Source organism: Noviherbaspirillum suwonense (genome assembly GCF_900182955.1).
In the GTDB taxonomy this organism is placed as follows: Bacteria; Pseudomonadota; Gammaproteobacteria; order Burkholderiales; family Burkholderiaceae_D; genus Noviherbaspirillum_A; species Noviherbaspirillum_A suwonense.
Genome location: NZ_FXUL01000006.1, coordinates 115,344 through 173,014 on the forward strand (window position 1 = coordinate 115,344; position 57,671 = coordinate 173,014).

General features: G+C 64.8%; 46 protein-coding genes and 1 tRNA gene (1 of these 47 only partly in view). 31 read left to right on the top strand and 16 right to left on the bottom strand.

Going from position 1 to position 57,671, the window contains the following annotated elements; translation table 11 throughout:
- Positions 1–284: 284 nt before the first annotated feature.
- The 6 genes from QOL82_RS10495 (at position 285) to QOL82_RS10520 (ending at position 6,076) form a co-directional block, all read left to right on the top strand.
- The gene (locus QOL82_RS10495) at positions 285–1,253 is read left to right on the top strand and encodes a tripartite tricarboxylate transporter substrate binding protein (protein WP_283442207.1); all 969 of its coding nucleotides are present in this window, start codon (positions 285–287) and stop codon (positions 1,251–1,253) included.
- 87 nt (positions 1,254–1,340) lie between these two features.
- On the top strand, positions 1,341–1,814 hold the full coding sequence (locus QOL82_RS10500) for a tripartite tricarboxylate transporter TctB family protein (protein ID WP_283442208.1): 474 nt from the start codon (positions 1,341–1,343) through the stop codon (positions 1,812–1,814).
- A 15-nt stretch (positions 1,815–1,829) separates the two neighbouring features.
- Positions 1,830–3,344: a tripartite tricarboxylate transporter permease gene (locus QOL82_RS10505; protein WP_283442209.1), complete on the top strand. Its 1,515-nt coding sequence runs from the start codon at positions 1,830–1,832 to the stop codon at positions 3,342–3,344.
- A gap of 30 nt (positions 3,345–3,374) precedes the next feature.
- A complete protein-coding gene (locus QOL82_RS10510) occupies positions 3,375–4,136 on the top strand; it encodes an SDR family NAD(P)-dependent oxidoreductase (RefSeq protein WP_283442210.1) in 762 nt (253 codons plus the stop codon).
- Positions 4,136–5,200, top strand: coding sequence for an Ldh family oxidoreductase (locus QOL82_RS10515; protein WP_283442211.1), 1,065 nt, complete (start codon positions 4,136–4,138; stop codon positions 5,198–5,200). The genes QOL82_RS10510 and QOL82_RS10515 overlap by 1 nt, the downstream gene beginning before the upstream one ends.
- A 126-nt stretch (positions 5,201–5,326) precedes the next feature.
- The gene (locus QOL82_RS10520) at positions 5,327–6,076 is read left to right on the top strand and encodes a FadR/GntR family transcriptional regulator (protein ID WP_283442212.1); all 750 of its coding nucleotides are present in this window, start codon (positions 5,327–5,329) and stop codon (positions 6,074–6,076) included.
- 27 nt (positions 6,077–6,103) lie between these two features.
- On the opposite strand, the gene QOL82_RS10525 is transcribed toward QOL82_RS10520, so the two are convergent.
- Positions 6,104–7,201 carry a malate/lactate/ureidoglycolate dehydrogenase gene (locus QOL82_RS10525; protein ID WP_283442213.1) on the bottom strand — a complete coding sequence of 366 codons (1,098 nt, stop codon included), beginning with the start codon at positions 7,199–7,201 and terminating at the stop codon, positions 6,104–6,106.
- Between the two features lie 212 nt (positions 7,202–7,413).
- Between QOL82_RS10525 and QOL82_RS10530 the strand changes: the two genes are divergently transcribed.
- The 6 genes from QOL82_RS10530 to QOL82_RS10555 all read left to right on the top strand — a co-directional run bounded on the left by QOL82_RS10530 (position 7,414) and on the right by QOL82_RS10555 (position 13,025).
- Positions 7,414–8,079: a FadR/GntR family transcriptional regulator gene (locus QOL82_RS10530; RefSeq protein WP_283442214.1), complete on the top strand. Its 666-nt coding sequence runs from the start codon at positions 7,414–7,416 to the stop codon at positions 8,077–8,079.
- Between the two features lie 118 nt (positions 8,080–8,197).
- Positions 8,198–9,166, top strand: coding sequence for a sialic acid TRAP transporter substrate-binding protein SiaP (locus tag QOL82_RS10535; protein ID WP_283442215.1), 969 nt, complete (start codon positions 8,198–8,200; stop codon positions 9,164–9,166).
- A gap of 112 nt (positions 9,167–9,278) precedes the next feature.
- Positions 9,279–9,917, top strand: coding sequence for a TRAP transporter small permease (locus QOL82_RS10540; RefSeq protein ID WP_283442216.1), 639 nt, complete (start codon positions 9,279–9,281; stop codon positions 9,915–9,917).
- Positions 9,917–11,323 carry a TRAP transporter large permease gene (locus QOL82_RS10545; RefSeq protein WP_283442217.1) on the top strand — a complete coding sequence of 469 codons (1,407 nt, stop codon included), beginning with the start codon at positions 9,917–9,919 and terminating at the stop codon, positions 11,321–11,323. Before QOL82_RS10540 ends, QOL82_RS10545 begins: the two co-directional genes overlap by 1 nt.
- Before the next feature lie 49 nt (positions 11,324–11,372).
- A complete protein-coding gene (locus QOL82_RS10550) occupies positions 11,373–12,128 on the top strand; it encodes an SDR family oxidoreductase (protein ID WP_283442218.1) in 756 nt (251 codons plus the stop codon).
- Positions 12,129–12,158: 30 nt separating this feature from the next.
- Positions 12,159–13,025, top strand: coding sequence for a fumarylacetoacetate hydrolase family protein (locus QOL82_RS10555; protein WP_283442219.1), 867 nt, complete (start codon positions 12,159–12,161; stop codon positions 13,023–13,025).
- Between the two features lie 47 nt (positions 13,026–13,072).
- On the opposite strand, the gene QOL82_RS10560 is transcribed toward QOL82_RS10555, so the two are convergent.
- Complete coding sequence (locus QOL82_RS10560) at positions 13,073–13,993, bottom strand: MerR family transcriptional regulator (protein ID WP_283442220.1); 921 nt, start codon at positions 13,991–13,993, stop codon at positions 13,073–13,075.
- Between the two features lie 260 nt (positions 13,994–14,253).
- On the opposite strand from QOL82_RS10560, the gene QOL82_RS10565 reads away from it, so the two are divergent.
- Complete coding sequence (locus tag QOL82_RS10565; RefSeq protein ID WP_283442221.1) at positions 14,254–15,618, top strand: NAD(P)/FAD-dependent oxidoreductase; 1,365 nt, start codon at positions 14,254–14,256, stop codon at positions 15,616–15,618.
- A 46-nt stretch (positions 15,619–15,664) separates the two neighbouring features.
- Here QOL82_RS10565 and QOL82_RS10570 read toward each other — a convergent pair whose 3' ends face one another.
- The gene (locus tag QOL82_RS10570) at positions 15,665–16,384 is read right to left on the bottom strand and encodes a CBS domain-containing protein (RefSeq protein ID WP_283442222.1); all 720 of its coding nucleotides are present in this window, start codon (positions 16,382–16,384) and stop codon (positions 15,665–15,667) included.
- Between the two features lie 282 nt (positions 16,385–16,666).
- Between QOL82_RS10570 and QOL82_RS10575 the strand changes: the two genes are divergently transcribed.
- Positions 16,667–18,898, top strand: coding sequence for a hypothetical protein (locus QOL82_RS10575; protein ID WP_283442223.1), 2,232 nt, complete (start codon positions 16,667–16,669; stop codon positions 18,896–18,898).
- 200 nt (positions 18,899–19,098) lie between these two features.
- Complete coding sequence (locus QOL82_RS10580; RefSeq protein ID WP_283442224.1) at positions 19,099–20,553, top strand: DEAD/DEAH box helicase; 1,455 nt, start codon at positions 19,099–19,101, stop codon at positions 20,551–20,553.
- A 73-nt stretch (positions 20,554–20,626) separates the two neighbouring features.
- Here QOL82_RS10580 and gluQRS read toward each other — a convergent pair whose 3' ends face one another.
- Positions 20,627–21,514, bottom strand: a complete 888-nt coding sequence (gene gluQRS, locus QOL82_RS10585; RefSeq protein WP_283442225.1) for a tRNA glutamyl-Q(34) synthetase GluQRS — start codon at positions 21,512–21,514, stop codon at positions 20,627–20,629.
- On the bottom strand, positions 21,511–22,434 hold the full coding sequence (locus tag QOL82_RS10590; RefSeq protein WP_283442226.1) for a LysR family transcriptional regulator: 924 nt from the start codon (positions 22,432–22,434) through the stop codon (positions 21,511–21,513). The genes gluQRS and QOL82_RS10590 overlap by 4 nt, the downstream gene beginning before the upstream one ends.
- 119 nt (positions 22,435–22,553) lie before the next feature.
- Here QOL82_RS10590 and QOL82_RS10595 point away from each other — a divergent pair, with 119 nt between their 5' ends.
- On the top strand, positions 22,554–23,252 hold the full coding sequence (locus QOL82_RS10595) for a pirin family protein (RefSeq protein ID WP_283442227.1): 699 nt from the start codon (positions 22,554–22,556) through the stop codon (positions 23,250–23,252).
- Positions 23,253–23,357: 105 nt separating this feature from the next.
- On the opposite strand, the gene QOL82_RS10600 is transcribed toward QOL82_RS10595, so the two are convergent.
- Positions 23,358–24,224: a sulfurtransferase gene (locus QOL82_RS10600; RefSeq protein ID WP_283442228.1), complete on the bottom strand. Its 867-nt coding sequence runs from the start codon at positions 24,222–24,224 to the stop codon at positions 23,358–23,360.
- A gap of 105 nt (positions 24,225–24,329) precedes the next feature.
- Between QOL82_RS10600 and dnaE the strand changes: the two genes are divergently transcribed.
- Positions 24,330–27,788, top strand: a complete 3,459-nt coding sequence (gene dnaE / locus QOL82_RS10605) for a DNA polymerase III subunit alpha (RefSeq protein ID WP_283442229.1) — start codon at positions 24,330–24,332, stop codon at positions 27,786–27,788.
- 105 nt (positions 27,789–27,893) lie between these two features.
- Here the strand turns inward: dnaE and QOL82_RS10610 are convergent, their stop codons facing one another.
- The 3 genes from QOL82_RS10610 to QOL82_RS10620 form a co-directional block, all read right to left on the bottom strand.
- Entirely contained in the window at positions 27,894–28,838 is a 945-nt protein-coding gene (locus tag QOL82_RS10610) for a hypothetical protein (RefSeq protein ID WP_283442230.1), read from the bottom strand.
- An 897-nt stretch (positions 28,839–29,735) separates the two neighbouring features.
- Entirely contained in the window at positions 29,736–32,147 is a 2,412-nt protein-coding gene (gene rpoD, locus QOL82_RS10615) for an RNA polymerase sigma factor RpoD (RefSeq protein ID WP_283442231.1), read from the bottom strand.
- A 470-nt stretch (positions 32,148–32,617) separates the two neighbouring features.
- Positions 32,618–34,114: an alpha/beta hydrolase family protein gene (locus QOL82_RS10620; RefSeq protein ID WP_283442232.1), complete on the bottom strand. Its 1,497-nt coding sequence runs from the start codon at positions 34,112–34,114 to the stop codon at positions 32,618–32,620.
- 255 nt (positions 34,115–34,369) lie between these two features.
- Here QOL82_RS10620 and pncB point away from each other — a divergent pair, with 255 nt between their 5' ends.
- Positions 34,370–35,560 carry a nicotinate phosphoribosyltransferase gene (gene pncB, locus QOL82_RS10625; RefSeq protein WP_283442233.1) on the top strand — a complete coding sequence of 397 codons (1,191 nt, stop codon included), beginning with the start codon at positions 34,370–34,372 and terminating at the stop codon, positions 35,558–35,560.
- On the opposite strand, the gene trmB is transcribed toward pncB, so the two are convergent.
- The 4 genes from trmB to pepA (QOL82_RS10645) form a co-directional block, all read right to left on the bottom strand.
- On the bottom strand, positions 35,557–36,285 hold the full coding sequence (gene trmB / locus QOL82_RS10630) for a tRNA (guanosine(46)-N7)-methyltransferase TrmB (protein WP_283442234.1): 729 nt from the start codon (positions 36,283–36,285) through the stop codon (positions 35,557–35,559). The genes pncB and trmB overlap by 4 nt on opposite strands.
- A 56-nt stretch (positions 36,286–36,341) precedes the next feature.
- Positions 36,342–36,415 (bottom strand) — tRNA-Gly (locus tag QOL82_RS10635).
- Between the two features lie 160 nt (positions 36,416–36,575).
- On the bottom strand, positions 36,576–37,388 hold the full coding sequence (gene pepA, locus QOL82_RS10640; RefSeq protein WP_283442235.1) for a flocculation-associated PEP-CTERM protein PepA: 813 nt from the start codon (positions 37,386–37,388) through the stop codon (positions 36,576–36,578).
- Between the two features lie 364 nt (positions 37,389–37,752).
- Positions 37,753–38,574 (bottom strand): flocculation-associated PEP-CTERM protein PepA, encoded by an 822-nt coding sequence (gene pepA, locus QOL82_RS10645; RefSeq protein WP_283442236.1) that lies wholly within the window; start codon positions 38,572–38,574, stop codon positions 37,753–37,755.
- Between the two features lie 931 nt (positions 38,575–39,505).
- Between pepA (QOL82_RS10645) and QOL82_RS10650 the strand changes: the two genes are divergently transcribed.
- Positions 39,506–40,384 (top strand): N-acyl amino acid synthase FeeM domain-containing protein, encoded by an 879-nt coding sequence (locus QOL82_RS10650; RefSeq protein ID WP_283442237.1) that lies wholly within the window; start codon positions 39,506–39,508, stop codon positions 40,382–40,384.
- Between the two features lie 44 nt (positions 40,385–40,428).
- Positions 40,429–41,196, top strand: coding sequence for an N-acyl amino acid synthase FeeM domain-containing protein (locus tag QOL82_RS10655; RefSeq protein ID WP_283442238.1), 768 nt, complete (start codon positions 40,429–40,431; stop codon positions 41,194–41,196).
- On the opposite strand, the gene QOL82_RS10660 is transcribed toward QOL82_RS10655, so the two are convergent.
- The gene (locus tag QOL82_RS10660; protein WP_283442239.1) at positions 41,197–41,874 is read right to left on the bottom strand and encodes a class I SAM-dependent methyltransferase; all 678 of its coding nucleotides are present in this window, start codon (positions 41,872–41,874) and stop codon (positions 41,197–41,199) included.
- 221 nt (positions 41,875–42,095) lie between these two features.
- On the opposite strand from QOL82_RS10660, the gene QOL82_RS10665 reads away from it, so the two are divergent.
- Positions 42,096–42,956 carry a ThiF family adenylyltransferase gene (locus tag QOL82_RS10665; RefSeq protein ID WP_283442240.1) on the top strand — a complete coding sequence of 287 codons (861 nt, stop codon included), beginning with the start codon at positions 42,096–42,098 and terminating at the stop codon, positions 42,954–42,956.
- 145 nt (positions 42,957–43,101) lie between these two features.
- Positions 43,102–45,663 (top strand): chemotaxis protein CheW, encoded by a 2,562-nt coding sequence (locus QOL82_RS10670; RefSeq protein ID WP_283442241.1) that lies wholly within the window; start codon positions 43,102–43,104, stop codon positions 45,661–45,663.
- Between the two features lie 26 nt (positions 45,664–45,689).
- Here QOL82_RS10670 and QOL82_RS10675 read toward each other — a convergent pair whose 3' ends face one another.
- Positions 45,690–46,949, bottom strand: a complete 1,260-nt coding sequence (locus tag QOL82_RS10675; RefSeq protein ID WP_283442242.1) for a multidrug effflux MFS transporter — start codon at positions 46,947–46,949, stop codon at positions 45,690–45,692.
- A gap of 8 nt (positions 46,950–46,957) precedes the next feature.
- Positions 46,958–48,442, bottom strand: a complete 1,485-nt coding sequence (locus tag QOL82_RS10680) for an NAD-dependent succinate-semialdehyde dehydrogenase (protein WP_283442243.1) — start codon at positions 48,440–48,442, stop codon at positions 46,958–46,960.
- A gap of 267 nt (positions 48,443–48,709) precedes the next feature.
- Between QOL82_RS10680 and hemN the strand changes: the two genes are divergently transcribed.
- The 9 genes from hemN to ccoG all read left to right on the top strand — a co-directional run.
- Positions 48,710–50,131 (top strand): oxygen-independent coproporphyrinogen III oxidase, encoded by a 1,422-nt coding sequence (hemN, locus tag QOL82_RS10685; protein ID WP_283442244.1) that lies wholly within the window; start codon positions 48,710–48,712, stop codon positions 50,129–50,131.
- Between the two features lie 7 nt (positions 50,132–50,138).
- A complete protein-coding gene (locus QOL82_RS10690; protein WP_283442245.1) occupies positions 50,139–50,909 on the top strand; it encodes a sulfite exporter TauE/SafE family protein in 771 nt (256 codons plus the stop codon).
- Positions 50,906–53,371 (top strand): heavy metal translocating P-type ATPase, encoded by a 2,466-nt coding sequence (locus QOL82_RS10695; RefSeq protein WP_283442246.1) that lies wholly within the window; start codon positions 50,906–50,908, stop codon positions 53,369–53,371. The genes QOL82_RS10690 and QOL82_RS10695 overlap by 4 nt, the downstream gene beginning before the upstream one ends.
- 2 nt (positions 53,372–53,373) lie before the next feature.
- Positions 53,374–53,586 (top strand): cbb3-type cytochrome oxidase assembly protein CcoS, encoded by a 213-nt coding sequence (gene ccoS / locus QOL82_RS10700; RefSeq protein WP_283442247.1) that lies wholly within the window; start codon positions 53,374–53,376, stop codon positions 53,584–53,586.
- Positions 53,587–53,932: 346 nt separating this feature from the next.
- A complete protein-coding gene (gene ccoN, locus QOL82_RS10705; protein ID WP_283442248.1) occupies positions 53,933–55,360 on the top strand; it encodes a cytochrome-c oxidase, cbb3-type subunit I in 1,428 nt (475 codons plus the stop codon).
- Positions 55,361–55,375: 15 nt separating this feature from the next.
- Positions 55,376–55,990 carry a cytochrome-c oxidase, cbb3-type subunit II gene (gene ccoO / locus QOL82_RS10710; RefSeq protein ID WP_283442249.1) on the top strand — a complete coding sequence of 205 codons (615 nt, stop codon included), beginning with the start codon at positions 55,376–55,378 and terminating at the stop codon, positions 55,988–55,990.
- 28 nt (positions 55,991–56,018) lie between these two features.
- A complete protein-coding gene (locus QOL82_RS10715) occupies positions 56,019–56,219 on the top strand; it encodes a cbb3-type cytochrome oxidase subunit 3 (RefSeq protein WP_283442250.1) in 201 nt (66 codons plus the stop codon).
- Positions 56,212–57,147: a cytochrome-c oxidase, cbb3-type subunit III gene (gene ccoP, locus QOL82_RS10720; RefSeq protein WP_283442251.1), complete on the top strand. Its 936-nt coding sequence runs from the start codon at positions 56,212–56,214 to the stop codon at positions 57,145–57,147. The genes QOL82_RS10715 and ccoP overlap by 8 nt, the downstream gene beginning before the upstream one ends.
- Before the next feature lie 25 nt (positions 57,148–57,172).
- Positions 57,173–57,671, top strand: partial view of a cytochrome c oxidase accessory protein CcoG gene (gene ccoG, locus QOL82_RS10725; protein WP_283442252.1) — the 5' end (the start) only. 908 nt of this gene lie beyond the right edge of the window; only the first 499 of its 1,407 coding nucleotides appear in the window; its start codon is at positions 57,173–57,175; the stop codon falls past the right edge of the window.

Consider the following 57,671-nt stretch of genomic DNA (forward strand, 5'->3'; position numbering starts at 1 on the left):
CAGCAGGCGCAGAACCGGTCCGACGCCGCGCAAACATGCGGAATCCGCGCATTCCGCACGCGGGGAACCGTATCCGGAAACCCCCCTGGCAACGGGGTCGGCTTCAAATCCGGCCTTGACAAGGGCGTCGCCCGCATGAAAGTATTGGTCATCTGGTAAGGCCAATAAATGGCGCCTTGAACCAGGTTCCGCGTTGTCGCCACGTTACGTCCCGGCACATGGCCTGGCCAGGCTGTCACGCGCGACATGCCCATAAAAAATTCCATCACGAATGGAGGAGACGCATGAAACGCAGAATCCTGCTGCATACGCTTGCCGCGCTCGCGGCCGCCACGTCGCTGGGCGTCGCCCACGCCGCCTGGCCCGACCGACCGATCACGCTGGTAGTGCCCTGGGCGGCCGGCGGCGGCACCGACGCGACTGCCCGCATCGTCGGCGCGCTCATGGAGAAAGAGCTGGGGCAGCCGGTGAACGTGGTCAACCGAGCCGGCGGCAACGGCGTGGTCGGTCACCATGCGATCGCCAGCGCCCCGCCGGACGGCTATACGCTGGGCATGCTGACGGTCGAGATCTCGATGATGCACCACCAGGGCCTTACGCAGCTTACCCCCAGGAGCTATACGCCGCTGGCGCTGATGAACGTGGACCCGGCGGCCATCACGGTGAGCGCCACGTCCCCGTACAAGACCATGGAAGATCTGGTCAAGGCGATCAGGGCCAATCCCGGCAAGCTCAAGGCGTCCGGCACCGGCCAGGGCGGCATCTGGCACCTGGCGCTGGCAGGCATGCTGAGGGACCTCAAGATGGAGCCGTCCGCGGTTCCCTTCGTTCCGTCCAACGGGGCCGCGCCGGCCATGCTGGACCTGGCCGCCGGCGGCATCGATATCGCGCCGGTTGCCCTGCCGGAAGCGCGTTCGCTGATCGACGCCGGCAAGGCGCGGCCGCTGGCCGTCATGGCCGCCGCGCCGGCCGCGCTGTACCCGCAGGTGCCCACCCTGAAGAGCGCCATCGGCAGCGACTGGACCATGGGCGTCTGGCGCGGCATCGCCGGCCCGAAGGGCCTGCCGGCGGACGTGCAGGCCAGGATGAGCGCAGTGCTCAAGAAGATCAACGAGGGCAAGGAGTTTCGCGACTTCATGGCCAACCGCGGCTTCGGCGTGGCTTATGCGGACGGCCCGGCCTTCGGCACGTTCATGGACAAGGGCGATGCCGACATGGGACAGATATTGCAGTCCCTGGGCATGGCCAAGTAGCAGGCAGGCACCGCAGCTGATCTGCCGACATGGCGCGCCGGCCGTGGCGCGCCATCCCCTTGTCCGCAAGCTCTGGAGCATGCGCAAATGAAATGTAACGATGTGCTGTCGGGCGTGCTGGCTGGCGCCTTTGCCCTTGCCGTCTTCGTTGGCGCGCAGGGTTTCCCGACGATACCCGGGCAGAATGTCGGCCCCAAGGTATTTCCGGAACTGATCGCGGCGGGCATGATGCTGTGCGCCGTCATGCTGGTCGTGCGCGGGCTCAGGACTTTGGGTTCGGGGAAATGGATAAGCCTGCCGGACTGGCTGGGGCAGGGCCGCACCGCGTTCGGCTTCCTGCTCGTGCCGCTGTGCCTGGCGTTCTACGTGCTTGCGTCCGAAGACCTGGGCTTCATCCCGACCGCCGTCCTGCTGCTGCTGGCAATGTTCCTGACCTACGGCGTGCGCTTGCGCACCGCGCTGGTCGTGGCGCTGCTCGGGTCGGTCGGCATCCACGCGCTGTTCTACAAGATGCTCAAGGTGCCGCTGCCATGGGGCGTGCTGAGTCCCTATGCCTGGTAAGGAAAGGACGCCGCCATGCTAGCCAATCTGTATGCCGCCTGCGGCCAGGTATTCGACCCCTACGTGATCGCCGTGATCATGGCGTCGTCCATCTACGGCCTGTTCGTCGGCGCAGTGCCGGGCCTCAGCGCCACCATGGCGGTGGCCCTGCTGGTGCCGGTGACCTTCTTCATGCCGCCGGTGCCTGCGATCGCCGCCATGGTCACCGCGACCGCGATGGCGATCTTCTCCGGCGACATTCCGGGCTGCCTGCTGCGCATACCCGGCACCCCGGCGTCCGCCGCCTACACCGACGAAGCCTTCGCCATGACAAGGAATGGACAGGCCGAAGTCGCGCTGGGCGCCGGCCTGGTGTTCTCGGCCATGGGCGGCCTGTTCGGCACGTTCGTGCTGATCGTGGCCGCGCCGTCGCTGGCGGAAATGGCCTTGAAGTTTTCCTCGTTCGAGTATTTCTGGCTGGTGCTGCTGGGCCTGACCTGCGCAATCTTCATCGCCTCGGGCAATCCGCTGAAGGGCTTCGTCTCGCTCTTCCTCGGCCTGTTCATCGCCTGCGTCGGCATGGGCAATCCGTCCGGACATGCCCGCTACACGCTGGGCAACAGCAACCTGCTTGGCGGCCTGTCGCTGGTGCCCATCATGGTCGGCATGTTCGCGGTGTCGGAAGTGCTGCGCTATGCGATCAGCCATCGCGACAGGATGGAAATCGTGCAGAGCCGGATAGGCAATGTCTTCGCCGGCATGTGGAAGCTCACGGTCAAGTACCCGGCGTGCATCCTCCGCGGCAGCGTGCTGGGCACGATCGTCGGCGCCCTGCCGGGCGCCGGCGCCGATATCGCCGCCTACATGTCCTACGCGATGAGCAAGAAATTCTCGAAGGAGCCGGAGAAGTTCGGCACCGGCCACGTCGAGGGCATCGTCGAATCGGGCGCGGCCAACAACTCGTCGCTGGCCGGCGCATGGATACCGGCGCTGGTGTTCGGCATACCGGGCGACTCGATCACCGCGATCGTCATCGGCGTGCTGTACATGAAGAACCTGAACCCCGGCCCGATGATATTCATCAATAACCCGGTGGCGATGTACTCGGTGTTCATCGTCTTCATCCTGGCCAACCTGCTGATGATCCCGCTCGGCTACCTGACGATCAAGCTTGCCAAGCAGATCCTGCTGGTGCCGCGCAACATCCTGATGCCGCTGATCCTGCTGTTCTGCATCGTCGGCGCCTATTCGATCAACAACAGCGCGTTCGACGTCGGCGTCATGCTGGGATTCGGCATGCTGGCCTACCTGATGGAAGAGAACGGCTTTCCGATTGCGCCGACCATCCTCGGCGTGGTGCTGGGCGGCATGCTCGAGGAAAACTTCGTCAGCTCCATGATCAAGGCGGAAGGCGACCCGCTTGCCTTCTTCAACCGGCCCATTGCCGGCGCACTCGGGGCGCTGACCCTGCTGGTATGGCTGCTGCCGCTGTTCATGCGCCTGCTGCGGCGGACACGGGTATCCGCGCAGCTTGCAAAACAGACCAGGTAATCCACGGACTTGAAACGACGGGAGATATTGATGGAGCAAGCCAATTTCTATGATTTTTCCGGCCGCCATGCGGTCGTCACCGGCGGCGCCGCAGGCATCGGCCTGGCCATTGCGCAGAGGCTGGCCGCGGGCGGCGCCTCGCTGACGCTATGGGACCGAGACGCCGCGCAGCTGCAGGCGGCCAAGGAATCATTCGGCAGCGCGGTCCGCGTGCAATGCATGACGGTCGATGTCAGCAGCGCCGGCCAGGTCGATGCGGCGCGCGACGCGACCATCGAAGGCGGCGGCGCGGTCGACATCCTGGTCAACAGCGCCGGCATCACCGGCCCCAACACCACGGTATGCGACTACCCGATAGAAGACTGGGACATGGTGATGGCGATCAACCTGCGCGGGCCGTTCCTGACCTGCCGCGCGCTGGCGCCGCAGATGCAGGCACGTGATTACGGCCGCATCGTCAACATCGCTTCGGTCGCGGCCAAGGAGGGCAATCCGAATGCCTCTGCCTACAGCGCGTCGAAAGCCGGCCTGGTCGCGCTGACCAAGTCGCTGGGCAAGGAGCTGGCGCAGACCGGCGTGCGGGTCAACTGCGTGACGCCGGCGGCGGTGCGCACCGGCATGTTCGCGCAGATGACCCAGCAGCACATCGACTACATGCTGTCGAAGATACCGATGAACCGCTTCGGCCAGCCGGAAGAGATCGCGGCGCTGGTGGCCTGGCTGGCGTCCGCGGACTGCTCGTTTTCGACCGGCGCGGTGTTCGACATCTCTGGCGGCCGGGCGACTTACTGATGGGCGCCGAACCACGTTATTCCGCCGAAGCGCTGCGCGGCTTCGCGACCTCGCTGCTGGAAAAGGCCGGCCTTGCAGGCGAGCCCGCGGCAGTCGTCGCGCGCACCCTGGTCGACGGCGACCTGCTGGGCCACGACACCCACGGGCTGGCGCTGCTGTCGCCCTACGTGAAGTCGCTGGAGTCGGGCGGCATGGCCAGGCAGGGCGCGCCGACGGTGCTGTCGGACCGCGGCGCCTCGCTGGCCTGGGACGGCATGCACCTGCCGGGACCGTGGCTGGTGCACAGCGCGATCGACACGCTGATGCCGCGTGCGCGCCAGTATGGCTGCGCCACGCTGGTCATCCGCCGCAGCCACCATATCGCCTGCCTCGCCGCGTACCTGCTGCGGGCCGCCGAGGCCGGTTTCATGATGGTGCTGGCCAGTTCCGACCCGGCGGTGCGGAGCGTTGCGCCGCATGGCGGGACCCGCGCCGTCTTCACGCCCAATCCGCTGGCCGTGGGCATACCGACCTCGGGCACGCCTTACCTGGTCGATATCTCGGCCTCCGTCACGACCAACGGCATGAGCGCCCGCATGCAGAAGGCCGGGCGCCAGTTCGAGCATGCGTGGATGCTGGATGCGCAGGGCAGGCCGAGCCATGACCCGGCGGTGCTGAGCGAGGACCCGCCCGGCACCATCCTGCCGCTGGGCGGGCTCGAAGCGGGCCACAAGGGATTCGGGCTGGCGCTCGCGGTGGAGGCGCTGACCGGCGGTCTCGCCGGTTATGGCCGGGCCGATCCGCCCGACGGCTGGGGCGCGACAGTATTCGTCACGCTGTACGATCCATCGGCATTTGGCGGCAGCGCGGACTTCCTGCGCCAGATGGACTGGATAGGCGATGCCTGCCGCGACAACCCGCCCCGGCCGGGGGTAGACGCGGTGCGCATGCCGGGCGACCGCGGGATGGCGCTGAAGGCGCGGCAGGAAGCGGCCGGCATCGTGCTGCACCCGTCGATCGCGCCGATGCTGCGCGACAGCGCGGCGGCCTACGGCATGGTCTTCCCGGAGCCGGACGCCGCCTAGCGGCGCGGATGGCAATGCTGCGCTGCCGCGTATAATCCCGGCTTCGCCGCGCAGGCCCTTGCGCGGCGGCAAGAACCACGCTCGACGACGTCAGCGCCGCAGTATGCCGTGATAACCAGAATTGCCATGCCCATCCAAGCCATCGAACCGCAGCGCCTCTATCGCCAGATCAGCAACCAGTTGAGGGAGCTGATCATCGGCGGGGAATTTCCGGTCGGCTCGCGCCTGCCGTCCGAGCGTGACCTGTCGGTCCAGCTCGGGGTGTCGCGGCCGTCGCTGCGCGAGGCGCTGATTGCGCTGGAGGTCGAAGGGTATATCGAGGTGCGCATGGGCTCCGGCATCTATGTCTGCGAGCCGCCGGCGCAGCCGGCAGAGGGATTCGACCTGTCGGGGGAGGAAGGGCCGCTGGAGCTGATCCAGGCGCGCGCCCTGCTCGAAGGCGAAGTCGCGGCGACAGCGGCGAAGCTGGGCAAGAAGCGGCACTTCGATGCGATCAGGGAAGCGATCGACCAGATGGAAGCGGATGCGCTGGCCGGCATCAAGCCGCTGGACGCGGACCGGCTGTTCCACGTCCGCATTGCGGAAGCGACCGGCAACAGCGTCCTGGTCGGCGTGGTGCGGCGCATGTTCGACCTGCGGCTGGGGCCGCTGTTCGACCAGCTGCACAGCCATTTCGAAACCGCCGATGTCTGGGCCCAGGCCATTGCCGAGCATCGCGAGGTGCTGGAGGCATTGCGCGCCAAGGACCCCGAGCGCGCCCGCGCGGCGATGCGGCATCACATGGACGTGGCCTACCGGCGCCTGAGCTCCAGCCTGACGCGCACGCCGCGGAAGGCCGCGGCGGCGCGGGCGGTGCGGACGCGCAAGGCGGTGTAGGCTGGGCGCGCCTGGCCCTAGCAGCCGTCAGGCGGCCGTCACCGCGGCGATCCTTTCATCCCCCAGGCCGACATCCCGCGCCGCCTGGACGATCTGCGCCCAGCTCGCCGCATCGACAGGCGTTCCGCGCGCAGTGCGTTCGGCGCGCCTGACCAGCTCGGGCTCGCCCGGCACCAGCACTTCATCCACGTCCTGCCCCAGCCGCGATGTCCGCAGCCAGTCGACAAAGGCGTTTGCTTCCTGTTCCGCATCCGGCGCGTCGAACGCCTTCGGGTCGATGATGACGGACATCATGCAGTTGATGATGGCGCTGTTGGTCATCAGCGTCGCCTCATGGGTCGTGAAGCCGCCGCTCAGCGCGCCGGCGAAGATTTCGCATAGCGCCGCCATGCCATAGCCCTTGTGGCCGCCGAAGGGGAGCAGGCAGCCGCGCGGGTCCTCGTGCACCACCCGCGGGTCGTTGCTGGGATTGCCCGCATGATCGATCAGGCTGTCCGGCGGCACTTGCTGCCCCTTGTTGTAGGCCACCCGCGTCTTGCCGAACGCAATGCGGCTGGTGGCGAAATCCAGCACCAGCGGCGGCTTGCCGGCGCGCGGAAAGGCGGCGCAGAACGGGTTGGTGCCGATGCGGGCATCGATGCCGCCGAAGGGCGCGACCAGCGGGTCGCCGGCGACGTTGACGAAGTGGAAGGACACCAGCCCGGCGGCGGCGCATTGCTCGGCCCAGTGGCCGATTCGGCCAATGTGGTGGGCGTTGCGCAGTCCGACCGCGCAGACGCCCAGCCGCTGCGCCCGCTCGATGCCCAGCGCCATCGCTTCCTGCGCGGCGACCTGGCCGAAGCCGCGCCCGCCCTCGATCGTCAGCACCGCCCCGGCGTCGCGCGCGACCTGCGCATGGACGTTCAGCTTCAGTTCGCCGTCCCGCAGCGAACGCAGGTACCGCGGAATCATGCCGACCCCGTGCGAGTCATGCCCGGAAAGGTTCGCCAGCACGAGGTGGTCGGCCACCAGCCGCGCCTCGGCCGGCTCGCTGCCGGCCTGTTCCCATAATGCGCAGACAAAGGCATGCAGGCGCGCCGGGTTGATCATCAGTTCCTGCGCTTCGCTGCGGTTCGTATCCTGCATGTTTGTTGTCTCCTGAAGTGAGGGTTGCCCGCGCGCCGCCGGCATCGAAGGCTGCGGCAGGGCATCATAAATTGGTATGACCAGTATTTCAAGCCGGATGCATCCGTCCTTGACAAGGCCGGCCGGAGATGAAATTATTGGTACAGTGGTATGACCAAATTTGCATGCTGAAAGAGCCGGCGATGCCAGATCATGCAACGGAACCGAAGCGATTGTACCGGCAGGTTGCCGGGCAGTTGCGCGCCCTGATCAGCAGGGACGGCTTCGTCGCCGGTTCGCGGCTGCCGCCGGAGCGGCAGCTGGCGCTGGCATTGAAGGTGTCGAGGCCCTCGGTCCGCGAGGCGCTGATCGCGCTGGAAGTGGAAGGATGGATCGAGGTGCGCATGGGCTCGGGCATCTATGTCCGCGAACGCGGCAGCGGCGCCGACGCCGACGCCGGGCAGCAGGATCCGCCGGGGCCGCTGGAGCTGCTGCGCGCGCGCGCGCTGGTGGAAGGCGAAGTGGCGGCGCTGGCTGCGGGCATGGCGAACCGGACCCAGATCGCCGGGCTTGAAGACGCGGTGCGGCAGATGGAGATGGCAGCCGCGCATGGAGCCGCGCCGCTGCAGGGCGACCGGCTGTTCCATCTCAGGCTGGCGCGCATTACCCGCAACTCGACGCTGGTGAGGGTGGTGACGGAATTATTCGACCAGCGCAGCAATCCGCTGTCGAGCAGGCTGGGAGAACACCTGGAACGGGACGCCAGCTGGCGCCAGGCGGTGCGCGAGCACAGGCAGGTGATCCTGGCGCTGGAATGCCGGGACCCGGCGGCTGCGCGGACGGCTATGCAGCGGCACATGGCGCGCTCGCACCGGCGGCTGTCGGTGCGGCTGGACTGAGGCGCGCCGGGCCGGGGCGGCAATACAGGAGCAAGCGGTAATGCGGCACCCGCATCGCGGCAGGAATGGCGCAATGACCATCGCGATGCGGCACTAAATAATAACCAAGGAGACGACAATGACGATCTGGAAAAAGACCTTGCTCGCCGTGCTGGCGGCCGGGCTGGCTGGCAGCGCATTCGGACAGACCAAGCTCAAGTGGGCGCATGTCTACGAGACCTCCGAACCCTTCCACAAGTGGTCGGTATGGGCTGCCGAGGAATTTGGCAAGCGCACCAACGGCAAGTACCAGGTCGACGTGTTCCCCGCGTCGCAGCTGGGCAAGGAGAGCGACATCAACCAGGGGCTTTCGCTGGGCACCGTTGACATCATCATCTCCGGCTCCAGCTTCGCCAGCCGCGCCTATCCGCCCATCGGCGTGACCTACTATCCCTACACCTTCCGCAACGCCGACCACCTGGTCAAGTACACGAAGAGCGACGTCTACAAGAGCCTGACCGGCGGCTACGCGGAAAAGACCGGCAACCAGATCGTCGCGACCACCTACTACGGCACCCGGCATACGACTTCCAACCGGGCCATCGCGAAATGCGCGGACATGAAGGGCCTGAAGATCAGGGTGCCCGATGTGGCCGCCTACCTGGCGATGCCGCGCGCCTGCGGCGCCAACACGGCGCCGATCGCATTCGCCGAGGTTTACCTGGCGCTGCAGAACGGCACGGTCGAGGCGCAGGAAAATCCGCTGCCGACCATCGAGGCGAAGAAATTCTTCGAGGTGCAGAAGTACATCATCCTGACCGGCCATATCGTCGACCACCTCAACACCGTGGTGTCGGGCAAGCAGTGGAAAGCCTTCACCGACAGCGAGAAGAAACTGTTCACCGAGCTGGCGCAGGAAGCCGCGCAGAAGGCCGGCGCCGACATCGTCGCCAAGGAGGCCGAACTGGTGGACGTCTTCAAGAAGAAGGGCCTGAGCGTGACCGACCCGGACCGGAACGACTTCCGCGACACCGTGCTGAAGAACGTGAAGTTCGAGGACTTCGGCTACCGCAAGGCGGACTGGGACCAGATCCAGAAGATCAACTGAGTCAGCGGGATCGACCGAGCCGGCTCAGTCAGCCTGGGCCAGCCGGGCCGGCTGGCCCAGGCATGCGCGGGCCGGGCGCCCGCGCCGCATCCGACGAACCAAGGGACATACCATGGAACCTATCGCGCAGCCTGCCGCAGAACGCGCCGGCGCTGGTGGCGCCGCCGATGACGGCGCCACCCAGCAGCATCATGCCGTCAGCGTCGAACAGCTGGCGCACAGCTTCGAGGAAGCCGACGAGCATCCGGCGGACCTGTCCGATGTCGTCATCGAGGACTGGCTGACGCTGGTCCTGTTCTGGATCATGGCCGCGCTGGTGTTCACGCAATTCTTCACCCGCTATGCGCTCAACGATTCCTATGCGTGGACCGAGGAACTGGCGACCAACTGCCTGATCGCAGTGGTCTTCATCGGCGCCGCCGCCTGCATACGCAAGGACCGGCACATACAGGTCGACATCCTGTACCGCTTCCTGCCCGCCGGCGCGGCGCGCGTGTTGTCGACGCTGGTGGACCTGGTCCGGGTCGGGGTGCTGGGCGTCATCGTCTGGCTGGGCTGGCAGTACATCGGCCTGGTCGGCGACGAGCCGATGACCACGATCAACTGGCCCAAGAGCCTGGTCTACTGGCTGGCGCTGCTGGGATTCGCAATGATGCTGGTGCGCGCGGTGATGGTCGCGGTGCGCAACTGGCGGCAGGGTTACTCGGTGCTGGAGCGGCCCGAGGCCTACGACGGCACGGGAGCAGCATAATGGGCATACTGATAGGCGGTTTCCTGGTGCTGATGCTGCTGGGCCTGCCGGTGGCGCTGGCGATGATTTGCGCATCGCTGCTGTACATCCTCGCGACCGGCTCGGTGCCGAACGTGATCGTGGCGCAGCGCATGATCGCCGGCGTCGAAAGCTTCCCGCTGCTGGCTGTGCCCTTCTTCATCCTGGCCGGCAACCTGATGAACATCGCCGGCATCACCGGTCGCATCTATAACTTCGCGGTCGCGCTGGTGGGATGGATGCGCGGCGGCCTGGGCCAGGTCAACATCATCGGCTCGGTCATTTTTTCCGGCATGTCGGGCACCGCCATCGCCGACGCGGCAGGGCTGGGCACCATCGAGATCAAGGCGATGCGCGACCATGGCTACAGCGCGGAATTCTCGGTGGGCGTGACCGCCGCTTCGGCGACGCTGGGCCCGATCATTCCGCCGTCGCTGCCCTTCGTGATCTACGGCATGATGGCCAACGTGTCGATCGGCTCGCTGTTCCTCGGCGGCGTCGTGCCCGGCATCGTGATGACGCTGCTGATGATGGCCACCGTCGCCTTCATCGCCCGCCGCAACAACTGGGGCGGCGACGCGCTGTTCTCCTGGAAGAAGCTCGGCAGCGCCAGCACCGAGATCGCGGTCGTGCTGGCGTTCCCGCTGGTGACCTGGCTGCTGACCCGCGCCGGCGTGTCGGTCAACACCGCCGTCGGCTGCACGCTGGTGGTGCTGCTGCTGGCGGACTGGTACTTCGACTTCTCGGCGGTGATGGCGCTGATGGCGCCGGTGATCCTGATCGGCGGCATGACGCTGGGCTGGTTCACGCCGACCGAAGCGGCAATGGCGGCAGTGATCTGGGCGCTTTTCCTCGGGCTGGTGCGCTACCGTTCGATGACATTGAAGACGCTGGTGCGCGCCACGGTGGACACGATAGAGACCACCGCCAGCGTGCTGTTCATCGTGACCGCCGCGTCCATCTTCGCCTGGCTGCTGACGGTAAGCCAGGCGGCGCAGCTGATGACCGACGCGATCCTCGGCTTCACGCAGAACAAGTGGATGTTCCTGCTGCTGGCCAATGTGCTGATCCTGGTGGTCGGCTGCTTCATCGACACGATCGCGGCCATCACCATCCTGGTGCCGATCCTGCTGCCCATCGTGCTCAAGCTGGGCATCGACCCGATCCACTTCGGCCTGATCATGACGCTCAACCTGATGATAGGGCTGCTGCATCCGCCGCTGGGCATGGTGCTGTTCGTGCTGGCGCGGGTCGCGCGGCTGTCGGTCGAGCGCACCACGATGGCGATCCTGCCGTGGCTGGTCCCGCTGTTCGCCGCGCTGATCGCCATCACCTACATCCCGGAAATCACGCTGTGGCTGCCGCGTCTGGTCGCGGCCGGCAAGTAGATCGACCGGCACCGAACCGCTTACTCCCCAACACTGGAAAGGAAACCCGATGACACAACGCCTGGCCAACAAATTGGCGCTCGTGACCGCAGCCGGACAGGGCATAGGCCGCGCCACCGCCGAGGCTTACGCGCGCGAAGGCGCGCGCGTGATCGCCACCGACATCAATGAAGCGCTGCTGGCGACGCTGTCGCTGTCCGACGGCTGCGTCGTGCGGCGTCTCGACGTCACCGACGCCGCCGCCATCACCGCGCTGGCCGATGAATTCGGCGGCGTCGACATCCTGTTCAATTGCGCCGGCTATGTCGACGGCGGCACCATACTCGACTGCGACGACCGGGCCTGGGACTTTTCCTTCGACCTGAACGTGCGCGCGATGTACCGGATGATGCGCGCCTTCCTGCCCGGCATGCTGGCGCGCGGCGGCGGCTCCATCATCAACATGGCCTCGGTCGCCAGCAGCATCAAGGGCGCGCCCAACCGTTTCGTCTACGGCGCCAGCAAGGCCGCCGTGATCGGCATGACCAAGTCGGTCGCGGCCGACTTCGTGGCCCGGAACGTGCGCTGCAATGCGATCTGCCCGGGCACGATAGAATCGCCGTCGCTGCGCGACCGGATCGCCGCGCAGGCCAGCAGCAGCGGCAAGCAGGCGGCGGAGGTCGAAGCGATGTTCGTCGCCCGCCAGCCGCTCGGGCGGCTCGGGCGGCCCGAGGAAATCGCGGCGCTGGCGGTGTATCTGGCGTCCGACGAGTCCGCATTCACCACCGGCACCACGCAGATCATCGATGGCGGCTGGTCCAACTGACGTCAGACAAACAGCAACAGGAGCGTGAACATGAAATTGATGCGTTATGGCCCGAAGGGCAATGAGAAACCGGCGCTGGTCGACAGCCAGGGCAGGGTCCGCGACCTGTCGGGGTTGACCCCGGACATCCATGCGGCAATGCTTGCGCCGGAGGGCTTGCGCACGCTGGCGGAGGTGGACGTGGATTCGCTGCCGGTGGTGGCCAACCCGGGCCGCATCGCACCGCCGTATTCCGGCATGGGCAAGTTCATCTGCGTCGGCCTCAATTACGCCGACCATGCGGCCGAGTCCGGCATGCCGGTGCCGGCCGAGCCGGTGCTGTTTACTAAGGCGACCAGCGCGCTGGTCGGCTGCAACGACGCGGTGGTGCTGCCGCAGGACTCGGCCAAGGGCGACTGGGAAGTCGAACTCGGCGTGGTCATCGGCGCGACCGCGCGCTATGTGTCGGAAGCCGACGCACTGAAACACGTGGCCGGCTACTGCGTGGTCAACGATATCTCGGAACGCGAATACCAGCTCGAGCGCGGCGGCACCTGGGACAAGGGCAAGGGCTGCGACACCTTCGGCCCGGTCGGCCCGTGGCTGGTGACGGCCGATGAAATCGCCGACCCGCAGAACCTCGACATGTGGCTGGAGGTCAACGGCCAGCGCTTCCAGAACGGCAGCACCCGCACCATGGTCTTCGGCGTCGCGCAGCTGGTCAGCTACATCAGCCGCTTCATGACCCTGTACCCCGGCGACCTGATCAGCACCGGCACGCCGCCGGGCGTGGGCATGGGCCACAAGCCGTCGCCGGTTTACCTGAAACCGGGCGACGTCATGCGCCTGAGCATCGCCGGGCTCGGCGAGCAGACGCAGAAGGTCCATGCATGGGACCCTGCGCTGATCGACGGCTGAGGCAGTGAGAAGTCGCGCCGCCGGCATTCGCCTGGCGGCGCTTTACCTCATCGGCCATTCCTTGCGCGCCAGTCCGCCAGCGCCGCCAGCGCATCGGGCAGCGTGGGCAGCACCCTGATGCCTGCCTGCGCGGCCAGCCTGCCCACGCTGCTGCCGCCGGCCCACAGCTCGGTGGCCTCGGGCAGCATCGTTCGCAATTGCGCCAGTTGCGGCGCGATCTGGCGCGACGGGTAGGCGCCCGAAAAGGACAGCGCCACCACGTCCGCCTCCTGCGAGCGGGCAGCCATCGCAATGTCGAACAGCGGCGTCTGCGTGCCCAGCGACACGCAGGTCGCGCCTTCCAGCGCAAGCAGCGCCTCCGCCATCAGCAGGCCCAGGCCATGCTGTTCTTCCGTCAGCGTCGTCATCAGCACATGCGGGCTGCCCGAGCGCGCGGACAGCGTGGAAATGGCCTGGCGCAGCAGCGCCTGGACCTGCTCCGTGTAAAGGTGCTCCTCGAAGATCTCGAATTCGCCGTTCATCCACGCGGCGCCCACCGCCTCGTTGAGCGCGACCAGGCTGTGCACGATGAAATCCTGCAGCCCCTGCCGCAACATCGCCTGGCTCAGCGCCGAACGCAGCTGCGGCACATCGTGGGACTTCACCAGCGCCAGGAACTGCCGGACCATCGCGTCGTCCGCGGATCTGGGAAGCGCCGGCGCGGCAATGGGCGCGCAGAGCGCCTGCAGGTCTTCCTCGCTGGCAGCCATCAGCCGGCCGGGCCGGTGGCCCTGGTCCATCAGGCGCTTGATCAGCCGCAGCCTGTCGACCTGCTCAGCCGGGTACAGCCGCTCGCCGTTGGCGTCCCGCGTGGGCTGCGGAAAGCCATAACGCCGCTCCCAGACGCGCAGCGTGTCCTTCCCCAGCCCGGTCTCGCGTTCCGTCGCGCTGATGCCCAGCGCTGGGCGTGGTGGCGGTGAAAAACTCATTTTGTCCTAGACATTTCGTTGACAGGGGATAGGCGTTTGTCTATATTAGCCAGCGGCAATTTGTTTGTCCATGACAAGCAGGCGCCTCGTCGATGCATCGAACGTCATTCAGCCTATCCCGGGGATAGGCAGGCAGAACGGTTGCAACGAAGGACGCCATTTGGCGCCGGAAGCAAGCATGCAATACCAGGCGGCAGGCGTTTCGTCCTGGACAAAAAGGCATGCCACCCCGGCAGCCTGCAATGAGTAATGGAGCAAGAATGCACCGCCAGGCCCCCGATTCAAGCCCGTCCGCCGGGAAGCCTGAAGGCAGGCGCATCGCCGTGGTCGGCGCCGGCATCGCCGGGCTTGCCAGCGCGTGGCTGCTGTCCAGCCGCCACGACGTAACCTTGTATGAAGCCAGCGACTACCTCGGCGGACAGGCAAGGACCGTCGACGCCAGCCTCGACGGCATCAGCCATCCGATCGACACAGGCTTCCTGGCCTTCAACCAGCCCGACCATCCCAACTTCACCGCCTTGCTCGACCATCTCGGCGTCGAAAGCACGGGCACCGGCATGTCGATCTCGTTCAGTCTCGGCCAGCCCGGGCTGGAGTGGGCCGGCAGCAGCCCCGCGACCGTGTTCGGGCAGAAGCGCAAGCTGCTGCGCCCGCGGTTCTGGCGCGTGCTGGCCGACCTGTCGCGGTTCAACCGGCAGAGCGTGGCCTGGCTCGCGGCCCATCCGCATGACAATCTCAGCCTGCGCGATTTCCTGCAGGCGGGCGGCTATTCCGACGCCTTCGCCGCCTGGTGCCTGATGCCGATGGGCGCGGCGGTCTGGCCATGTGCATCCGGCCAGGTGCTCGACTATCCGCTGGCGAGCTTCGTGCGTTTCTGCCGCAACCATGGCCTGATGCAGGCCTTTGGCCGGCCGGCGTGGCGCGCCGTCGCCGGCGGCGGCCGCGAATGCGTGCGCAAGCTTGCGGCCGGCGTCGGCCGGATCAGGCTGGCGTGCCCGGTGCGGCATGTGCACCGGGCTGCTTTCGGCGCGCTGGTGGAAACCGCGGATGACTGCCGGCGGTACGACGACGTGGTGCTTGCCTGCCACAGCGAACAGGCGCTGGCCCTGCTGGGCAGGGGCGCAACCGGCGACGAGCGCCGGCTGCTGCAGGCCATCCGCTACGAAGCCAGCCGCGCCGTGCTGCACACCGACACGTCGCTGCTGCCGCGCAATCCCGCGCTATGGTCGACGTGGAATTACCGGGCGGCCAGCGACGGGCCGGGCGACGCGCCATACGGGATGTCCTGCCTGATCAACCACCTGCAGCCGCTGCCATGCGAAACGCCGGCCATCGTCAGCATGGCCCCGGCCCGCGCGCCGGCGCCGGGGTCCGTTATCGCGGAATTCGACTATGCACACCCGCTGTTCGACGGCGCCGCCGTGGCCGCGCAGCGCGAGCTGGCCGGGCGGGTAGGGCATGACGGCATATGGCTGTGCGGCGCCTGGAACGGCCACGGTTTTCATGAAGACAGCCTGAAGTCCGCGCTGCGGCTTGCCAACGCAATGGGCTGCCATGCGCCGTGGCAGCCGGCCGCCGCCGCCGAAGTGATCGGACGCGGTGCGCCGCTTCCGCATGCGGCATGAACCGCGGAACTGCATGGCTGCCGCCGGCTTGAGCCCGGCCGCGCCATCAGCGCCGCGGCTGGCCGGGCTGATCGGGTTCCTCGGGCAGGCCCAGCACCGCTCCCGATGTCGGCTCGCACCATACCAGGTGGTCATGCACCGCCTTCACGCCCGGCATGTTGCGGGCGGCGACGCATAGCGCTTCCCGTTCGCGTTCGTCGAGGATGGTGCCATACAGGTGAACCTCGCCGTCGCGCACCGCGATGTCGAGCAGCGAGCGCGGCGCCCACTCGGTCGACGCCAGTTCCTGCACCAGGCGCTCGCGGATCTCGTCGTCCGACTTGCTTGCGGCCGGCAGCCCGGACGCCGCAAGCGCCAGCGCGCGCAGCAGGTTGGCGCGGCTGATGATGCCGACGAGCCGTCCATCCTGCAGCACCGGCAGCCGCTTGACGTGATGGCGCTCCATCTGCAGCACCACTTCCTGGATCGGCGTATCGGGCGCGACCGCATGCAGTTCATCGCTCATCACGTCGGCGACGAGCCGCCCGTGGGTGTGCGTGTATTCGTCGGCCAGCTTGCCGGGCCCCAGCAGGAAGCTCAGCCACCGCGGACGCGTGCGCCCGGTGCCGAGTTCGGCGCGGCGCAGCAGGTCGCCCTCGCTGAGCATGCCGACTGGCGCACCGTCTTCGTCGACCACCGGCAGGCCGCTGACGCCATGGTCGAGCATGGCGGCAATCGCATCCTGCAGCTTGCTGTCGCGGCGCACGGTGAACACGCGCCTGGTCATGATTTCCTGTGCCTTCACCATCTTCTCCCGGGATTTCTGCGGCGTCCGTGATGACGCCTGTCCGTCCATCGTAGGTCGTCGTCTATGCCGCCGGTGGAAGCTGGATCAAAAAATGCCGCAATCGGCGATGGCGCACTCGCGGCGCGGACGCCGGTGTCCCGGCGCGAACGGCCTCGCCGGGAACTTCTTTGCCAATTCGGGCATTCAGTACGGTCCGATTCCGGATGCAGCCAGCGAGCCTGGCCGTCGGCGGGCGTCGCCACCTACCTCCTGGAGGAGTCCATGCATGACCCTGTCAAAGTCCGGCCCTGCGGCTGCCTGCTGCAAGCGGCGCGCAAGAACATCATCGCGCTCAACTTCGTCGCCCTGCTGGCTGCATGCGGCGGCAACAACAGCGGCGACGACGCCGCTCCCACGCCGGCCCCGGCTCCAGCACCCGCGCCGGCCCCAGCACCCGCGCCGGCTCCAGCACCCACGCCGGCTCCAGCTCCAGCGCCCACGCCGGCCCCATCGCCGGCCCCATCACCATCACCATCACCAGCCCCGTCGCCAGTAGCGGCCAACACGGTGACCGCTACATCCAGCGAAATGGCGGGGCTGGCGCTCTATGTCGGGCAGGCCAGGCAGGTCGCGCTGCATTTCGGCACTTCCGATGGCGGGACCGCCAGCGACCTGGCGCTCGCGTTCCCGGAAGGCGGCCTGCCGGCGGGCTGGACCGTGGCCGGCAATGGCATCCGGTGCGAACGGGTGGATGCCGGCGGCGCCTGCGAGCTTGCGCTGAATTACGCGCCGGCCGCCGTCGCCGCGCCGTCCGTGCTGACGGTGCCATTCACCTTCCGCAACAACCGGGGCGAGGGCGGCGCAGGCAGCATGTCTGTCGGCTACAGGGCGCTGGCGGCCAATGCCGCGGTCGCCACGGCCGACCCCGCGGGCCCGGTGCGGGGCGTGGTCGGCAAGAGCAGCGCGGTGACCCTGGTCTTCACCACCAACGACGGTTCGGTTGCGACCGAACTGCACCTGGACGACAAGCTGGCCGACTTGCCGGCGGGATGGAGCAGCGACAGCAGCGGCCTGGATTGCGCCGCGTTCGGCGCCGGCAATGACTGCCGGCTCGGCCTGCGCTACCTGCCATCGGCATTCACGCCGGCGTCGACGCTGGCGCTCCGCTACCGCTACCGCGACAGCAGCGGCAGGCAGCAGTCGGCCAGGGTCACGATCGATTATTCGGCGCTCGCGCCCAACACCCTCGTCGCGGTATCCAGTCCTGCGGGCATGATCCGCGCGCGGCCCGGCGCAAGCCAGCAGGTGACGCTCGCTTTCTTGCCCAGCGACAGCGGCGGCGCCGGCAACGTCCGCCTGATCACCGACCTGAAAATGCTGCCGCCGGGATGGACCGTCAAGTCGTCCGTGCTGCCCTGCGCGCAAGCCGGCAGCCAGGGCGACTGCAGCATGACCCTGGTCTACGCCCCCGGCGAAAACCAGCCGGCGGGCAGGCTGGAACTGGACTATGCCTACACCGACGCCGTCGGGCGCAAGCTTGCGGGCAAGGCCGACATCGCCTACGCGTCGCATGACTTCCGGGCTTACGTCACGGACTTTGGCGATTTCCGGAACGGCGCGCTGGTCGGCGGCGTTCGCCAGTGCGAACTCGACAGTGCGGGCAAGCTGGCCGGATGCGTGAAGGCCGAATCCACCTGGCCCGGGGTCGGCGCCAGCAGCATCGCGCTGCGCGAGGGGCATGCCTACATCGGGGCTTACGCCAACCAGCGGCAGGGCAGGCCGGCAAGGGCGGTGACCGTCTGCGATATTGCGGACGACAACGCGCTCACGGGCTGCGCCGACAGCGGTCCGGTATTCGACCAATTGATCGGCCTTGGCATCAACCGCCTGGGCGCCTTCATTCTTGCGACGCCGGTGGATTATCCGCAGCTCACCCATTGCTCACTGGCGGAGGGCGGCCGCCTGGACCCGGCCTCCTGCAATACCTTTTCCATTGCGGTCTTCGCCCCGGTCGCCCCCACCGCGATAACGACTTCCGAGACGGGTTTTTATGTCGTCGGAAGCAATTTTGCCGGAGTCCAGAACCTGTATTCCTGCAGGTTCGACAAGGAGGAGCCGGACTGCAAGGTCTTCCCGTTGGGCTACCCGAAATATATCGTTCAGCGCATGAGCAGCGGCCAGGCAGGCGACAGGCGTTACCTTTACCTGGCCGCGGCGCCACTGGCGGACCCCGGGAAGGCGGCCGGAACGGTCGTCAAGTGCATGCTCGACGCCGAGGGCGCGGTCGCCGGTTGCGACCAAGGCGGCATCCCGCCGGGATTGTCGCCAGGCGACTTCATCCGCATCGGCGACATCAGCGTGGACGGCGCCGCGATCGATTTGGTCGCCGGCCCCGGCGACGATAGCCGCAAGATCTACCGGTGCGCCATCGACCAGCAGACCGGGGACCTGGCCGGCTGCGCCAGCGCCGGCGAAGTCCCCGGCCTGGTCAACAGTGCGATTGCGCGGCGTTAAGCAGGCTTTAACGCGCACCTTTAATCGATGGTCTTTCCCTGCCCGGACGGCGCTCGCCGCATCCGGGCAGCATATTCCGTTGGGCTGCGGCGCAGTGGCTGCCCGGCGCGGGTATGTTCCGCAAATCGCGGTATAATCCCCAGTTCTAAAAATTTCCCATTATCCGGTGCAGTTCGCCCGCTCGGGAACCCACCCATACCATGTCCGACATCCAGTCTGCAGCCGCGCCAACGCCCGCGGCACCCATCCGCTTTGAAGATTTCGGCCTGTCGCCAGACATTTTGCGCGCGCTGTCCGACCAGGGATATGTCCACCCGACGCCGATCCAGGCCGAGGCCATTCCCATCGTGCTGCAGGGGCGCGACGTGATGGGCGCAGCCCAGACCGGCACCGGCAAGACCGCCGGCTTCGCGCTGCCCATCATCCAGCTGCTGCTGGCCACCGCCAGCAGCAGCGCGTCCCCCGCGCGCCACCCGGTGCGCGCGCTGATCTTGACGCCGACCCGCGAACTGGCCGACCAGGTTGCGGAAAACGTCAAGGCCTACTGCCGCCACACGCCGCTGCGCTCGACCGTGGTGTTCGGCGGCATCGACATGGCGCCGCAGACGGCTGCGCTGCGCGCCGGCGTCGAGATCGTGATCGCCACGCCGGGCCGGCTGCTCGACCATGTGCAGCAAAAGACCATCAGCCTGTCGCAGACCCAGATCCTGGTGATGGACGAAGCCGACCGCATGCTGGACATGGGCTTCCTGCCCGACCTGCAGCGCATCATCAACCTGCTGCCCAAGGCGCGGCAGAACCTGATGTTCTCGGCAACCTTCTCGCCGGAAATCAAGAAACTGGCATCCAGCTTCCTCAACGACCCGGTCACCATCGAGGTTGCGCGCAGCAATGCCACCGCCGACCGCGTGACCCAGGTGGTCTACAAGGTCGCCGAGGACGACAAGCGCGACGCGGTGCTGCACCTGATCCGCGGCCGCGACCTGAAGCAGATCCTGGTGTTTTCCAACACCAAGATCGGCGCGTCGCGGCTGTCGCGCCACCTGGAGCAGGAAGGCGTCAAGGCGTCCGCGATCCACGGCGACAAGACCCAGAACGAGCGCATGGCGGCGCTGGAAGCATTCAAGAACGGCGGCGTCGACGTGCTGGTGGCGACCGACGTCGCCGCGCGCGGCCTCGACATTTCCGACCTGCCGTGCGTGATCAACTATGACCTGCCGTACAACGCCGAGGACTATGTCCACCGGATCGGCCGCACCGGCCGCGCCGGCGCATCGGGCGACGCGATCTCGCTGTATTCCGACAAGGATGCGCGGCTGCTGCAGGACATCGAGAAGCTGATCCGCACCAAGCTGACGCCGGTGGCGCTGGAAGGCTTCACGCCGCGGCCGGCCAGCGGCGAACGCAGCCATGCCGAGCGCGGCGAGCGTCGTCCGCGCCGCGAGGAAGGCGCGCGCGAGCCGGCGTCCCGCGACGTGCGCACCGCCGCGCCGCGCAGCACCGGCTATGCGCCGCGCCGCGAAAAGGTCGATCCCTGGTTCCTGAAACCCTATGAACCCAGCGTGTCCTCGCCTCAGCCGGCCAACGAGCCGCGCGACAGCACGGCCAAGCCGCAAAAGCGGGCAGCCCTTCTGGGCGGCATCCCGAAGCGCTGACCCGGCGCCGCAGGCGTGGACGGATATCCATTCGCGCCGGCGGCCAACTAGCCGGACAGGCAGCCTCCCAGGTTCATCCCTCGCCGTGGTCCGGCGCCGGCAAGGCATGCCGGCTTTTCCACTCCAGCACCGCGCTTTGCCAGAACTCGGCCACCGTCTGCGGCCGCGGCATGGACAGGCCAAGAAAGCCAGCTGCCTGCATCAGCCCGTCCAGCGGACGAGCGGTGTCGAGCGCCGCCGCGCCGGTCTGCTTGGACAGCTTCTCCCCGCGTTCATTGACCAGCACCGGCACATGCATGTAGCGCGGCGTCGGCAGGCCGAGCAGGCGCTGCAGGTAGATCTGGCGCGCCGTCGAGTCGAGCAGGTCGGCGCCGCGAACGATGTCGGTGATGCCGCAGTCGCCATCGTCGACCACCACCGCTAGCTGGTAGGCCCAGTAGCCGTCGGCGCGCTTGAGCACGAAGTCGCCGACCTCGGTCGCCAGGCGCTGCCGCACCGGCCCGGCCCAGCGGTCGTCGAAGGAAATGACCTGGTCCGGCACGCGCAGCCGCCAGGCGCGCGCGGCCCGGCCTGGCGCCAGGCCGGCGCGGCAGGTGCCCGGGTAGACCGCGGCGCCGTCCGAGGCCACGCCGATGCGCGAGTCGGCGATCTCGCGCCGGCTGCAGCCGCAAGGGTAGACCGCTCGGCCGAGCTGCTCGAATGCGGCCTGGTAAAGCGCCTTGCGCCGGCTCTGCCATACCGGCTGCTCATCCCACTGCATCCCATGCGCCTGCAGCGTCTGCATGATGGATTGCACCGCGTCCGGCAGGGCGCGCGTCTCGTCGATGTCCTCGATCCGCAGCAGCCAGGCACCGTCGTGGGCGCGGGCGTCCAGGCAGCTGGCGACGGCGGCGACCAGCGAGCCGGCGTGCAGCGGGCCGGTGGGGGAGGGCGCGAATCGCCCGCGATAGGCGCTCTTCATGCCGGCGTCTCCAGCAGCCGGCGCTTCATGTCGTCTTCGGACAGCCGCGCGAGAAACCATTTCATCGCTTTGCCGCGGGCGCTGCTGCGCCAGGCCAGGTGGGCCGCGCCGGCGGGCTTGGCCTCGACCGTCGCCTTTTCCACCAGCCGTCCGGCGGCGATATGCGGCGCGGCCAGCATGCGCGGCAGGTGGCCGCAGCCCAGGCCGGCCAGCTGCGCGGTCAGCTTGGCCTCCAGCGACGGCACCGTCAGCGTTTCCTGCCCGCTCAGGAGGCCGGACGTCATGCCCGGCAGCATGCGCCCGGTGTCGCCCGCGGCCACGGCCCGGTAGCGCTGGATCAGCTCGGCCGGCAGCGGGCCGGCCACGCCGGCCAGCGGATGCGAGGGCGCTACCGCGAACACCCACTCGATGCCGCCCAGCACGCGGGTGCGGAAGTCGCTGCTCATGCGCATCGCGTCCGGTCCGTCGTAGGCCGCGCCGATGGCCATGTCGGCGCGGTCGGTCAGCAGCGACTCCCAGACGCCGGACAATACCTCGGCGCTGATCCGCAGCCGCGTGCCCGGCTGCTCGCGGTCGAATTCCGCGATCAGCGGCACGATGCGCTCGAACGGGATCACGCTGTCGACCACGATGCGCAGTTCCGCCTCCCAGCCGGCGGCGGTGCGCCTGACCCGCTGTTCCAGCGCCTCCGCCGCCTGCAGCAGGTGGCGGCCATGGTTGAGCAATTCCTCGCCGGCCGAGGTCAGCCGGGCGCGGTGGCCGCGCCGGTCGAACAGCAGCACGTCGAGGTCTTCCTCCAGCTTGCGCACCGTATAGGTCAGCGCCGACGGCACCCGGTCGAGCGCGGCGGCGGCGGCGGCAAAGCTGCCGCGGCGGTCGATTTCGTCGAGGATGCGTAGAGATTCGAGCGTCAGGTTCATCGAAAACGTAGGTTCAGAAAATTTGAACGATTAGTGCAGGATTATGCCCTTATCCGCGCTGCGCGTAACGTTTATAGTGCGTCATGTCCAACGCAATCTCATTCAAAGGAGTCGATGTCATGAACCAGCTACGCAAAGCGGATGAACGCGGCCACGCCAATCACGGTTGGCTCGATTCATACCACAGCTTTTCCTTTGCCGACTACCACGATCCGCGTCACATGGGCTTCGGCGCCCTGCGGGTGATCAACGAGGACCGCGTCGCGCCGGGCAGCGGCTTCGGCACCCACGGCCACCGCGACATGGAGATCATCACCTATGTGCTGGAAGGCGAACTGGGCCACAAGGACAGCATAGGCAACGGCAGCGTGATCCGCCCGGGCGACGTGCAGCGGATGAGCGCCGGCAGCGGCATCCGGCATTCCGAGTACAACCATGCGCAGAAGGAGCAGACGCATTTCCTGCAGATCTGGATCGAGCCCAACGTGCGCGGCATTGCGCCCGGCTACGAGGAAAAGCGTTTCGAGGCCGCCGACAAGCGTGGCCGCCTGCGCCTGGTCGCCAGCCCGGACGGCGCCGACGGCTCGGTGCTGATCCACCAGGATGCGCGGCTGTACGTCGGCCTGTTCAACGGCGCCGAGACGGCCTCGCTGGACCTGGCGCCGGGCCGCCGCGCCTATGTGCACGTGGCGCGCGGCAGCGTGTCGGTGAACGGCGTCGCGCTGCAAGCCGGCGATGCATTGAAGGTGTCGGAAGAGGCGGCGGTGGCGCTGGCTGACGGCAAGGAAGCCGAAGTGCTGGTGTTCGACCTCGCCTGAGAGCTGGCTCTGGCTAGCGTGCAGTAAGCGACTGAAGGGCCTTGCACCCTTCATAACGCGACGAAGCCCGGCAAGCCGGGCTTCGTTTTCAACCCGGTCTACGGTTTACGCATTTGCCGGCGCTTCCACCGGTTTTTCCGCGCAATGGGGGCAGGACACGCCATACTGGTATGACGGCGACAGCTGCTCGCGCGGCGTGACTACTGCGCGGCAGGCATAGCATTGCACCGTGGGCGTGGCTTCCAGCTTCGGGTTCAGCGCGGTGCGGCGGTCGAACACGAAGCAGTCGCCGGTGTAATGCGCGCCGCCGACTTCCTCGAAATACTTCAGGATGCCGCCTTCCAACTGGTAGACATGGTCGTAGCCGATGTTCTGCATGTGGATCGCCGCCTTCTCGCAGCGGATGCCGCCGGTGCAGAACGTCACCACGGTCTTGTCGGCCAATGCATCCTTCTGCGCTGCGACCACCTCCGGGAATTCGCTGAACTTCTCGATCCGGTAGTCCAGCGTATTGTCGAAGGTGCCGACATCGACCTCGAACGCGTTGCGGGTATCCATCATCACCACCGGGCGGCCGTCGTCGTCATGGCCCTGGTCCAGCCAGCGCTTGAGCACCGGGGCGGTCACGGCCGGCGCGCGTCCCAGCTCGGGCTTGATCAGCGGATTCTTCATCGTGATGATCTCGCGCTTGAGCTTGACCAGCATGCGCTTGAACGGCTGCTCGTCGGAGTAGCTTTCCTTGACCTCGATGTCGGCGAAGCGCGGGTCGGCGCGCAGCCACTGCAGGAAGGTGTCGATGCCGGCGCGGCTGCCGGCCAGGAACAGGTTGATGCCTTCGGGGCTCAGCAGGATGGTGCCCATCAGCCCGAGTTCGGCGCACAGCGCCTGGAACGCGGGACGTTTTTCCGCCGTGTCATCGAACGTGATGAATTTATAGGCGGCAATATTGACGAATTCGGGAAGGGGTGGCATGCCAGGAAATCTAAGTCATTGATTCGTCAGCATTATAAACCCCAGTGTGGCGCGCGCGCCAAAAACCGGGCCGGAACCGGCCCGGCCTGCAGGTAAAATACCCGGATGACTTCTCCGCAATTCGTCCACCTCCGCCTCCATTCCGAGTTCTCCATCGCCGACGGCCTGGTCCGCATCGACGACGTGGTCAAGGCCGCTGCGAAAGACTCCCAGCCGGCGCTCGCGATCACCGACCTGGCCAACCTGTTCGGCATGGTCAAGTTCTACAAGGCCGCGCGCGGCAAGGGCGTCAAGCCCATCGCCGGCTGCGATGTCTGGATCACCAATCCCGACGACCGCGAAAAGCCATGCCGGCTGCTGTTGCTGGTGAAGAATAAACAAGGCTACCTGCAGCTGTGCGAACTGCTGTCGCAGGCCTGGCTGACCAACCTGTACCGCGGCCGCGCCGAGATTCGCGCCGAATGGCTGCAGGCGCTGGAACCGGGCGGGCTGATCGCGCTGTCCGGCGCGCACTTCGGCGACATCGGCTGCGCGCTGGAACGCGGCAACCCGCAGCTGGCCGAACGCTGCGCAGAGCGCTGGGCGGCGGTCTTCCCCGGGCATTTCTATATCGAGATCCAGCGCGCCGGCCAGCCCAACATGGAGCAGCAGGTGCGGCAGTCGGTGGCGCTGGCGGCGAAGCTGCAGCTGCCGGTGGTGGCGACGCACCCGGTGCAGTTCCTGTCGGCCGACGAGTTCGTCGCCCACGAGGCGCGCACCTGCATCGCCGAGGGCGAGATCATGGCCAATGCGCGCCGGCCCAAGCGCTTCAACGACCAGCAGGCATTCAAGACCCAGGCCGAGATGGCCGCGCTGTTCGCCGACCTGCCGGGCGCGCTGGAAAACAGCGTCGAGATCGCGCGCCGCTGCAACCTGGTGCTGGAACTGGGCAAGCCCAAGCTGCCCAACTTCCCGACGCCGGACGGCATGACCATCGACGAATTCCTGGTGGCCGAGTCGAAGGCGGGCCTGGAGCTGCGCCTGAACCACCTGTTTCCCGACCCCGCGGTGCGGGAAGAAAAGCGGGCGCGGTATGAGGAGCGCCTGAAATTCGAGACCGACACCATCATCAAGATGGGTTTCCCCGGCTACTTCCTGATCGTGGCCGACTTCATCCGCTGGGCCAAGAACAACGGCGTGCCGGTGGGGCCGGGCCGCGGCTCGGGCGCCGGCTCGCTGGTGGCCTATGCGCTGTCCATTACCGACCTCGACCCGCTGGCCTACAACCTGCTGTTCGAGCGCTTCCTGAACCCGGAGCGGGTGTCGATGCCCGATTTCGACATCGACTTCTGCCAGGAAGGCCGCGACCGCGTGATCCAGTACGTGAAGGATCGCTACGGCCGCGACGCGGTGTCGCAGATCGCCACCTTCGGCACCATGGCCGCCAAGGGCGCGGTGCGCGACGTCGGCCGCGTGCTCGACATGGGCTACAACTTCTGCGACGGCATCTCCAAGCTCATCCCGTTCAAGCCGGGCAAGCTCGTCACCATCGCCGACGCGATCGAGGAAGAGCCGCTGCTCAAGGAGCGGATGGAGAACGAGGAGGAAGTCAGGCAGCTGCTGGAACTGGCGCAGCAGGTCGAAGGCATCGCCCGCAACATCGGCATGCATGCGGGCGGCGTGCTGATCGCGCCCGGCAAGCTGACCGACTTCTGCCCGCTGTACACGCAGGGCGGCGACGCCGGCGTGGTGTCGCAGTATGACAAGGACGACGTCGAAGCCGTCGGCCTGGTGAAGTTCGACTTCCTGGGCCTGACCACGCTGACCATCCTCGACCGCGCGGTGCGCTACATCCGCCAGCTCGACCCGGCGATGGCCGAGTTCAGCCTGGACACGCTGCCGCTGAACGACAGGGCGTCGTACGAGCTGCTGACCAAGGCGCGGACGGTCGCGGTGTTCCAGCTGGAAAGCCGCGGCATGCAGGGCATGCTGAAGGACGCGCGGCCCGACCGCTTCGAGGACATCATCGCGCTGGTGGCGCTGTACCGGCCGGGTCCGATGGACCTGATCCCGGACTTCTGCAAGCGCAAGCACGGCGAACGCTTCGACTATCCCGACCCGCGCACCGAGGGCATCCTGTCCGAGACCTACGGCATCATGGTCTACCAGGAGCAGGTGATGCAGATGGCGCAGGTCATCGGCGGCTATTCGCTGGGCGGCGCCGACCTGCTGCGCCGCGCGATGGGCAAGAAGAAGGCCGAGGAAATGGCCGAGCACCGGAATATCTTCCGCGAAGGCGCCGCCAAGAACGGCCTGACCACGGAGAAGGCCGACGAGATCTTCGACCTGATGGAGAAGTTCGCCGGCTACGGCTTCAACAAGTCGCATGCGGCGGCCTATGCGCTGCTGTCGTATTACACCGCGTACCTGAAGGCGCATCACCCGGCCGCGTTCATGGCGGCCAACCTGTCGCTGGCGATGGACGACACCGACAAGATCAAGATCCTGGTCGAGGACGCGACCGACATCTGCGGCCTGACGCTGCTGCCGCCGGACATCAACCTGTCGGACTACCGCTTCATGCCGGTCGGCGAGCCGCCGAGCGTGACCAAGAAGAAGGTCAAGGGCATCCGCTACGGCCTGGGCGCGGTCAAGGGCTCGGGGCAGGGCGCAATCGAGGCCATCGTCGCGGCCCGCCGCGATGGCCCGTTCACCGACTTGTTCGACTTCTGCAAGCGGGTCGACAAGAAGCAGATCAACCGCCGCACCATCGAGTCGCTGATCCGCGCCGGCGCCTTCGACAGCATGGAGGTGGATCGCGGCATCCTGCTGGCTTCGGTCAGCTTCGCGATGGAATGCGCGGAGCAGGCCGAAGCATCCGCCAACCAGGTCAGCCTGTTCGGCGGCGACCACAGCGACATGGTGGCCCCGCCCGAATATGTGAAGGCGCAGCCGTGGAGCGAGAAGCAGAAGCTGACCGAGGAAAAGACCGCGCTCGGCTTCTACCTGTCCGGCCACCTGTTCAATGCCTATGCCGAGGAAGCGCGCAAGTTTGCCCGCACCCGCTTGTCGGACCTGACGCCGTCGCGCGAGCCGCGGCTGATGGCCGGCGTGATCGCCGGCATGCGCACCCAGATGACCCAGCGCGGCAAGATGGTCATCGTGCTGCTCGACGACGGCAGCGCGGCGGTCGAAGTGACGGTCTACAACGAAGTGTTCGACGCCAACCGCGCGCTGTTCAAGGAAGACGAATTCCTGGCGGTGCAGGGCAAGGTATCGGAGGACCGCTTCTCCGGCGGGCTGCGCATCACCGCGGAAAAGGCGATGGACATCGCCACCGCGCGCGTCCAGTTCGGCAAGAAATTCGCGTTCTCGCTGACCGACAGCACGGACGCCGCGCAGATCCGCAACATCCTGTCGCAGTTCCGCTCGCCGCAGGGTTTGCCGCTGGCGATGCGCTACACGCGTGACGGCATCGACTGCGAGGTGCAGTGGCCGGATGAATGGCGGGTCGCGCCCGCCGACGCGCTGAAGCAGTCGCTGTTCGACAGGCTGGGGGCGCGCAGCGCGGCGGTGGAGTACTGATGCGGTCGCGCTGGTATCCGGTCGCATGCCGTTGCGCCGGACGGGGCTGCGCAGGTGGTGGCGGAAGAATCAACGCGAGGGCTGGGGCTTGGCGCGTTCAGCACTTCAACCGAAACAGCTTCTAAAGAAATTCGTGAATCCTTGTGCCATCCAGGAAAAAAATGCGAGCAATCCTTTCCTGGACTTGGGCGGCAGTGGCGCCGCGTGACTGCTTTTATCCTGTGACATTGGCATAGGCATAGGCATAGGCATCCGCGCAGGCGTATTGTTCTCGGTCCTCGGGATCATCAATGACTGATCGATCAACGGACTCCGCTCGCTGGAAAAACTAGCGATTTCACCAATCTTCGAGGTCAATGCCATTTGCTCCGGGGGCTTGGGGGCGAGCATTGGCGCGGGGTGAATGATTTCGGCAGCCACCGGTTCATTGCCCGAAGTCCGGTTTGTTTTTCGCGCTGCGGCTTCCAATGGCCGGGTAAAATTTTTCAGCCGGGGGCGTCGTGTTTTTCTCCTTGGCGGAGGACCTTGATCTGTCTCGCGGTGCTCGGCGGCGGACTGCGATGCTTTTTTTTCAAGTTCAATTGGCGCCATGATTGATGCAGATGAACGCGCAATCCCGGTCGTGATTTCTGCCGGCCTTTTCAGGATCGTTTCAAACAGCACGCGCATTTCACCGGCTTTAATGTCGTGATCGAGAACATCTAACGCCGAGTGTTCAAGCTCGGCCAGGGCAGCCTTGGTTTTGTGATCATCCTGCAGCCGGTGCTCAACTGAAAATTTAGCAGCTACGCCAAACATCAACTCGGCACATTGCATACGCTTGTCACGCTTGGTCGGACTTAACACACTGGCGAGCGATCGTGTTTTCCCTTTTCTCATCGACACATAGATTTCTGATGAGCCCTTCGTTTTACGCACACGAATCGGCGGATCTGGAACAACGCTTGCGCTCTCCTTCTGAAGATTATTCCTCGCATGGCTTACGTCTTCAAGAAAGGAGAAAATTTGCTGCGCATTGGTATTGCGAGTAATGCCTAACGTTTTATTCATTTTATTTCCCTATCATTCTGGTTCGCTGCCCCCGACTGCGCCAATGTCATACCGAAGCTGCTTTTTCAGTACCGCTGGAAAGTGGATAGTCAAAGCATGGCGACATGAACGCATTGCTGAGTCACGGTCCTTGTAAGAAAGACCAGGCGCCGACAAGCCTTCGCAGTCCTATGGGGCAGCAATGCCGAAGCGCTTGGGCGCCGCCGGGCAGCTGCGCGCCCAGGCAAGGTCGGTTGGCATCGATCATCCCGGACGGCGGCGAGAAAACGTCGTGGCGCGTTGGGGAAGCGGAAAAGATAAAGTTCAAATGCTTTCAAGCCGTATGCAATCAGGCAATCGAATACGCTCATAAACGGCCGGGAAACCGTTCTATGAATATAGATATGTACAGAGGATCAGAATTTGTATTGTTCTATATATATGCCGAAGACCGCCCATGCACTCTTGCAATTGCCTCCGGCGATCGCCGCCGCCATCGAAAAACTGGGCGCGGACCTGGCAGTTGCCCGCCTGCGCCGCGGGGGAATCATTGAGGACCTGGGCGGGGCGCATGGGGGTGTCCGTGCCCACGCTGCAGCGGCTCGAAGCCGGGGATCCGGCGGTCGGCATCGTCGCGACCGCGCCCTGGCTTATCCGGCGCGATGGTGAACTGGGAAATCTTGCGGCGCCCGAACACGACCAGGGCGCGATCGAATTGGATGTCCGCGAAGCTGTCAAACCGGAGGGGGCGCAGGCGTCTGCCGAGGTCCGTATCGGCGCAAGCCGGCCAAAGCGCTGCCATGCGCCTAAACGACTTGTTCCTTTGCTGCCTGGGCGAGACGTCCAGGCAGTGCGGCTCGCGAAGCATCACCCGCGCCGCGCAATGAAAAAAGCCGGCTTGCGCCGGCTTTGCTTCGATCAGATATTTTCCAGGAAGGTCTTCAACGTGTCGGACCGCGACGGGTGCCGCAGCTTGTTCATCGCCTTCGCCTCGATCTGGCGGATGCGCTCGCGGGTCACGTCGAACTGCTTGCCGACTTCTTCCAGCGTGTAGTCGGTCGACATCTCCACGCCATAACGCATGCGCAGCACCTTGGCTTCCCGCGGCGTCAGCGAGTCCAGAACTTCCTTGACCGCATTGCGCATCGACGCATGCAGCGCCGCGTCGATCGGGGCCAGCGTGTTGTTATCCTCGATGAAGTCGCCGAGCTGGGTGTCGCCATCCTCGCCCATCGGGGTTTCCATCGAGATCGGCTCCTTGGCGATCTTCATCACTTCGCGGATCTTGTGCTCGGGCATTTCCATCTTCTCGGCCAGCGTCGCCAGGTCCGGCTCGCTGCCGGTTTCCTGCATGATCTGGCGCGAGATGCGGTTCATCTTGTTGATGGTCTCGATCATGTGCACCGGCACCCGGATCGTCCTTGCCTGGTCGGCGATGGCGCGGGTGATGGCCTGGCGGATCCACCAGGTCGCATAGGTCGAGAACTTGAAGCCGCGGCGGTATTCAAACTTGTCCACTGCCTTGAGCAAACCGATATTGCCTTCCTGGATCAGGTCCAGGAACTGCAGGCCGCGGTTCACGTACTTCTTCGCAATCGAGATCACCAGGCGCAGGTTGGCCACGGTCATCTCGCGCTTGGCCTGGCGGGTGCGCATTTCGCCGGCCGCCATCTGCTTGTTGATGCGGCGCAGTTCCGGCAGCGGCAGCGCGACCCGTTCCTGCAGCGCGACCAGCTTGGTCTGCAGTTCCTTGATGGCCGGGACGTTACGCGCCAGCACCACGCTGTACGCATGGCCGCCATTGACTTCGCCATCGACCCAGTCGAGATTGGTCTCGTTGCCCGGGAAGACCTTGATGAAATGCAGGCGCGGCATGTTGCAGCGGTCCACGGCCAGGGCCAGGATCTGCTTTTCGATATGGCGCACTTCATCGACCTGCGAGCGCAGCGTGTCGCACAGCGCCTCGACGGTCTTGGCGGTGAAGCGCATGCCCAGCAGTTCGTGCGAGATGATGTCCTGCGCCTTCGCATACGCCGGCGAGCCGTAGCCTTCCTTGGCGGCGGCGCGGTTGAGCTTGTCGAACTGGGTGCGGATGGTTGCGAACTTTTCCAGCACGCTCTTGCGCAGCTGGGTCAGCTGTTCGCCGGAGAAGGTGGACGCGCCGCCGACGCTGGTGGTCGCGGCTTCGGTTTCCTCTTCCTCGTCTTCCAGCGCATCCTCGTCTTCTTCATCGTCCTCGTCGTCGCTGGCCGCGCTGGCAGTCTGCGCCGCATCGTCGCCGCTGGACAGGTCGACCAGGTCGTCGACGATGTCGTCGACCTTGATCTCGTCCTTTTCCAGGCGCTCGGCGGCAGCCAGGATTTCGGCAATGGTGGTCGGGCAGGCCGAGATCGCCTGGATCATGTCCCGCAGGCCGCCTTCAATGCGCTTGGCGATCTCGATCTCGCCGTCGCGCGTGAGCAGCGGCACCGCGCCCATTTCACGCATGTACATCCGCACCGGGTCGGTGGTGCGGCCAAAGTCGGAATCGACGGTGGACAGCGCGGTGGCCGCGGCAGCCTCGGCTTCGTCATCGCTGGCGACAGTAGCCACGTTGTCCGACAGCAGCAGCGTTTCGGCGTCGGGCGCGCGCTCGTAGATCGCAATGCCCATGTCGTTGAACGTGCCGATCATGCTTTCGATCGCTTCGGTGTCGCCGACATTGGTGGGCAGGTGGTCATTGATCTCCGCATAGGTCAGGAAACCGCGCTCCTTGCCCAGGTTGATCAGCGTGCGGATCTGCTGCAGGCGATGCTGGATTTCCTCTTCGGTCGCGCCTTCGACCGGCTCCTTGCCGGCCTTCTTGCGGTCCTTGGCCTTGCTGGCCGCCTTCAGCTCGGCGCGCTCGACGGCATTGAGCGCCGCCACTTCGTCGTTCTCGGGCGTGAATTCGGACGGCTTGCGGCCGCGCCTGCCCGGCACCTTGACCGACGGCAGGACGTAGCCTGACGTGTCGATCGCGGCCAGCGCGGCGGCGTCGGTCGTCTGGCTGACTGCCGGAGCCGTGGCGCGCACTTCGGCGACAGGCTGCGCCTGCGGCTTGACGACGACTTTCTTGACCGCGGCTGCACGCGGCTGGCTGGCGGCCTGTTCGGCAGCCTCGGCTTGCGGCGCTTCCACCTCGCCCGGCTTCGCAACGACACGCGTACGCTTTCTGACCACCGTGACCGGTGCTGCGGCCTGGGCCGGATCGAGCGGTTCGACCAGCGTGGCTTTCGGTTGTGCCTTGGCATTGGCGGCCGGCTTCACGGGTTTTGCGGACAGGGTCAGTGTTTTAGCGGTATTTTTCATTGCGTCGATATCAGGTCGGACAAGGCTTGCGCTTTATGGAATGCCGGAAGCCCGGTCTGGGCCACCGGCGTCGCAGGCATGGCGGTAAGGATAGAAGGTAAGGTCGTTAGGTCGGAATTCAACCTGCAGGTTCCGTAGTCGACCCGCATGATAGACCGTCATGCATGCTGCGTCAGCAAATGACGTCAGATTCAGGGGCTGCTCGTGATATGCCTCAGCATCATTTTGTGGTTGGCTGACAACATCCGTCGGCTTTCAATTCCACCAGTCATCTTACATCCGCACCTTGCGCGGCGCTCGATGCGGCATCAGCGTACCGGAATTAAAAAAAGCCCGCTGTTAAGGCGGGCTTGAATCTATTCCCATGAGGAGATAGAGGAGACAGGCGGATTATGTTGGCTAATGGAAAATAAAGCCAATTGCCCGTTCAGATATCAGACATCCGATTCATGAATAGCAAGCACCGGGCCCTAGCTGCAGGAAGGGATGATTGCGGTGTTCTTACGGACGTTTTGGAGCGCAGTACTGTCATCCTGGGTGAAATTGTTGTCGCTGAACTTGCAGCCGTACTTCGGATCGGCCACGGTTGCCGGCGTCAGGACGTCGTCGCCTGCAGGTTTGATGCCTTTCTGTTCCCAGTTCACCATCGCGTCGAATGCCGCTGCCTGCTCGTTGAACGTGAAGTCGCAATGGCTCACGCCGCGGATCGCACGCTGCACCAGCAAGTTGGACGTACCCTGTTGGTCCGCCCGACGCTTGTAAATCTGTTCCATGCTGAACGGCACGTACATGTCGCCCAGGGTGTGGATCGTCACGACAGGCACGCTGATGATCGCATTGGTCTTGGGCACCCAGCGCAAGCCGTCGGTGCGCAGGCGGTTGGCGTCGGCGACCGGCGTGACCTTGAGAGTCGAGTTGGTGTATGACTGCTCTGCGGCGCTGACTGCCGGGTTGTTATCGAGCTGGTAGACCGTGTTTACCGTCGAGACGACGCGCTCGTTCAGGATGCCCGTGATGGTGCCATCGCTGCCGAAGGTGCCCCACACGGTGTTTTGCAGCGGACCCGCATAACCGACATCGAACAGCGGCCGGGCGCCGCCCGTCAGGTTTTGCACGATCGTCTTCAGTTGCTGGCCTTGCGCGGTCGGCACCGCGGCTGCGGCCGGCGTGGGAGCTATCGGGAAGCTGGAGAACAGCTTGCTGATGACCTGCGGCTGGATATCGGTCCAGTTCGTAACCGGCCAGCTGGTAGCCGGGATGCCGGCTTCCTTCTGTGCTGCGAGCTGGTAGGCGGTGAAATAGTCGAACAGCTCGGTGTCGCCCAGCACGCCGCACATCGGCACGGCGCCGTTGTAGCGGATCTTGTTGTTGGCCGTGCGGATATTTTCCTCGTCGACCGCGGCGGCTGAAATATGGCCGCCCATCGACACGCCGATGATGTAAGTCTTGCTTGGCGCCGCCAGTGTCCTGCCGTTGGCCTTGGCAATGTCGTTGAAAGCCAGCGCCAGCGCATTGGTGTCCTCGACCCCGGCGCGCACGTCGTAGTAATTCCTGCTGTAGCTCGACGCGGCCCAGGCATAGCCCTGGGTGATCAGGTGGCGGCGGATTGCGGGAGTCTGGGCAACCAGGTTGGGACCGGTGCCGGCATAGCCATGGGCATACATCACGAGCATGCCGTTCCAGTTCTTCGGCACTTCGATCGAGTAGGAAGCTCCTTTGTTGACGCCAACCCAGCGATCGGTTTCCGGGGCTGCCGGCGTGCCTGCCGCGTTCGCAAGCGCATTCAATGTCGGAACTACCGGGGTGAAGGTGCGTGAGTCCTGTGGACGGGCGACTTCGACAGCAGCAGCTACTGATGAACTGTTGTTATCGTTGTCGCTGCCGCCGCATGCCGAAAGGGCGAGAACGGCAAGGAGAGGGGTGAATGCATAGCGGGAATTGAAACGGGATTGCCGTTGCTGGGTCATGAACAAGTCTCCGAAGTTTTATATTAGTTTTGCAGTGCGGAACACGGTTCCGTATGTGCACTTTATTGTAGATAGGAAGTTACATGAAAGTAAATAAGGGTGACGCAGATAAATCCATGTCCATCAAACGGGTTGTGGCGAAGGAGGCACAGGAGGTGTGCCTGGACCTAATGCGCGCCAGAGTACGATGCACTTTCGCCGCATCCTTTAATATGCCTCTTTTGCAAGCCGCTTAACGAAAGCCGAGGAAACGCAATGACAGCAGTAGTACGCAGCCTGCTCGAGACCGATCTCTACAAGTTCACCATGTGGCAGGCGCTATTGCACAGCCATCCGGGCGCCCAGACCGAATACACGTTCGCGCTGCGCAATACGCCTGCCTTCCCGCTGGCAGAGCTCAAGGAGGAAATCGACCGGGAGCTCGACCATCTATGCAGCCTGCATTTCCTCGACGAGGAACTGGCCTTCCTGCGCCGCCTGCGCTTCATCAAGAGCGATTTCGTCGATTTCCTGACGGTGTTCCGCTTCCAGCGGAAATTCATTACCGTGACGACGGAAGGCGACAACCTGCGGATACGCGCGGTTGGTCCGCAGGTGCATGTGATGGGATTCGAGATTTTCGTGCTCTATATAGTCAACGAGCTTTACTTCAGGCGCTTTCCGAAGGAGCCGGCCATCAAGGAAGGCCGCCGACGGCTGGCCGACAAGATCGAGCTGCTGCGCCGGTTCAGCAAGGAACTGCCGGAAAAGCACAGTTTCTCGTTTTTCGACTTCGGCACGCGCCGCCGTTTTTCAGGCGAATGGCATGACGAGGTGCTGGCGACGCTGGGACGCGAAGTGCCGATGTACTTCAAGGGCACGTCCAATGTCTACCTGGCGATGAAGCACAACCTGGTGCCGATCGGCACCATGGCCCATGAATACCTGCAGTCCTACCAGTCATTCGGCGTGCGGCTGCGCGACTTCCAGAAGTCGGCGCTCGAGGACTGGGTGCAGGAATATCGCGGCGACCTCGGCACCGCGCTGACCGACGTCGTCGGCATGGATGCCTTCCTCAACGACTTCGATCTCTACTTCGCCAAGCTGTTCGACGGCCTCCGGCACGACTCCGGCGACCCCATCGTCTGGGGCGAGAAGGCGCTGGCGCATTATGCGAAGCTGCGGATCGACGCCAATACCAAGCGCCTGGTGTTCTCGGACGGGCTGGACATCCCGACGGCGATCCGGCTCTACCGGCATTTTGCCGGACGCACGCAGACCGGTTTCGGCATCGGCACCAATCTCACCAACGACCTCGGCATCGCGCCGCTCAACATCGTGATGAAGCTGACGTCCTGCAATGGCCAGCCGGTGGCGAAATTGTCCGACTCGCCGGGCAAGGGCACGATGTGCACCGATGAAACCTTCCTGGCCTACCTGCGCCAGGTGTTCAACCATCCCGCCTAGGCGTCGGCGCGCAGCCGGAACACCAGGTCCCAGACGCCGTGGCCCAGCTTGAGGCCGCGGTTTTCAAACTTGGTCACCGGGCGGTAGGACGGCCGTGGCGCATAGCCGGCGGCGGTGTTTTCCAGCGAGGGATCGGCGCCCAGCACATCGAGCATCTGCGTCGCATAGTCTTCCCAGTCGGTCGCGCAATGCAGGTAGCCGCCCGGCGCCAGCCGCGACGCCAGCAATGCGACGAACGCCGGCTGGATCAGGCGCCGCTTGTTATGGCGGGCCTTGTGCCACGGGTCGGGGAAAAACACGTGCACGCCGGCCAGCGAGCGCGGTGCGATCATGTGATTGACTACTTCCACCGCGTCATGCTGGATCAGCCGCAGGTTGCGCAGTTCCTGTTCACCAATGAGCTTCAGCAGGCTGCCCACGCCGGGCGTATGGACTTCCACGCCCAGGAAGTTGCTGTCCGGCATTGCGGCCGCGATCGCCGCCGTGGTGCCGCCCATGCCGTAGCCGATTTCCAGGATGGTGGGCGCCGTACGCCCGAAAGCGGCATCGAAGTCCAGCGGCGCTTTCTCGTAGGGGAGGCAGAATTGCGGCCCCAGCGTGTCGAGCGCACGCGCCTGGGCTGGCGACAGGCGGCCGGCGCGGGTCACGAAACTGCGGATGCGGCGCTCGGACGGATCGTAAAAAAGGTTCTTGCCGGCTTCGTCGGCGGTGCGTTTTTCGGACATGCGAGAAATGGCTGGCTGGGAAATGAAAAGGCACCGACAGGTGCCTTTCAGGAATATGGAGCGGGTGAAGGGGATCGAACCCTCGTCTAGAGCTTGGGAAGCTTTCGTTCTACCATTGAACTACACCCGCGGGAGAGCGCATTTTACGCGGGATTGAAACGTGCGCGCAATCGAAGAACTCCCAGCGGAAGAACACCCATAACAGTAAGAAGGGCCATGACTGCATGCAGTCATGGCCCTTCACAGGTGTAAAGCTTTCCGACAGATCTCTGCCGAGAAACTATTTTGGCTTATGCCTGCTTGCGGCGCAGGCTCAGGCCGAGACCCAGCAGGCCGAGGCCGACCAGGGCAATGCTGGTTGGCTCAGGGACGTTGTTGAATGCCACGTCCAGCGAACCGTTGAGAACCTGACGGCCGGTGGGACTGAAGTTATTCAGTTGGCCCGACTGGAACGACAGTTGATAGAAAGGCGAAGGCGCCACGAAGAAACCGCTTCCTGCCGTCGACAGATCGAACGTTGTGGTGGTGCCGAAATTACCGCAGTTGATGCCGCTGCCAGCGCCCGTACCGCAGGTTGGGAGCGAAGGGTCGAGTGTGCCCTGGCCGAAGACCGGCATACCGGTCGCCAAGCTGACGTCCTCACCAGTGCCTACGTTAGTGAAATCGCCCGTCGTGCCGGCGGTGAATGCCGTGTCACGATTCCGGTCCAGGAACACACCGAGAGAGCCTGTGCCAGGGGTGAAATTGAAGGTCGTGGCGCCGCCGCTTTGGGTATAGGTGCCGCTCGCCTTGTAGAGGGCGTAGATGCCATAGTCAGAACCGAGTCCGCTGCGGCCTGCGTCGATCTGTTGCGTGCCGTCGTTGGAAACAAAGGCGGCTGCTTTCCAGTACAGCGACACGTCAAAGGAGTTGTTCGCGCCGAAGGTGGCGATCTCGACATAGTTGCCGGTCATCTTGTCGGCAACGAAATTCGCATTTTCGCCAACTGGATTGATCGTGAAGTCATTGAAGATCGTGCTTTGCGCCGACGCCGCGGTGGAGGCAAAAGCGCAGGCTGCGGTGATAGCGCAAGCCATCAGGGTTTTGCTGAATGTGGTTTTCATGATTTCTCCGAATGATACTGATTCAAATTATTTACTGATTGTAACTATATGGTTACATTTCAGAATAGCATCTGTTTAATGCTTTCACATACCAAAGCAATCCCCATGCCAGTAAATAAAGTACTTAATAATCAATAACCTATGGATTTTGCAACACCATTTTTCTAAAAACTGTAAAAAATACTGACAATTTTAATTTACATTCGAGCAATCAAGTGACCGTTGGAAATGCATGTTGCCGGTTCTTCGCGACATCATCCTATTCCCTCAAAAGAAAAAATCCATGGCCAAAGACCATGGATTTTTTTTGACGTTACAGCTGCTACAGCAAGAACGATCGCGTTAGTGGCGATCAAGCCATAACTTAGGCCTTCTTGCTAGTACGGCGACGGCTCAGACCCAGACCGACCAGGCCCAAACCCAACAGCGCGATGCTGGCTGGCTCAGGAACGTTGCCGAAAGCGACGTCCAGCGAACCGTTGATCACTTGACGGCCGGTAGGCGTGAAGTTATTCAGTTGGCCCGATTGGAAAGACAGTTGGTAGAAAGGCGAAGGTGCGACGAAGTAGCCTTTGCCATCAGCGGTCAGATCGAACGAAGTCGTCGAACCGAAGCTGCCGCAGTTGATGCCGGAGCCCGAACCGGAGCCGCAGGTTGGCAGCGTTGGGTCCAGGGTGCCCTGACCTGCCAGGGGCTTGCCGCTAGCCAGCAGGATGTCGCCGGTGGTGCCGGTGCTGGTGAAGTCGCCAGTCAGTTCAGGCGCGGTAAAGACGGTGTCGCGGTTCGGATCTTTGAAGACGGACAGGGAGCCGGTGCCTTCGGAGAATTTGAACGTGGTGGCATTGCCGTTGCGGCTAACGGTGCCGCTTGCGGTGTACAGCGCATAAATGCCGTAGTCAACGCCCAGACGGGTCAGGCCTGCGTCGAGCTGCGAGGTGCCGTCGTTTGCAACGAAGGCTGCGGCTTTCCAGTACAGGGAAACGTTGAACGTGTTGTCTGTATTGAAGTTGGCGATCTCGACATAGTTACCGGTCATCTTGTCAGCGGTAAAGTTCGTGGTCGTGCCTGGGATCTGCACCGTGAAGTCAGGGAAGATCGTCGATTGCGCCATCGCTGCGTTGCTGCCCAGGGCGCAAACTGCGGTGACTGCAACTGCCAGCAAGGTCTTGCGAATCATTTTGGTCATTCTATTTCTCCGAGAGTGTTGAATATTTTCCACTTACCGAGCCTCCCCTGATTGGATTAGCTCACGAAGCGTTAATGTATTTATTTGAGTCTATTATTCTGTTGTCCGACGAGGACCTATAAGCAGTAACCGTGCCAGATACGCTAAGTATTTATAAATCAATGGCTTACGATTTAATTGTATTTATATAAAGTTTGGCTTGTAAAGATAATCGACAGATCTCTCAGGAAACATTTCCTTTATAAAATGTTGTTTGTAATTAATACAAAATTTGACAAAATTGGAAACATTCCCTTTGGCATTGATTTAAAGAAAACTTTTCGTATAAGAAACGAAGATCAAGCCGCGCGCACTGAAAAATTCTTGAAATGGTATTTTATTGTTTTAAATCAAACATGAAATTTTTTCACATGTTAGTAAAGCCGGCGGCGCTGCTTCCGGGATGTTGGCACCCTGTTTTTATAGAGGAAATGCTTCGTCACTAGAAGGTTGCGTGGCACCTCAGGTCAATCACCTGCTTATCTTCTGCCGCTAATTGCAAATTGGAAATGTAGTCGTTAGAAAATTAAATGAATATCTTTTCAATTTCTTAATAATAGATCAATCTTTTAATGGCAAGAATTTCAACAATTACCTTTTTTATAATTTCCTCAGTGACACGATATGCAAAAATACTTTGCATTTCGTCTAAATCGGCATATCTGGCCAACAGTGTCTAAATGCTCTTTTTTATAGACGTTTCTTGTCATTTAGTTAGTTGATTTCAAGAAAAACGTGCCGTTCGTCGCCTAAATTCGCACTTGGCGAACCTATTGCGAACACCCCCTTCTAATCTGGCGTGTTGCATTTAGTCAAAACCTTGCACCCAAGGTAACTTTTTATTTGGCAACGATTATTTTAATTTGTAATATTGTGACTAGGAGCCTGACCAGTGTTTGACTATCAAGAGAGCAAGAACCATCTGGACACCGAACTGAATAGCCAGGAAGTAGCGCAAGACGTGCAGATCAAACAGTTGCGCGATGGACAGTCGGGGTATGCAGAGGCTCATGAGCTTGAAGTTGATGAAAGAACATTCCAGATCCGCCTTGCCAATACGGAAACCGTACGCAGTCATGCAAGTTCGTTGATCCACAGGATGTATGCATCGCGCGGCTATACGGTGAACAACCCGCTGCAAGAGAACCCGCACCGCGTGACCATGACCATTTCGGAAAACGACCTGGTGATCGGGACCATCACGCTGGGAATCGATTCCCCGTCCGGCATCCTCGCCGACGAGATCTTCAAGGATGAAGTGGATGCCTACCGGGCGCGCGGCCGCAAGGTATGCGAACTGACCAAGCTTGCGTTTGATCCTACGACGCGATCAAAAATTGCCTTGGCGTCACTTTTTCATATAATCTTCATCTATCTGCGGCGTGTGCAGAAGTGCACCGACATTTTTATCGAGGTCAATCCGCGCCACCGCCGGTTCTACGAACGCATGCTGGGCTTCAAGAAGCACGGCCCGAAGAAGATCAATCCGCGCGTCAATGCGCCGGCTTACCTGCTTTGCGCCGAGACTGACTATATTGAGGAGCAAATCCAGAAAATGGGCGGCACGAGTTCCCATGACTGCGCAGAGAAGTCCCTGTATCCTTATTTCTTCTGCCCAATCAGCGAGAAGCAGAACAAGGCTGCAATTGACAAACAACTGGCCGTGCTGCGTGCGGACCAGGCTAACGCCAACGCGGTCAACGCGCTGGCGGCGATTTACCAGGCAAGCAGGGGCGCCACTTCAGTGGAGCGTTTGACACCATCGCATTAGGGAAAAATGAATATCCGGCGATCATATATTGAGACCAAAGTCTGATGTCCGGCGAGATCGGACCAAACAATGCGCTGGATGCTCCCAATGACTTCGGCCTTATCGCCGACGGACATGCGGTAGGCCACGACCCAGGGACGCTGGACACCGCGGACGACTTCCTGATCACCGAGCAAAAGAATTTCGGCATCCGCCTGGCGGACACGGAGCGCGGCCGCAATTCTTCCAGCATGCTGATCAACAAGATGTATGCCTGGCGCGGCTATGGCAGCGGTCACCAGGTCAAGGCCAGCCCGGCCCGGATCACGCTCACCGCGTCCGACAAGCAGCAAAACGTTATCGGCACCGTCACACTGGGGATGGACTCGGAAGAGGGCCTGCTGGCCGACGAAATATTCAGGGACAAGATCGATGTCCGCCGCCAGGCGGGCGGCCGGGTCTGCGAATTGACGAAGCTGGCCTTCGATCCCGACATCCGCTCCAAATTCGCGCTCGCCTCGCTCTTCCACATCGTGTTCATCTACGGCCGTCGCATGCACGGCTGCACCGATGTCTTCATCGAGGTCAACCCGCGCCACCGGCGTTTCTATGAAACCATGCTCGGCTTCAAGCGGGTCTGCGAGACGCGGACCAACACGCGGGTCAATGCGCCCGCGGTGCTGCTCTGGGTCGACATCGGCTACGTGGAAGAGCAGATCAGCAAGTATGGCGGCACCAGCGACAACCCCGACACGACCCGCTCGCTCTATCCATATTTCTTTTCACCGCGCGAGGAAGCCGGTATTCACGGCCGCCTCGTATCGCTGGGCTGATTACGCCTCTTTCTTCACCGGCTTGCGCGCGACGACGTTCCAGGTATTGCCCGCCTTGAATTCGCGCGCGATCTCGTAGCCAGCCGCCAGGAAGCGCTGGCGTATGTCCTGCTGCTCGAACGGGCTATACAGGATGCCTTTTTTGATTCCCCAGTCATTGATGTTCTGCGCAGCCCAGCGCAGCGGCGCTATGCCGTCCGGGTACAGCAGCACGTTGGCCGCCAGCGTGCCGCCGGGCTTCAGCACACGGTTGATGTCGCGCAGCGCCTCGTCGACCGTCGGGAAGCAGTGGATGGAGTTGGCGATGTTGGCGGTGTCGAACGACGCATCCGGAAAGGGCAGGTTGGCGGCGTCCGCATGCTGGACCTGCACCTGCGGGTCGTTGGCGAAACGCTTCTTCGCGCCGGCCAGCATCGACGGCGCGTAGTCGATGCCGGTCACCTTGACCGGCTTCATTTTCTTCCACTTGCGCCAGCGGAGGACCAGTTCGAGCAGGGTGCCGGTGCCACAGGCGACTTCGAGGTGGTTGGGACCGAAATGGGGACCAAAGAACCGCAACTGGGTATTGATGGTGCTGTTATACGCAAAAGTCAGTATGAAGAAGCCGCGTATGTCGTACCACCACGGCTCCGATGAATAGGCTTCTGCGATCTCGTCGCGGGTTTTACCTTTGGTCATATGTTTTCCTAATACAGGTTGGCAAAAAGCCCGGCGTTTCGGGTGTCCGAATATAGTTTGAACCTGGACAACAATCAAGATTGGTCCACGGGCGCATATGGCCGAGCTTGTCTGATAGACGCTTTTTTTCTGTTACAGTTTCCTCCTTTCACCGTTACCAGCGGTCGTGGGTTGTGTTCAGGCTGCTGCGGCTGTCATCTGCATCCCCGCTGCTATCGACCATGCAAACTGATTTCGATTATTCCCAGGCCTTTTCACGCAACATCGGCTGGGTAACTGTTGCTGAGCAGCAACGATTGCGCGGTGCCCGCGCGGCGATCGCGGGCCTCGGTGGCGTCGGTGGGGGACATCTGCTGACGCTGGCGCGGCTGGGCGTGGGCAACTTCAATATCTCGGACTTCGACCACTTCGAAGTCCATAACTTCAACCGCCAGGCCGGCGCGATGATGTCCACCATCGGCCAGCCCAAGAGCGAAACGCTGTCCAGGATGGCGAAGGACATCAATCCCGAGGCGGACATCCGCCTCTTCACCGAAGGCGTCACGCCGGAGAATGTCGACGACTTCCTGAAAGACGTCGATATCTACGTCGACAGCATCGACTACTTCTCGGTCGAGGCGCGGCGCATGCTGTTTGCCGAGTGCTACAAGCGCGGCATCCCGGCAGTGACGGCGGCGCCGCTGGGCATGGGCGTGGGCTTCCTGTACTTCAAGCCGGGCAAGATGAGTTTCGAGGATTACTTCCTGCTCGAAGGCCAGACGCGGCGCGAACAGCTGCTGCGCTTCATGGCCGGCCTCGCGCCCAAGGCCTTGCACCGGCATTACCTGGTCGCGCCGGAGGCGGTCAATTTCGCCGAGGAGCGCGGGCCGTCCACTATCATGTCCTGCGAGCTGTGCGCGGGTTTTACCGGCACCCAGGTGCTGAAGATACTGCTCGGGCGCGGCAAGGTCAGGCCAGTGCCCTGGAGCATGCAGTTCGATGCGTATGAACAGAAGCTGCGCTTCACCTGGCGGCCGGGCGGCAACGCCAACCCGGCGCAGAAGCTGCTGCTCAAGATCATACGGGCGCAGTTCAAGGACTGACCGTGCAGGCCGGCATCGGCCACTTCTTGCACAGCGCATCCGGGAAAATGGGCTGGCCTGGTGCATAAACCTGCGGAAACAATCAACGTGGCTGGCGTGAAGGTTGCTTTGAGGATATTTTTCGCGATTAGGCGATAGGATATCCATGAAGAACGCTGCCGACATGGCCGATTTCAATACCTTGCTGTCATACATGCCCGATGTCGGCCAGTGCGCACGGGCGCTGGTCGACCTCAATGCCACCTGGCGCATGATCGAAGCATCCTCCAGGCTGCAGTGCAGCGACGACACCGCGCTGATCCTGCCGACGCTGGGCGCGGCCCGCTCGGGCTTCAGCGCGCTGGAAGAAAGCCTGGTGAAAAGCCTGGTCGCGGAAAAGCTGTCGACCGCGCTGGCCGTGCTGTCGACCAAGGCCCAGTACGTCATCGACATCATCGTGCGCAACCTGTACGAACGCACCGCCGATGTCGGTTTCCTTGCCACCGATGCCGCCTTGTGCGCCTTCGTGGCGGGCATCGACGGCGAAGCGGGCGCGATACGCCAGCGGCTGGACGATTACCGCAGCAAGTACACGGTCTACGATGACATCGTGCTGCTCGGCGCCGACGGCCGCGTGCTGCTGCGGCTGGATCCTGCCGGGTCGGGCGGCGATGGCCCGGCGTTCGTCGGCGATGCGCTGCTGGCCGACGCGATGCAGTCCGACACCCATGTCGAGGTTTTCCGGCACAGCGCGCTGCAGCCGCACAAGCGCCAGGCGCTGATCTATGGCCGGCGCATGCTGCATCCGCAGACCGGCGCCGTGGCCGGCGTGCTGTGCCTGTGCTTCGATTTCGAGCGCGAGATGGCCGGCATCTTCGACACCCATCGCGCGCTGGACGAGCGCTACAACATGCTGCTGCTGGATGGCGAACAGCGCGTCATCGCCAGCGCCGATCCAGCATGGATCGCAACCGGCGCCCGGGTGCCCGTCAATCATGAAAACACGCCCCGCCTGCAGATGTACTGCGGCCGTCTGCACCTGGTGCGCACTGTCGCGGCCCGCGGCTACCAGGGTTATGCGGGGCCGCGCGGCTGGTGCGGGCAGGTGATGATGCCGCTCGACGTCGCCTTCCACGAGCGCGGCAGCCGGCCCGCCGTCGCGCTGGCGCCGGACCTGGTGCGCAGCCTGGCCGGGCTCAGCCAGTCGTTCTGCCCGCCGCTGCATGCGATCAGGCTGGCTGCCGACACCGTGCGACGTACCGTGTGGAATGGCCAGGTCATGGGTTCGAGGCATGGGCAGCCCGGCGGCCGGCTGGACGCCATCGTCGAACTGGTCGGCGACGTCGGCGCGCGCAGCAACGCGCTGTTCGAGGAAGCCGGCAACGACCTTTCCGCCACGGCCATCGGCAGCGGGCTGGACAGGACCGCGTTCACCGCCGAACTGATGGCCGACCTGCTCGAACGCAACCTGTACGAGCGGGCCAATGACTGCCGCTGGTGGGCATTGTCGCCACTGCTGCGCGCCACGCTGGCGCAGGGCCGGCCCGGCGAGGCGGCGCTGGGCGCGGTTGCGGGCATGCTGGCATATATCAACGGCCTGTACACCGTGTATTCCCGCATCGTGGTCTATGGCGCCGACGGCCGCATACTCGCCGAGTCGGTGCGCGACGCCGGCGACGACGCGTCGACCGGGATGACGATAGACGATGGCACGCTGCAGCGCGTGCTGGGCCTGCGCACGCCGCAGGACTATCACGTGACGCCTTTCGCGCCCAGCATGCTGTACCGCGGCCGGCCGGCATGGATCTACCATGCGGCGGTGCGCGACCCGTCGGATGCGTCGAAGGTGGTCGGCGGCATCGGGCTGGTGTTCGACGCCGCCGCCGAACTGGGCGCCATGCTCGATGACGGCCTGGGCCGGGCCGGCGGGGTCGCCTGTTTCGTCGACCGCGAAGGCCGGGTGCTGGCAAGCACCGCGGCCTCGCTGCCAGCCGGCGCGCCGCTTGACATCGACCCGGCGCTGCTGGCATTGGCGCGCGGCGAGAGCAGCGCGCGCCTGGTGGCGCATGCTGGCGAAGTGGCGATGCTGGGCTGTTGCGCAGCCCGGGGCTACCGCGAGTTCAAGACGTCCGACGGCTACCGCGACGATGTGCTGGCGGTGGTGCTGCGCAGCCACGGCCCGCTGCGGCGCACGGCGCAGAACGAATCTTTGGGATCAGGCGCCGCAATCGCCGCAAGTCGGGCAAGCGCAACAGGCGCGGCTGTGCCCGGCGCCGGGCAGCGCAAGTATGCGACGTTCACGGTGGGCGGGCAGTTGCATGCGATCGCGGCGGAACAGGTGCGGGAAGCCTGTCCGGGCAGCGCAGTGGCCCCGGTCTCCGCCGGCGCGCGGCCGGAACACCGCGGCATGCTGGCGCTGCGCAACGGCGACGAGATCGCCAGCTATATATGGGTCGCCGACCTCGCGCAAATGCTGGGAATGGCGCCGGCTGCCGCCGAAGGCGGCCAGGTGATCGTGGTGCGCCACGGCGAGCAGTCGCTGGGCATGCTGGTGGAGACGCTCGACACCGTCGCCGCATTCGCCGATGACGATGTCATCCCCGCGCCGCTTTCGTGGGACGGGGAGGATGGACTGGTGCGCCGGGTGATCCGTACCGCGACGCAGCTGGTGCCGCTGGTCGATGCCCACAGCCTGCGCCGGATGCTGGACACGGGGCAGCCGGGCTAGGGCCGGCTTGCGGCGGCGCGGCGCCGTCAGGCGCGCGCTTCGGCCTCCGCAAGGCGCCGCCGCACATAGCCGGCGCGTGTCCACAGGCCCAGGGCGATGCCGGTCAGCGCCAGCTGGCCGAGGGCAAGGTAGAGCACCGAATCCCACAGCACCGGCGCCAGCATTCCCGACACGGCCGAGGCCAGCACCGTCATCGCGCACGACTGGCAGGAAGCGACGATGCCGCGGATGTCCGGGAACAGGTCCATCACCAGCAGCGTTGCGCCCGGCGCCACCATGGACATGCCGAAGGTGTAGAAAAACAGCGGCAGGACCGACCACGGCACCATCGGCGGCAGGAACAGGTGATAGACCACGTTGAACGCGGATGCGCCGATCAGCAGTCCGAAGCCGATACGCGCCTGCTGCTGGATCGACGTGCGTCCGGCCAGCCGGTTCACCGCCAGCGCGCCGAAGAAGATGCCGCCGACCGACGGCACGAACTGCCAGGCGAACTGGTCGGCGCCGAGTCCCAGGTGCTGCGTGATGAAGATCGGGGCCGCGGACACATACAGGAACAGCCCGGCGAAGTTGAAGGCCACCGTGCCCGCTTCCAGGTGGAACAGTTGCGAGCGAAACACCGAGCGGTAGCTGTGCCACAGATAGCGCGGGTTGAACGGCTGCCGCTTTTCCAGAGGCAGGCTTTCCGGCAGGTTGCGGTAGCAGTACCACAGCAGCAGCGCGGTGTAGAAGAACAGGAAGATGAAGATCGAGCGCCAGTCGAGCAGCTTGACGATCCAGCCGCCCATGATGGGCGCGATCGCCGGGGCGATCGAGAAGATCATGGTCACCAGCGACAGCAGCTTCGCCGCCGGCGCGCCGGAGTACAGGTCGCGGATGATGGCGCGGCCTATCACCACGCCAGCCCCGGCGGAGACGCCCTGCAGTATCCGGAAGATCCACAGGTATTCGACGCTGTGCACCGACGCGCAGGCCAGCGACGCAATGCCGAACGCGGCCAGCGCGAACAGGATGATGTTGCGGCGGCCGTAGGCATCCGACAGCGCGCCGTGCCACAGGGTCATGATGCCGAACGACAGCATGTAGGCCGTGAGCGTCTGCTGCACCTGCAGCGGGCTGGCGTTCAGGGAAGCCTGGATCGCCGGGAAGGCGGGCAGGTAGGTATCGACCGCGAACGGCCCCAGCATGGCCAGCGCGGCCAGCATCAGCGCCAGGCCGGTCGAGCCGACGACGATGCGCCGGTGTGTGGCCGGGCCGGGGCCGGTTGGCTGTTCAGGATGATTCATGGGCAGGCTCAGATGCCTCCGATGCACAGGTACTTGATCTCCAGGTACTCGTCCATGCCGTACCGGGAGCCCTCGCGGCCGAGGCCGGACTGCTTGACGCCGCCGAAGGGCGCGACTTCGTTGGAGATGATGCCGGTGTTGATGCCGACCATGCCGTACTCCAGTTTCTCGGCGACGCGCCAGACGCGGCCGATGTCCCGTGAATAGAAGTAGGCAGCCAGGCCGAAGTCGGTGTCATTGGCGGCGGCCAGCGCTTCTTCCTCGCTGGTGAACTTCACCACTGCCGCGACCGGGCCGAAGGTTTCCTCGCGCATGATCTTCATGTCGGCGCTGACGTTGGACAGCACGGTGGGCTCGTAGAACAGGCCGCCCATCGGATGCGCGCGGCCGCCGCCCTCGAGCGTCGCGCCTTTCGCGAGCGCGTCGGCCACGTGGTCCTGCACCTTGTCCACTGCCTGGCTGTCGATCAGCGGCCCGATGCCGATGCCGCTTTCGAAGCCGTTGCCGACCCGGATCTGCGCAGCGCCCGCGGCCAGCTTCTGCACGAACGCGTCATGCAGCGACGCATGGACGTAGAAGCGGTTGGTGCAGACGCAGGTCTGGCCCGCATTGCGGTATTTCGACGCCAGCGCGCCTTCCACCGCCGCATCGAGGTCGGCATCCTCGAAGACGATGAAGGGCGCGTGGCCGCCCAGCTCCAGCGCCAGCTTCTTCACGGTCGGCGCGCATTGCTGCATCAGGATGCGGCCGACCGGGGTCGAGCCGGTGAACGACAGGTGGCGCACGACCGGGCTGTCGCACAGCACGCGGCCGACCTCGACCGAGCCGGCCGCGTTTGCGGTGACGATATTGATCACGCCAGGCGGCAGGCCGGCGCGGTGCGCCAGTTCGGCCAGCGCCAGCGCCGACAGCGGCGTCTGCTCGGCCGGCTTGATGACGATGGTGCAGCCGGCCGCAATCGCCGGCGCCACCTTGCGGGTGATCATCGCTATCGGAAAATTCCACGGCGTGATCGATGCGCAGACGCCGATGGGCTGCTTCAGCACCACCATGCGCTTGTCCTTCCAGGTCGAGCCGGGCACGTCGCCGCTGACCCGCTTGGCTTCCTCGGCAAACCATTCGACGAAGCTGGCGCCATAGGCGACTTCGCCCCGCGCTTCCGCCAGCGGCTTGCCCTGTTCGGCCGTCATCAGCGTGGCCAGGTCGGCGGCATGCGCCTCGAGCAGGTTGAACCAGTTGCGCAGGATGGCCGCGCGCTCCTTGCCGGTCCGGGCCGACCATGCCGGGAAGGCCGCCGCCGCCGCGTCGATCGCGCGCTGCGCATCGGCCGCGCCCATGTCGGGCACGCTGCCGATGACGGCGCCGTCGGCCGGGTTGGTCACCTCGAACGTGGCGGCGGACGCGGCCGCGCACCATGCGCCGTCGACATACGCCTGGTTGCGCAGCAGCGCGGGATCGTTCAGCTCGGGCATTGATTTTGCCGCTTGATGCATGGTGTTCTCCGGGGTTGGCGAAGCGGCCTGGAACAGGCGTCGCACAGTGCGTTTCGAGCGGCCATCGGCCTGACGCAAAAGCCGACAAGGATAGCGTAAATGGGGCCACGTTGCAGGTCTGCCATCGGCCGCGGCACGGCACCGCCGGCGGGGCGGTCCGGCCATTTTGACTTACATCAAGGAAATCCCGCACCCCGGTTCGTACACTGCGTCGGCCTGGATCGATGGCGCAACTCGCGCCCAGCCGGGCTGCAGGAGATCGATATCATGTTGGGCCCCCAAGTCGCCGCGTGCGCCACGCCGGTCGTCGAATTCGATGCCGCGCTGATCCGGCGGCTCCGCCAGTCCGGTCCGCGCTACACCTCGTATCCGACCGCGGACCGTTTTTCCGAAGCATTCGGCTATGGCGACTATCTGCAGGCCGTGGCCGGCGTGCGCAACCGCGGCGGCATGCATCCACTGTCGCTCTACCTGCACATCCCGTTCTGCGACACCGTCTGCTATTACTGCGCCTGCAACAAGATCGTCACCAAGCGCCGGGAGAAGGCGCTGACCTACCTCGGCTACCTGAAGCGCGAAATCGCGTTGCAGGGGCAGCTCTTCGCCGGCATCAACCAGGTCGAACAGCTGCATCTCGGCGGCGGCACGCCGACCTACCTGTCCGATGCGCAGATGGAAGACCTGATGGCGCACGTGCGCCGCTGCTTCCGCCTCGCGCCCGACGACATCGGCGAGTACTCGATCGAGGTCGACCCGCGCACGGTGGACGCGCCGCGCATCCATTCGCTGCGGCGACAGGGCTTCAACCGCATCAGCCTCGGCGTGCAGGACTTCGACGCCGACGTGCAGAAAGCCGTGAACCGCGTCCAGCCCGAAGCCGAGACCCGGGCCGTGATCGCCGCCGCGCGCGACGCCGGCTTCCGCTCGGTCAGCATCGACCTGATCTACGGCCTGCCGCTGCAGACCGCCGGCACCATGGCGGCGACGCTGGAGAAGGTGATCGCCGCCGGCCCCGACCGGATCTCGGTCTACAACTATGCGCACCTGCCGCATTTGTTCAAGCCGCAGCGGCGCATTGCCGAAGAGGCGCTGGCCTCGCCCGATGAAAAGCTGCGCATGCTGTCGCTGTGCATCGAGCGGCTGTGCGGCGCCGGTTACGTCTATGTCGGCATGGACCATTTCGCCCGGCCCGACGACGAGCTCGCGGTCGCGCAGCGCCAGGGCCGGCTGCACCGCAACTTCCAGGGTTACTCGACCCATGCCGACGCCGACCTGGTGGCCTGCGGCGTGTCGGCCATCAGCGCGGTCGGTCCGTCCTACAGCCAGAACGTGAAGACGCTGGATGCGTATTACAGCCACCTCGACCGCAACGAGCTGCCGGTCGCGCGCGGCATCTGGCTGTCGATGGACGACGTGCTGCGCAGGCTCATCATCCAGCGGCTGATGTGCCATTTCGAGCTGTCCATCCCCTCGGTCGAGCAGGCTTACCCGATCACCTTCGCCGCCTACTTCGAACGCGAACTGGCGCAGCTGCGGCGGCTGGAGCAGGACGGCCTGCTCACCATCAGCCCGGAATGGATTTCCGTCACGCCGCGCGGACGGCTGCTGATCCGCAATATCTGCATGGTGTTCGACCGCTACCTGCAAGAAAAGCGCGCCGACGGGCCGCGCTATTCGCGCACCATCTGAGGCTGCGATGAACGCACTGTCGCTGTTCCCGTTCTTCGCCGCCGGCCTGGTCGGCAGCGTGCATTGCGCGGGCATGTGCGGCGGCATCGTCGGCGCGTTCTCGATGGCGGCCCCGCGGCGCGCCTTTCCGGTCGCCATCGCCGTCGCGGCTGCGCCGGCAATGGCGCTGGACGGCGCGGCGCGCGTGCTTGCGTACAACACCGGGCGCATCGGCAGCTACATGGCGGCAGGCGCGCTGGCCGGCGGCCTGCTGGGCGGCGGCGCGCGCCAGCTGGCGGGCGCCGTGCCGCTGCAGTTCGCCGCCTACTGGCTGGCCAACCTGATGCTGGTGGCGCTGGGCCTTTACCTGATGAACGCATGGCATGGGCTGGCCAGGCTGGAGTCGGCCGGCCGGCTGCTCTGGTCGCGGCTGCAGCCGCTGACCCGGCGCCTGCTGCCGGTCGACCGGCCAGGCAAGGCGCTGGCGCTGGGCGCGCTGTGGGGCTGGCTGCCGTGCGGCATGGTCTACAGCATGCTGATGTCGGCCATGCTGAGCGGCTCCGCCGCCGGCGGCGCGGCAGTGATGCTGGCCTTCGGCCTGGGCACGCTGCCGGCGCTGGTCACGATGGGCATGTTCGGCAACCTGCTGCAGGCATGGACCCGGCGCCGCGGCGTCAGGCTGGCGGCGGGCCTGCTGGTGCTGTCCTTCGGCCTGCTCGGCCTGGCGCGCGCCAGCGGCGGCATCGACATCGGCTGGCTGGGCGCGCTGTGCCTGACGCCGCCGGGGACTGCGCAGTGAACGCGCTGCCCAGGCCGGAAGACCGCGCGCGCTACCCTGATTGCGCGGACTGCTTTCATTGCGGCCTGCCGCTGCCGGCCGGCGCCGACTGGCAGGTCGAGATCGACGGCATCCGGCGCGCGATGTGCTGCCCGGGCTGCGCGGCGGTGGCCCAGGCCATCGTCGACCATGGCATCGCCGACTATTACCGCAACCGCGACGGCTATGCCGCCACTGCCGGCGACGCGGTGCTGCCGCCGCAGTTGAGGCTGTACGACAACGAGGAGGCGGCGCGCAATTACCGCGCCGCCGACGGCATGCTCGAAGCGACGCTGTCGGTCGACGGGCTGCGGTGCGCGGCATGCGTCTGGCTGATCGAGCGTCGGCTGCGACAGCTTGCCGGCGTCGTGGCGGCCGACATGAATGTCGGCACCGGCCGGCTGTTCGTGCGCTGGGACCCGGCGCAATGCCGGCTGAGCGCGGTCCTCGGCGCGATGCGTGAAATCGGCTACGCCGGCTATCCGTTCGACCCGGCCCGGCACGAGGCGCAGCTGCGCCGCGCCGGCAGGACGCTGGGCCGCCAGCTGTTCATCGCCGGGCTGTCGATGATGCAGGTGATGATGTATGCGGTGCCGGGTTACCTGGCCGCGGACGGCACGCTGGAGACCGACATGGCGGCGCTGATGCAATGGGCCAGCCTGCTGCTGACGTTGCCGGCGGTCTGCTATTCGGCGCAGCCTTTCTTCCGCGGCGCCTGGGCCGCGCTGCGCCAGCGCGCGCTGACCATGGACGTGCCGGTCGCGCTGGGCATCGCGGCGGCTTTCGGCGCGAGCGTGGCGGCCACCGTGCGCGGCAGCGGCGATGTCTATTTCGACTCGGTCACGATGTTCATCTTCCTGCTGCTGTGCAGCCGCATGCTGGAACTTGCCGCGCGGCGGCGCGCGGCCTGCGCGCTGGAACGGCTCCAGCATGGGCTGCCGGAATCGGCGCAGCGGCTCGACGCCTATCCGGCAAGCCGCGAAGCCACGACCGTTGCCGCGGCCGACCTGATGCCGGGCGACGTGATCCTGGCAAGGCCGGGCGAGGCCATCGCCGCCGACGCGCTGCTGCTGGAGGGCGAGACCAGCCTGGACCTGTCGCTGCTGACCGGCGAAAGCGCGCCGCAGCGCCGCGCGGCCGGCGAGGCCATGCCGGGCGGCGCGGTCAATGCCGGCCAGCCGGTGCTGCTGCGCGTGGTGCGCAGCGCGGCGGGCAGCACGCTGGCCACGCTGGTGCGCATGGCCGAGGGCGCCGGCCTGGGCAAGCCCGCGCTGGCGCAGTGGGCCGACCGCGTGGCCGCCTGGTTCGTGGCTGGCCTGCTGCTGCTGGCCGTCGCGGTGTTCCTGTTCTGGCAATGGCATGACGCCGCGCGCGCGTGGCCGATCGCGATTGCGGTGCTGGTGGTTTCCTGCCCGTGCGCATTGTCGCTGGCCACGCCCAGCGCGCTGGCCGCCGCCACCGATGCGCTGCTGCGCCGCGGCGTGCTGATCGTGCGCCCGCATGTGCTGGAGACGCTGCACCGCGCGACCCATGTCGTGTTCGACAAGACTGGCACGCTGACCATGGGCAAACCGGTGCTGCGCGACATCGCGTTCTACAACGGCGCCGAACGCGCGCCATGTCTGCGGGTCGCCGCCGCGCTTGAAGCGGGCAGCGCGCATCCGCTGGCGCTGGCCCTGCTGGCCGCGGCCGGGCCTGGGCCAGCGTCTGCCAGCGCAGCCGGCATCCGCCATGTTGCGGGCGAAGGCATCGAGGGCACGGTCGACGGCGTGCTGTACCGGCTGGGCAGCGCCGGCTTCGTGGCCGGCATCGGCGGCCGTTTCCTGCAGCCCGTGGCGTCGTCGGGCAGCAGCCCCGTGTGGCTGGGCAGCGAGGACGGCGTGCTGGCGCGCTTCGACCTGGCCGACGGCTTGCGCGAGGACGCCGCCGATGTCGTCGCGCGCTTCATCGCGGCCGGCAAGCAGGTGGTATTGCTGAGCGGCGACCAGCAGGCCGTTGCCGACGATGTCGCGCGGACGCTGGGAATACCGGTGGCGCTGGGCGGCCGGCTGCCCGACATGAAGCTGGCCTATGTGCAGGAATTGCAGCGGGAGGGCGCGGTGGTGGCGATGGTCGGCGACGGCATCAACGACGCCGCGGTGCTGCGCGCTGCCGATGTGTCGTTTGCGATGGGCGGCGGCGCGGTGCTGGCGCAGAGCAGCGCGGATGCGGTGCTGCTGTCCGGACGGCTATCGACGCTGGCCGATGCGGCCGAGGGCGCCGCCGCGGCGATGGCGGTGGTGCGCCAGAACCTGGCATGGGCGACGCTGTACAACGCAGTGGCGATCCCGGCGGCGGCCGTCGGGTGGCTCAATCCGTGGATGTCCGGACTGGGCATGTCGCTCAGTTCGATGCTGGTCATAGGCAATGCGCTGCGGCTGCGGCGCCTTGCGAAGGGGGCATAGCGATGGAAGCGCTTTATCTGCTGGTGCCGGTGAGCGTGGGGATCGTGTTCGCGGCGATATGGGTGTTCTTCAGGATGTCGGACAGCGGCCAGTTCGACGACATGGAAGGGCCGGCGTTGCGGGTGCTGCAGGATGACGATGACGGCGGCGGCGAGAACGACGATGCGGCAGGCGTTCGGCGGCGGCAAGGCCGCGACGGGCCGCGCATCGAATGACGCAGGCTGGTTTCATGTGTCCCCCATGTATGCGTCCCTGATGCGGCATCGCGCCCGCATGAGGAGCCTGGCCGGTCGATGGCTCCGGCATGCAAGGCCTTGCCCACATGGCGCAGCTCGTCGCAAACCCTTCGCGATGACTGCTCTTTCGATGTTGTGATGCGACCCGCATTTCAAGCCCCGAAGACAAACGTCAGGCATTGATTGCGCAATGCATTCATCAATCCTTCATGGTGTTTCATCCAGCGTTCACAACCCGGTCATTTTTGACTCACATCAAGGATTTTAGGGACCCCGAACCTTACTCTCCATCAACGACATTAATTGTTTTCTCTGGAGCGTAAGTGTGGACACTGCACTGAACTATAACTACCGCATCGTCAAGCAGTTCGCGATCGCGACCGTGGTGTGGGGCGTCATCGGCATGCTGGTTGGCGTGTTCATCGCAGCCCAGCTGGCATGGCCAGCCTTCAACTTCGATATCCCCTGGCTGAGCTATGGCCGCTTGCGGCCGCTGCATACCAATGCCGTGATCTTTGCGTTCGGCATCTGCGGGCTGTTCGCCACGTCGTATTACGTCGTGCAGCGCACCTGCCAGGTCAGACTGTTCTCGGACAAGCTTGCCGCATTCACGTTCTGGGGCTGGCAGCTGGTGCTGGTCTCGGCGGCCATCACGCTGCCCATGGGCCTCACCCGCGGCAAGGAGTATGCCGAACTCGAATGGCCGATCACGCTGCTGATCGCGGTGGTGTGGATCGCATACGCCGTCGTGTTCTTCGGCACCATCATCAAGCGCAAGGTTGCGCATATCTATGTGGCCAACTGGTTCTTCGGCGCGTTCATCCTGGCCGTCACGCTGCTGCATGTGATTAACGGCGCCAGCATGCCAGCGTCGCTGACCAAGTCCTATTCGGCCTATGCCGGCGTGCAGGACGCGATGATCCAGTGGTGGTACGGGCATAACGCAGTCGGCTTCATCCTGACCGCCGGCTACCTCGGCATGGTGTATTACTTCATCCCCAAGCAGGCCGAGCGCCCGGTGTACTCGTACCGGCTGTCCATCGTGCACTTCTGGGCGCTGATCTTCACCTACATGTGGGCCGGCCCGCATCACCTGCATTACACCGCGCTGCCCGACTGGACCCAGTCTATCGGCATGGTGTTCTCGCTGATCCTACTGGCGCCGTCGTGGGGCGGCATGATCAATGGCGTCATGACGCTGTCCGGCGCCTGGCACAAGCTGCGTTCCGACCCGATCCTGAAGTTCCTCATCGTGTCGCTGTCGTTCTACGGCATGTCGACCTTCGAAGGTCCGATGATGTCGATCAAGACCGTCAACTCGCTGTCGCACTACACCGACTGGGGCATCGCCCATGTCCATGGCGGCGCGCTCGGCTGGGTCGGCTTCATCACCATGGGTTCGCTGTATTACCTGCTGCCGCGGCTGTCCGGCAAGCAGGCGATGTGGAGCACGCGGCTGATCGACCTGCATTTCTGGGTCGCCACCATCGGCATCGTGCTGTACATCGCCTCGATGTGGATCGCCGGCGTGATGCAGGGCCTGATGTGGCGCGCGGTCAATGCCGACGGCACGCTGACCTACAGTTTCGTCGAAAGCGTCAAGGCCACGTATCCGTACTACGTGATCCGCTTCACAGGCGGCCTGCTGTACCTGAGCGGCATGCTGCTCATGGCCTACAACACCTACATGACAGTGCGCGGCGCCAAGCCGGTCACTGCACGTATCCCGGCGGTCATCGCCGCACACGCCTGATAGTCGGAGCAAGCAATGAATTTTTCACATGAATCCATCGAAAAGAACCCGTGGCTGCTGATCCTGCTGGTGACGCTGGTCATCAGCATCGGCGGCGCGGTCGAGATCATTCCGCTGTTTTTCCAGCGCTCGACCACGGAGCCGGTCGCCGGCCTCAAGCCCTATAGCCCGCTGCGCCTGGTGGGCCGCGACATCTACGTGCGGGAAGGCTGCTACAACTGCCACTCGCAGATGATCCGCCCGTTCCGCGCCGAGACCGAGCGCTACGGCCACTACTCGGTGGCCGGCGAGTCGGTCTACGACAGGCCCTTCCAGTGGGGCTCCAAGCGCACCGGCCCGGACCTGGCGCGGGTAGGCGGGCGCTACAGCGATGAATGGCATCGCGCCCACCTCGACAATCCGCGCGACCTGGTGCCCGAGTCCAACATGCCGGGGTATCCGTGGCTGGCCAAGACCAGGCTCGACCCGCAGGAAGTCATTCCGAAGATGCGGGCCCTGCGCCGGCTGTCGGTGCCCTATACCGACGAGGAAATCGCTGCAGCGCCGGAAAGCCTGGCCGGCAAGACCGAGCAGGATGCGCTGGTGGCCTACCTGCAGGGACTGGGCATCCATATCAAGGCCAGGAATTGATTCCAACATTCTCCGGACATACAAGATCATGAATATCGCCGCAATCTTCGACAAGGCCAGCAGCGCAATGACTGTCGTCAGCTTCCTGACCTTCGTCGGCATACTCTGGTGGACCTTCATCCGCCACAAGGACCGCGATTTCGCCGCGGCAGCACAATTGCCGTTCGCCGATGACGACGCGCTCGCCGGCGCGGCATCGGAACCCCAGCAGGAGCAGCGCCATGTCTGACTTCACCAACGGCTTCTGGAACATCTATATCGTCGTGCTGACGCTGATCGGCATCCTGGGCTGCGGCGTGCTGCTATGGTCGCAGTCCAAGCACAAGGTCGTGCTCAAGCCGGGCGCATCGGCGCAGACCCAGACCACCGGCCACATGTGGGACGAGGACCTGACCGAGCTGAACACGCCGATGCCGCGCTGGTGGATGTGGCTGTTCTATATCACCATCGTTTTCGGGCTGGTCTACCTGGTGCTCTACCCGGGCCTGGGCAATTACGCCGGCAGCCTTGGATGGAAGTCGGCCGGCGCCTACCAGGAAGAACTGAAGCAGGCCGAAGCCGACTATGGCCCGCTGTTCGCGAAGTACCAGCAGCAGGACCTGAAGGCGGTCGCGGCCGACCCGCAGGCGCGTGCCATGGGCGAACGCCTGTTCCTGACCTACTGCTCGCAATGCCACGGCTCCGATGCGCGCGGCAGCAAGGGCTTTCCCAACCTGACCGACCATGACTGGCTGCATGGCGGCGAGCCCGACGTGATCAAGACCACGATCCTGAACGGCCGCAACGGCATGATGCCGCCGATGGGCGCCGCGGTCGGCTCCGAGAAGGACATCGAGAACGTGGCCCAGTACGTGCTCAGCCTGTCGGGCTCGACCTCGGACCCGATCAAGTCGGTGCTCGGACGCGGCAAGTTCGTCGCCAACTGCGCGGCCTGCCACGGCGCCGATGGCAAGGGCAACCCGATGATGGGCGCGCCCAACCTGAGCGACCGCATCTGGCTCTATGGCGGCAGCGCCGACACCATCATGGAAACCATACGCCGCGGCCGCAGCAACGTCATGCCGGCCTTCAAGGATTTCCTGGGCGAGGGCAAGGTGCATGTGCTCTCCGCCTATGTATGGAGCCTGTCCAACATGCCGGCGGCCACGCCGCACTGACAGCCGAAGCAGCCTGAAAGAAGCAATGAACACCCAGCCATCACCGGAAGTCGCGGTCATCAAGATGTATGCGGCGCGCGAGGAAATCTACGCGCGCGAAGTGCAGGGCCGCTATGCCAGCATCCGCTGGGCCTGCGTCTGGCTGACGCAGATCGTTTTCTACGGCTTGCCGTGGCTTAGCTGGAATGGCCGCCAGGCCGTGCTGTTCGACCTGGTTGCCCGCAAGTTCTATCTGTTCGGCATCGTGCTCTGGCCGCAGGACTTCATCTATCTCGCAGCCCTGCTGATCATCTGCGCCTACCTGCTGTTCCTGGCGACGGCGATCGCGGGCCGGGTATGGTGCGGCTTCGCCTGCCCGCAGACGGTCTACACCGAGATCTTCATGTGGATAGAGCGGCAGATCGAGGGCAGCCGCAGCGCCCGCATGCGGCTGGACCGTCAGCCGGCATCGGTTGCGAAGGCAGCCCGCAAGGTCGCCAAGCACGCGGCCTGGCTGGCCGTGGCGCTATGGACCGGCTTCACCT

Excerpts from the sequence above, each read along its gene's own strand:
- QOL82_RS10495 (WP_283442207.1), top strand. The coding sequence starts at position 285 with ATGAAACGCAGAATCCTGCTGCATACGCTTGCCGCGCTCGCGGCCGCC.
- QOL82_RS10500 (WP_283442208.1), top strand. The coding sequence starts at position 1,341 with ATGAAATGTAACGATGTGCTGTCGGGCGTGCTGGCTGGCGCCTTTGCC.
- QOL82_RS10505 (WP_283442209.1), top strand. The coding sequence starts at position 1,830 with ATGCTAGCCAATCTGTATGCCGCCTGCGGCCAGGTATTCGACCCCTAC.
- QOL82_RS10510 (WP_283442210.1), top strand. The coding sequence starts at position 3,375 with ATGGAGCAAGCCAATTTCTATGATTTTTCCGGCCGCCATGCGGTCGTC.
- QOL82_RS10515 (WP_283442211.1), top strand. The coding sequence starts at position 4,136 with ATGGGCGCCGAACCACGTTATTCCGCCGAAGCGCTGCGCGGCTTCGCG.
- QOL82_RS10520 (WP_283442212.1), top strand. The coding sequence starts at position 5,327 with ATGCCCATCCAAGCCATCGAACCGCAGCGCCTCTATCGCCAGATCAGC.
- QOL82_RS10525 (WP_283442213.1), bottom strand. The coding sequence starts at position 7,201 with ATGCAGGATACGAACCGCAGCGAAGCGCAGGAACTGATGATCAACCCG.
- QOL82_RS10535 (WP_283442215.1), top strand. The coding sequence starts at position 8,198 with ATGACGATCTGGAAAAAGACCTTGCTCGCCGTGCTGGCGGCCGGGCTG.
- QOL82_RS10540 (WP_283442216.1), top strand. The coding sequence starts at position 9,279 with ATGGAACCTATCGCGCAGCCTGCCGCAGAACGCGCCGGCGCTGGTGGC.
- QOL82_RS10545 (WP_283442217.1), top strand. The coding sequence starts at position 9,917 with ATGGGCATACTGATAGGCGGTTTCCTGGTGCTGATGCTGCTGGGCCTG.
- QOL82_RS10550 (WP_283442218.1), top strand. The coding sequence starts at position 11,373 with ATGACACAACGCCTGGCCAACAAATTGGCGCTCGTGACCGCAGCCGGA.
- QOL82_RS10555 (WP_283442219.1), top strand. The coding sequence starts at position 12,159 with ATGAAATTGATGCGTTATGGCCCGAAGGGCAATGAGAAACCGGCGCTG.
- QOL82_RS10560 (WP_283442220.1), bottom strand. The coding sequence starts at position 13,993 with ATGAGTTTTTCACCGCCACCACGCCCAGCGCTGGGCATCAGCGCGACG.
- QOL82_RS10565 (WP_283442221.1), top strand. The coding sequence starts at position 14,254 with ATGCACCGCCAGGCCCCCGATTCAAGCCCGTCCGCCGGGAAGCCTGAA.
- QOL82_RS10570 (WP_283442222.1), bottom strand. The coding sequence starts at position 16,384 with ATGACCAGGCGCGTGTTCACCGTGCGCCGCGACAGCAAGCTGCAGGAT.
- QOL82_RS10575 (WP_283442223.1), top strand. The coding sequence starts at position 16,667 with ATGCATGACCCTGTCAAAGTCCGGCCCTGCGGCTGCCTGCTGCAAGCG.
- QOL82_RS10580 (WP_283442224.1), top strand. The coding sequence starts at position 19,099 with ATGTCCGACATCCAGTCTGCAGCCGCGCCAACGCCCGCGGCACCCATC.
- gluQRS (WP_283442225.1), bottom strand. The coding sequence starts at position 21,514 with ATGAAGAGCGCCTATCGCGGGCGATTCGCGCCCTCCCCCACCGGCCCG.
- QOL82_RS10590 (WP_283442226.1), bottom strand. The coding sequence starts at position 22,434 with ATGAACCTGACGCTCGAATCTCTACGCATCCTCGACGAAATCGACCGC.
- QOL82_RS10595 (WP_283442227.1), top strand. The coding sequence starts at position 22,554 with ATGAACCAGCTACGCAAAGCGGATGAACGCGGCCACGCCAATCACGGT.
- QOL82_RS10600 (WP_283442228.1), bottom strand. The coding sequence starts at position 24,224 with ATGCCACCCCTTCCCGAATTCGTCAATATTGCCGCCTATAAATTCATC.
- dnaE (WP_283442229.1), top strand. The coding sequence starts at position 24,330 with ATGACTTCTCCGCAATTCGTCCACCTCCGCCTCCATTCCGAGTTCTCC.
- QOL82_RS10610 (WP_283442230.1), bottom strand. The coding sequence starts at position 28,838 with ATGAATAAAACGTTAGGCATTACTCGCAATACCAATGCGCAGCAAATT.
- rpoD (WP_283442231.1), bottom strand. The coding sequence starts at position 32,147 with ATGAAAAATACCGCTAAAACACTGACCCTGTCCGCAAAACCCGTGAAG.
- QOL82_RS10620 (WP_283442232.1), bottom strand. The coding sequence starts at position 34,114 with ATGACCCAGCAACGGCAATCCCGTTTCAATTCCCGCTATGCATTCACC.
- pncB (WP_283442233.1), top strand. The coding sequence starts at position 34,370 with ATGACAGCAGTAGTACGCAGCCTGCTCGAGACCGATCTCTACAAGTTC.
- trmB (WP_283442234.1), bottom strand. The coding sequence starts at position 36,285 with ATGTCCGAAAAACGCACCGCCGACGAAGCCGGCAAGAACCTTTTTTAC.
- pepA (WP_283442235.1), bottom strand. The coding sequence starts at position 37,388 with ATGAAAACCACATTCAGCAAAACCCTGATGGCTTGCGCTATCACCGCA.
- pepA (WP_283442236.1), bottom strand. The coding sequence starts at position 38,574 with ATGACCAAAATGATTCGCAAGACCTTGCTGGCAGTTGCAGTCACCGCA.
- QOL82_RS10655 (WP_283442238.1), top strand. The coding sequence starts at position 40,429 with ATGTCCGGCGAGATCGGACCAAACAATGCGCTGGATGCTCCCAATGAC.
- QOL82_RS10660 (WP_283442239.1), bottom strand. The coding sequence starts at position 41,874 with ATGACCAAAGGTAAAACCCGCGACGAGATCGCAGAAGCCTATTCATCG.
- QOL82_RS10665 (WP_283442240.1), top strand. The coding sequence starts at position 42,096 with ATGCAAACTGATTTCGATTATTCCCAGGCCTTTTCACGCAACATCGGC.
- QOL82_RS10670 (WP_283442241.1), top strand. The coding sequence starts at position 43,102 with ATGAAGAACGCTGCCGACATGGCCGATTTCAATACCTTGCTGTCATAC.
- QOL82_RS10675 (WP_283442242.1), bottom strand. The coding sequence starts at position 46,949 with ATGAATCATCCTGAACAGCCAACCGGCCCCGGCCCGGCCACACACCGG.
- QOL82_RS10680 (WP_283442243.1), bottom strand. The coding sequence starts at position 48,442 with ATGCATCAAGCGGCAAAATCAATGCCCGAGCTGAACGATCCCGCGCTG.
- hemN (WP_283442244.1), top strand. The coding sequence starts at position 48,710 with ATGTTGGGCCCCCAAGTCGCCGCGTGCGCCACGCCGGTCGTCGAATTC.
- QOL82_RS10690 (WP_283442245.1), top strand. The coding sequence starts at position 50,139 with ATGAACGCACTGTCGCTGTTCCCGTTCTTCGCCGCCGGCCTGGTCGGC.
- ccoS (WP_283442247.1), top strand. The coding sequence starts at position 53,374 with ATGGAAGCGCTTTATCTGCTGGTGCCGGTGAGCGTGGGGATCGTGTTC.
- ccoO (WP_283442249.1), top strand. The coding sequence starts at position 55,376 with ATGAATTTTTCACATGAATCCATCGAAAAGAACCCGTGGCTGCTGATC.
- QOL82_RS10715 (WP_283442250.1), top strand. The coding sequence starts at position 56,019 with ATGAATATCGCCGCAATCTTCGACAAGGCCAGCAGCGCAATGACTGTC.
- ccoP (WP_283442251.1), top strand. The coding sequence starts at position 56,212 with ATGTCTGACTTCACCAACGGCTTCTGGAACATCTATATCGTCGTGCTG.